This window comes from Acaryochloris sp. IP29b_bin.148 (assembly GCF_028285565.1).
In the GTDB taxonomy this organism is placed as follows: Bacteria; Cyanobacteriota; Cyanobacteriia; order Thermosynechococcales; family Thermosynechococcaceae; genus Acaryochloris.
The window spans coordinates 1-57,671 of record NZ_JANQOY010000028.1 but is presented as its reverse complement, the minus strand read 5'-3'; the positions used below and the strand labels follow the sequence as shown (position 1 = coordinate 57,671).

50 protein-coding genes, 2 tRNA genes and 1 other RNA gene (1 of these 53 running past the window's edge) are annotated in these 57,671 nt (G+C 46.6%); 29 read left to right on the top strand and 24 right to left on the bottom strand.

Annotated elements, in window-relative coordinates; translation table 11 throughout:
* Positions 1-644, top strand: the 3' portion of a protein-coding gene (locus Q0986_RS02825; protein ID WP_299403375.1) for a lipid-A-disaccharide synthase. Its footprint begins 646 nt before the window's first position; the window shows 644 of its 1,290 coding nt (coding positions 647-1,290); its start codon lies off the left edge, out of view; it ends in the stop codon at positions 642-644.
* An 18-nt stretch (positions 645-662) separates the two neighbouring features.
* Here Q0986_RS02825 and Q0986_RS02820 read toward each other — a convergent pair whose 3' ends face one another.
* A complete protein-coding gene (locus tag Q0986_RS02820) occupies positions 663-1,055 on the bottom strand; it encodes a hypothetical protein (protein WP_299403372.1) in 393 nt (130 codons plus the stop codon).
* Positions 1,056-1,237: 182 nt separating this feature from the next.
* Positions 1,238-1,645 (bottom strand): Fur family transcriptional regulator, encoded by a 408-nt coding sequence (locus Q0986_RS02815; RefSeq protein WP_299403369.1) that lies wholly within the window; start codon positions 1,643-1,645, stop codon positions 1,238-1,240.
* A gap of 246 nt (positions 1,646-1,891) precedes the next feature.
* Between Q0986_RS02815 and Q0986_RS02810 the strand changes: the two genes are divergently transcribed.
* From Q0986_RS02810 to Q0986_RS02785, 6 genes are all read left to right on the top strand, one after another.
* Positions 1,892-2,821 (top strand): hypothetical protein, encoded by a 930-nt coding sequence (locus tag Q0986_RS02810; protein ID WP_299403366.1) that lies wholly within the window; start codon positions 1,892-1,894, stop codon positions 2,819-2,821.
* Positions 2,822-2,966: 145 nt separating this feature from the next.
* Positions 2,967-4,097 (top strand): NDP-sugar synthase, encoded by a 1,131-nt coding sequence (locus Q0986_RS02805; protein ID WP_299403363.1) that lies wholly within the window; start codon positions 2,967-2,969, stop codon positions 4,095-4,097.
* Positions 4,098-4,103: 6 nt separating this feature from the next.
* Positions 4,104-5,057: a stage II sporulation protein M gene (locus Q0986_RS02800; RefSeq protein WP_299403360.1), complete on the top strand. Its 954-nt coding sequence runs from the start codon at positions 4,104-4,106 to the stop codon at positions 5,055-5,057.
* Between the two features lie 84 nt (positions 5,058-5,141).
* Positions 5,142-5,498: an iron-sulfur cluster assembly accessory protein gene (locus tag Q0986_RS02795; RefSeq protein WP_299403356.1), complete on the top strand. Its 357-nt coding sequence runs from the start codon at positions 5,142-5,144 to the stop codon at positions 5,496-5,498.
* A gap of 11 nt (positions 5,499-5,509) precedes the next feature.
* On the top strand, positions 5,510-5,935 hold the full coding sequence (locus Q0986_RS02790) for a tetratricopeptide repeat protein (protein ID WP_299403352.1): 426 nt from the start codon (positions 5,510-5,512) through the stop codon (positions 5,933-5,935).
* A gap of 89 nt (positions 5,936-6,024) precedes the next feature.
* The gene (locus Q0986_RS02785; protein ID WP_299403349.1) at positions 6,025-6,273 is read left to right on the top strand and encodes a hypothetical protein; all 249 of its coding nucleotides are present in this window, start codon (positions 6,025-6,027) and stop codon (positions 6,271-6,273) included.
* Between the two features lie 15 nt (positions 6,274-6,288).
* Here Q0986_RS02785 and Q0986_RS02780 read toward each other — a convergent pair whose 3' ends face one another.
* Positions 6,289-6,585, bottom strand: coding sequence for a hypothetical protein (locus Q0986_RS02780; protein WP_299403346.1), 297 nt, complete (start codon positions 6,583-6,585; stop codon positions 6,289-6,291).
* A gap of 378 nt (positions 6,586-6,963) precedes the next feature.
* Between Q0986_RS02780 and Q0986_RS02775 the strand changes: the two genes are divergently transcribed.
* Positions 6,964-7,860 (top strand): alpha/beta fold hydrolase, encoded by an 897-nt coding sequence (locus Q0986_RS02775; RefSeq protein WP_299403343.1) that lies wholly within the window; start codon positions 6,964-6,966, stop codon positions 7,858-7,860.
* Positions 7,861-8,195: 335 nt separating this feature from the next.
* On the opposite strand, the gene Q0986_RS02770 is transcribed toward Q0986_RS02775, so the two are convergent.
* Positions 8,196-8,450 (bottom strand): hypothetical protein, encoded by a 255-nt coding sequence (locus tag Q0986_RS02770; protein WP_299403339.1) that lies wholly within the window; start codon positions 8,448-8,450, stop codon positions 8,196-8,198.
* Between the two features lie 139 nt (positions 8,451-8,589).
* On the opposite strand from Q0986_RS02770, the gene Q0986_RS02765 reads away from it, so the two are divergent.
* The 9 genes from Q0986_RS02765 (at position 8,590) to Q0986_RS02725 (ending at position 23,383) form a co-directional block, all read left to right on the top strand.
* A complete protein-coding gene (locus Q0986_RS02765; RefSeq protein WP_299403336.1) occupies positions 8,590-10,983 on the top strand; it encodes a calcium-binding protein in 2,394 nt (797 codons plus the stop codon).
* An 830-nt stretch (positions 10,984-11,813) separates the two neighbouring features.
* On the top strand, positions 11,814-12,566 hold the full coding sequence (locus tag Q0986_RS02760; protein WP_299403333.1) for a peptidylprolyl isomerase: 753 nt from the start codon (positions 11,814-11,816) through the stop codon (positions 12,564-12,566).
* Entirely contained in the window at positions 12,563-15,517 is a 2,955-nt protein-coding gene (locus tag Q0986_RS02755; protein ID WP_299403330.1) for a peptidase domain-containing ABC transporter, read from the top strand. The genes Q0986_RS02760 and Q0986_RS02755 overlap by 4 nt, the downstream gene beginning before the upstream one ends.
* Positions 15,514-17,115 (top strand): HlyD family efflux transporter periplasmic adaptor subunit, encoded by a 1,602-nt coding sequence (locus Q0986_RS02750; RefSeq protein ID WP_299403327.1) that lies wholly within the window; start codon positions 15,514-15,516, stop codon positions 17,113-17,115. The genes Q0986_RS02755 and Q0986_RS02750 overlap by 4 nt, the downstream gene beginning before the upstream one ends.
* A 17-nt stretch (positions 17,116-17,132) precedes the next feature.
* Positions 17,133-17,681 (top strand): gluconokinase, GntK/IdnK-type, encoded by a 549-nt coding sequence (locus tag Q0986_RS02745; protein WP_299403323.1) that lies wholly within the window; start codon positions 17,133-17,135, stop codon positions 17,679-17,681.
* A 79-nt stretch (positions 17,682-17,760) separates the two neighbouring features.
* On the top strand, positions 17,761-18,447 hold the full coding sequence (locus Q0986_RS02740; RefSeq protein ID WP_299403320.1) for a hypothetical protein: 687 nt from the start codon (positions 17,761-17,763) through the stop codon (positions 18,445-18,447).
* Positions 18,448-18,478: 31 nt separating this feature from the next.
* Complete coding sequence (locus tag Q0986_RS02735) at positions 18,479-19,144, top strand: hypothetical protein (RefSeq protein ID WP_299403318.1); 666 nt, start codon at positions 18,479-18,481, stop codon at positions 19,142-19,144.
* Positions 19,145-19,321: 177 nt separating this feature from the next.
* The gene (acnB, locus tag Q0986_RS02730; protein ID WP_299403438.1) at positions 19,322-21,922 is read left to right on the top strand and encodes a bifunctional aconitate hydratase 2/2-methylisocitrate dehydratase; all 2,601 of its coding nucleotides are present in this window, start codon (positions 19,322-19,324) and stop codon (positions 21,920-21,922) included.
* A 240-nt stretch (positions 21,923-22,162) separates the two neighbouring features.
* On the top strand, positions 22,163-23,383 hold the full coding sequence (locus tag Q0986_RS02725) for a glycosyltransferase family 4 protein (protein WP_299403316.1): 1,221 nt from the start codon (positions 22,163-22,165) through the stop codon (positions 23,381-23,383).
* Positions 23,384-23,590: 207 nt separating this feature from the next.
* Here the strand turns inward: Q0986_RS02725 and Q0986_RS02720 are convergent, their stop codons facing one another.
* Positions 23,591-24,868, bottom strand: coding sequence for a transposase (locus tag Q0986_RS02720; RefSeq protein WP_299403314.1), 1,278 nt, complete (start codon positions 24,866-24,868; stop codon positions 23,591-23,593).
* A 39-nt stretch (positions 24,869-24,907) separates the two neighbouring features.
* On the opposite strand from Q0986_RS02720, the gene tnpA reads away from it, so the two are divergent.
* The 6 genes from tnpA (at position 24,908) to Q0986_RS02690 (ending at position 29,069) form a co-directional block, all read left to right on the top strand.
* On the top strand, positions 24,908-25,357 hold the full coding sequence (gene tnpA / locus Q0986_RS02715; protein WP_299403312.1) for an IS200/IS605 family transposase: 450 nt from the start codon (positions 24,908-24,910) through the stop codon (positions 25,355-25,357).
* Positions 25,358-25,434: 77 nt separating this feature from the next.
* The gene (locus Q0986_RS02710; RefSeq protein ID WP_366918497.1) at positions 25,435-25,719 is read left to right on the top strand and encodes a DUF4291 family protein; all 285 of its coding nucleotides are present in this window, start codon (positions 25,435-25,437) and stop codon (positions 25,717-25,719) included.
* 53 nt (positions 25,720-25,772) lie between these two features.
* A complete protein-coding gene (locus Q0986_RS02705; protein WP_299403309.1) occupies positions 25,773-27,095 on the top strand; it encodes a homoserine dehydrogenase in 1,323 nt (440 codons plus the stop codon).
* 86 nt (positions 27,096-27,181) lie between these two features.
* Positions 27,182-27,793 carry a Uma2 family endonuclease gene (locus tag Q0986_RS02700; protein WP_299403307.1) on the top strand — a complete coding sequence of 204 codons (612 nt, stop codon included), beginning with the start codon at positions 27,182-27,184 and terminating at the stop codon, positions 27,791-27,793.
* 239 nt (positions 27,794-28,032) lie between these two features.
* A complete protein-coding gene (locus Q0986_RS02695) occupies positions 28,033-28,521 on the top strand; it encodes a 2TM domain-containing protein (RefSeq protein ID WP_299403305.1) in 489 nt (162 codons plus the stop codon).
* 257 nt (positions 28,522-28,778) lie between these two features.
* On the top strand, positions 28,779-29,069 hold the full coding sequence (locus Q0986_RS02690) for a hypothetical protein (RefSeq protein WP_299403303.1): 291 nt from the start codon (positions 28,779-28,781) through the stop codon (positions 29,067-29,069).
* A 47-nt stretch (positions 29,070-29,116) separates the two neighbouring features.
* Here the strand turns inward: Q0986_RS02690 and Q0986_RS02685 are convergent, their stop codons facing one another.
* A complete protein-coding gene (locus Q0986_RS02685; RefSeq protein WP_299403301.1) occupies positions 29,117-29,485 on the bottom strand; it encodes a phage holin family protein in 369 nt (122 codons plus the stop codon).
* Between the two features lie 309 nt (positions 29,486-29,794).
* Between Q0986_RS02685 and Q0986_RS02680 the strand changes: the two genes are divergently transcribed.
* Positions 29,795-30,811 carry a glutathione S-transferase family protein gene (locus tag Q0986_RS02680; RefSeq protein ID WP_299403298.1) on the top strand — a complete coding sequence of 339 codons (1,017 nt, stop codon included), beginning with the start codon at positions 29,795-29,797 and terminating at the stop codon, positions 30,809-30,811.
* 18 nt (positions 30,812-30,829) lie between these two features.
* On the opposite strand, the gene Q0986_RS02675 is transcribed toward Q0986_RS02680, so the two are convergent.
* The 6 genes from Q0986_RS02675 to Q0986_RS02650 form a co-directional block, all read right to left on the bottom strand.
* Positions 30,830-32,128 (bottom strand): FAD-dependent oxidoreductase, encoded by a 1,299-nt coding sequence (locus Q0986_RS02675; protein WP_299403296.1) that lies wholly within the window; start codon positions 32,126-32,128, stop codon positions 30,830-30,832.
* 39 nt (positions 32,129-32,167) lie between these two features.
* A complete protein-coding gene (gene cobD, locus Q0986_RS02670) occupies positions 32,168-33,262 on the bottom strand; it encodes a threonine-phosphate decarboxylase CobD (protein WP_299403294.1) in 1,095 nt (364 codons plus the stop codon).
* A gap of 38 nt (positions 33,263-33,300) precedes the next feature.
* On the bottom strand, positions 33,301-33,585 hold the full coding sequence (locus tag Q0986_RS02665; protein ID WP_299403291.1) for an HU family DNA-binding protein: 285 nt from the start codon (positions 33,583-33,585) through the stop codon (positions 33,301-33,303).
* A gap of 874 nt (positions 33,586-34,459) precedes the next feature.
* Complete coding sequence (locus Q0986_RS02660; protein WP_299403289.1) at positions 34,460-35,386, bottom strand: CPBP family intramembrane glutamic endopeptidase; 927 nt, start codon at positions 35,384-35,386, stop codon at positions 34,460-34,462.
* 619 nt (positions 35,387-36,005) lie between these two features.
* Entirely contained in the window at positions 36,006-36,413 is a 408-nt protein-coding gene (locus Q0986_RS02655; RefSeq protein ID WP_299403286.1) for a hypothetical protein, read from the bottom strand.
* Positions 36,414-36,597: 184 nt separating this feature from the next.
* Positions 36,598-37,200 (bottom strand): hypothetical protein, encoded by a 603-nt coding sequence (locus Q0986_RS02650; protein ID WP_299403284.1) that lies wholly within the window; start codon positions 37,198-37,200, stop codon positions 36,598-36,600.
* A gap of 815 nt (positions 37,201-38,015) precedes the next feature.
* Here Q0986_RS02650 and Q0986_RS02645 point away from each other — a divergent pair.
* A complete protein-coding gene (locus Q0986_RS02645) occupies positions 38,016-39,449 on the top strand; it encodes a hypothetical protein (RefSeq protein ID WP_299403282.1) in 1,434 nt (477 codons plus the stop codon).
* A gap of 196 nt (positions 39,450-39,645) precedes the next feature.
* Here Q0986_RS02645 and Q0986_RS02640 read toward each other — a convergent pair whose 3' ends face one another.
* The 8 genes from Q0986_RS02640 to Q0986_RS02605 all read right to left on the bottom strand — a co-directional run bounded on the left by Q0986_RS02640 (position 39,646) and on the right by Q0986_RS02605 (position 50,747).
* On the bottom strand, positions 39,646-40,884 hold the full coding sequence (locus tag Q0986_RS02640; RefSeq protein WP_299403280.1) for a glycosyltransferase family 4 protein: 1,239 nt from the start codon (positions 40,882-40,884) through the stop codon (positions 39,646-39,648).
* Positions 40,885-40,968: 84 nt separating this feature from the next.
* Positions 40,969-41,967 (bottom strand): sulfotransferase, encoded by a 999-nt coding sequence (locus tag Q0986_RS02635; protein ID WP_299403278.1) that lies wholly within the window; start codon positions 41,965-41,967, stop codon positions 40,969-40,971.
* A 252-nt stretch (positions 41,968-42,219) separates the two neighbouring features.
* Positions 42,220-43,794 (bottom strand): hypothetical protein, encoded by a 1,575-nt coding sequence (locus Q0986_RS02630; protein WP_299403276.1) that lies wholly within the window; start codon positions 43,792-43,794, stop codon positions 42,220-42,222.
* 79 nt (positions 43,795-43,873) lie between these two features.
* Positions 43,874-45,364 (bottom strand): hypothetical protein, encoded by a 1,491-nt coding sequence (locus Q0986_RS02625; RefSeq protein ID WP_299403274.1) that lies wholly within the window; start codon positions 45,362-45,364, stop codon positions 43,874-43,876.
* 44 nt (positions 45,365-45,408) lie between these two features.
* A complete protein-coding gene (locus Q0986_RS02620; RefSeq protein WP_299403272.1) occupies positions 45,409-46,389 on the bottom strand; it encodes a sulfotransferase domain-containing protein in 981 nt (326 codons plus the stop codon).
* Between the two features lie 52 nt (positions 46,390-46,441).
* Positions 46,442-47,758 carry an oligosaccharide flippase family protein gene (locus Q0986_RS02615; RefSeq protein WP_299403269.1) on the bottom strand — a complete coding sequence of 439 codons (1,317 nt, stop codon included), beginning with the start codon at positions 47,756-47,758 and terminating at the stop codon, positions 46,442-46,444.
* 31 nt (positions 47,759-47,789) lie between these two features.
* Positions 47,790-49,250, bottom strand: coding sequence for a hypothetical protein (locus tag Q0986_RS02610; protein ID WP_299403266.1), 1,461 nt, complete (start codon positions 49,248-49,250; stop codon positions 47,790-47,792).
* Positions 49,251-49,520: 270 nt separating this feature from the next.
* Positions 49,521-50,747: a DUF1972 domain-containing protein gene (locus tag Q0986_RS02605; protein WP_299403264.1), complete on the bottom strand. Its 1,227-nt coding sequence runs from the start codon at positions 50,745-50,747 to the stop codon at positions 49,521-49,523.
* Between the two features lie 1,165 nt (positions 50,748-51,912).
* On the opposite strand from Q0986_RS02605, the gene Q0986_RS02600 reads away from it, so the two are divergent.
* The 3 genes from Q0986_RS02600 to Q0986_RS02590 all read left to right on the top strand — a co-directional run bounded on the left by Q0986_RS02600 (position 51,913) and on the right by Q0986_RS02590 (position 54,781).
* Positions 51,913-52,386 (top strand): cupin domain-containing protein, encoded by a 474-nt coding sequence (locus Q0986_RS02600; RefSeq protein ID WP_299403262.1) that lies wholly within the window; start codon positions 51,913-51,915, stop codon positions 52,384-52,386.
* Positions 52,387-54,660 (top strand): ComEC/Rec2 family competence protein, encoded by a 2,274-nt coding sequence (locus Q0986_RS02595; RefSeq protein WP_299403259.1) that lies wholly within the window; start codon positions 52,387-52,389, stop codon positions 54,658-54,660.
* Positions 54,661-54,694: 34 nt separating this feature from the next.
* Positions 54,695-54,781: transfer RNA gene (locus Q0986_RS02590), tRNA-Ser, on the top strand.
* 1 nt (position 54,782) lies between these two features.
* Here Q0986_RS02590 and rpsF read toward each other — a convergent pair.
* The 3 genes from rpsF to Q0986_RS02575 all read right to left on the bottom strand — a co-directional run bounded on the left by rpsF (position 54,783) and on the right by Q0986_RS02575 (position 56,724).
* Positions 54,783-55,112, bottom strand: a complete 330-nt coding sequence (rpsF, locus tag Q0986_RS02585; RefSeq protein ID WP_299403256.1) for a 30S ribosomal protein S6 — start codon at positions 55,110-55,112, stop codon at positions 54,783-54,785.
* Between the two features lie 173 nt (positions 55,113-55,285).
* Positions 55,286-55,975, bottom strand: a complete 690-nt coding sequence (locus Q0986_RS02580) for an EAL domain-containing protein (protein WP_299403434.1) — start codon at positions 55,973-55,975, stop codon at positions 55,286-55,288.
* A gap of 254 nt (positions 55,976-56,229) precedes the next feature.
* Positions 56,230-56,724, bottom strand: coding sequence for a Tic20 family protein (locus Q0986_RS02575; RefSeq protein ID WP_299403252.1), 495 nt, complete (start codon positions 56,722-56,724; stop codon positions 56,230-56,232).
* Between the two features lie 590 nt (positions 56,725-57,314).
* On the opposite strand from Q0986_RS02575, the gene Q0986_RS02570 reads away from it, so the two are divergent.
* Positions 57,315-57,391: transfer RNA gene (locus Q0986_RS02570), tRNA-Phe, on the top strand.
* Positions 57,392-57,473: 82 nt separating this feature from the next.
* Here the strand turns inward: Q0986_RS02570 and ssrS are convergent.
* A non-coding RNA gene (gene ssrS / locus Q0986_RS02565) (6S RNA) lies at positions 57,474-57,656 on the bottom strand.
* Positions 57,657-57,671 lie beyond the last annotated feature (15 nt).

Below are 57,671 nucleotides of genomic sequence, written 5' to 3'. Positions count from 1 at the left end.
TGATTCCGGTTGCCCCAGGCGTATCCATAGAGACGCTCAAACAATACGCTGACCCCACTCAGAACGCTCTAATTTCCAAGTTTGCAGGCAGCACCGCCGTTTTGAATAGGTCTGAGCGGGGTCTTGCCTACCTATGTACGCCGAACGGCACCCCAGTTTGGTTGTGGCCCTGCTGTCCCGCCTATGATCTCTTCCGGCACTGTCAGGTTTGTGTCACCACTGTGGGTGCTAACACGGCTGAACTGACCGCCTTAGCCATACCGATGCTCGTCGTTATCCCCACACAACAGCTAGAGTTTATACGGGTGTGGGATGGGGGATGGGGGTTAGTCACCCAGCTGCCGCTCGTAGGGACACCGTTGGCAGCTTTAGTCAACCGCTGCATCTTAAGCCGAGGGCTAGGGCTCAAAGCTTGGCCCAATATTTGGGCAGGTCAGGAGATTGTACCAGAGCATGTGGGGCAGGTGTATCCTGATGCGATCGCACAGCACCTACAGCATTTACTCAACGCCCCCACAGCGTTACAACAGATGCAAACTGACCTAAGAGCTGTTCGGGGTAAAACAGGTGCGGCTACACGTTTGGCTAGACTCATCGAGAACACCCTGGCTGCAGATCCACAAAACGCCAGTGCCTCGCTCTAAAGCCTTCTCTGGACCAACCTAATAATGTCGAGATTGGCTATCTCGGCGACCTAGCTCAGAGACCCCTCCCACCAGCAACGCAATCATACCGAGACTGACGCCCCAACTCCGACCGCCAAAGCCCCAAACACTGGCACAATAGCAAAGACTCCCCACCAGCAAAAACGGCACGATACTAAGCAGAGAGGCAAAGAAGAGATTTTGCGCTTCTCGGGCCGAGCGGGTTCGTTCAAATTCTTCTGCCGATAAATAAAGCGATCGCTCGGCGTAATTGAGCCATCGACAACATTGCGCCGTGATCCATTGACTCAACGGATAAAAGCCTACATATAAACCCGTTGCCCATAAACTCCCTCCCGCAATCGGTAGAGATTCAATCTGAAACTGAAAGGGTAGAAAATCAATCACCATAGCTGGGCAGTTGTCGAGATGGGCGGCAGTATCCCTTTACGGGCTAGGCATAAAGGAAGTTGAAGTTATATATCACTATGACACCAAATCCTACATAAACCCACAACAATCTTAATTATTTTTGGCAGCTATAACGGTCGATAATGACGGTCGATATAGGGACGTCGAGTGTATGCTCAGCGCTATGGCTTGGAATGAGATTGCTCTAGCTGACACGGAGAACAGAGACCAAAGAACTCTAAGGTGTGGTAGAAAATTTCGAATTGCGCAGATTGTCGGAGCTGATCTTCCAATTTATGCACCGGACATTCTTCATCTTGAATGGGAATAGAGGCCCCACATTGCAGGCACGTCATATGGTGTCTATCTTGCTGCGCCGTTGAGTATAGCGTTTCACCATTGCTTAACAGACGTGCTTGAATGGCGCCATTCAACTTCAGCGCCTCAAGGGCACGATAAACAGTGGCGAGGCCAAGCGACAACTGTGCTTTCCGCAGCTCAATATAAAGATCTTGGGCAGAAATCTCTCGATTCAACTGCTTCAAAAGCTTAAGCACCGTATTTTGGCTGCGGGTGAGTTGTGATTTCATAGCAAGCGTATCGTCAAGGACGATCCCATTGCCTATTAATGGCAACAGGGTTCAATTTTACCGACAAATACGGCGAGAAGGGCTGAGAGTGACCATACCGAAATGCCGTAGTCCTAGAATAGACCAACCAATTCGACTTGAGTCTGTTAACTTAAGGAAAAAGTTGGATACAAACAGCAGTATGAATTCAGTGCTGACCAGCCTGATCAACGTTCAGCCCACAACATACTAGGATATGGAAGGGAAATGCTTCTCCACGATCCTGATGATCCTGTGGGATATCTCTTCCTTCATCTTCCTCAACCCAATTTTATGACGCGTAGCAAGCTCTCAGATTCAGATAAACAAACCATTACTCAACTCTTTCGAGAGTCTGAAGAGACGATTGCCCAGTTGGCGGACCGTTTTGCAGTCAGCAGTTCCACGATTCGTCGGATTCTTAAAAACCAGCTGCCTGACCAAGAGTATGATGCTCTACTCGCTACCAAGCAGGAAAAACGAACGCCTAAATCTACGCGCAAAGGGTCCGCCAGCGCCATCCAAACCCCTGATCCTGTACCCCAAAAGACAGACTCAGTTGCTTCCCCTCGGCCTGCCCTCATCAAAAAGCGTGATCGGACGGTGGTAAACGACGGTACTAACGCCAAAGGAGAGTCTCAGCCTGTACCCTTACCCAAGCTGGCTGAAGACGAAGATTTAGCAGAAATTATTGCTGATATCGAACATGACCTGCACGATCCTCCCTTAGATGAGGTGGACGAGGATGAAGACTTGGATGACTTTGAAGCGGATGACGCTGACGAGAGCGAAGAGGATGAGACTTTAGAACCGCAATCTCCACTAGGGGTGACTTTAGAGTCAGAAGCGTTGATTCAAGTGCGCCCCTTCTCCGAAGTCAGCTTTCCCAAAACATGCTACTTGGTGGTAGACCGATCGGCAGAGTTGATTACCTGTCCACTGCAAGCCTTTGGGGAATTAGGAACGATTCCTGAAGATGACGTCAATGCTAAGACCTTACCCATCTTTGACAACCATCGTATTGCTCGCCGCTTTTCCCATCGCAATCAAAGAATTGTGAAAGTTCCCAATGGCAATGTGCTCAAGAAAACCTACTCTCAGCTCGTCGCTAAAGGGATCACGCGGTTGCTGATCAATGGTCATGTTTACGCTCTTTAGAAGCGCGTTATAAGATCTTGGACACGCCGATTTATAAGCTATGATGCCAAGGCGGGGAGAGTTGTTAATGCCAATCTAAACTTTGAAAATTGGGACTTCCGCCCTGAAATTGGTGGCTAGTTATCTATAAAACACAACATTTGATATGAAAGCGATGATTTTGGCGGCGGGGAAAGGAACCCGTGTTCGCCCTATAACATTCACGATTCCTAAACCCATGATTCCCATCATGCAAAAGCCAGTGATGGAGTTTTTGGTGGAGTTGCTCCGGCAACATGGTTTTAAGGAAATTATGGTGAACGTCAGCCATTTGGCGGATGAAATTGAAAACTACTTTCGAGATGGCCAACGTTTTGGCGTTGATATTGCCTATTCTTTTGAAGGGCGGATTGAAGACGGGAATCTGATTGGGGATGCGATCGGATCCGCCGGCGGAATGCGTCGGATTCAAGACTTCTCTCCCTTCTTTGATGATACATTTATTGTCCTGTGTGGAGATGCCCTGATCGATCTAGACCTAACGGCGGCGGTGAAATGGCATCGGCAAAAAGGGTCCATTGCCACCATCGTGATGAAAACTGTGGAGCCGGAAGATGTCTCCAGTTATGGTGTTGTGGTGACCGATGAAGAAGGTCGGGTCAAATCGTTCCAAGAGAAACCCAGCGTCGATGAAGCCCTGAGCAACACGATCAACACGGGGATTTATATTTTCGAGCCGGAAGTGTTGGATCTGATTCCGTCAGGCCAAGAGTTTGATATTGGGGGCGATTTGTTTCCCAAACTTGTCTCTATGAATATGCCTTTCTATGGGATTGCCATGGATTTCCAATGGGTGGATATCGGTAAAGTGCCCGATTATTGGCATGCCATTCGTAGCGTATTGATGGGCGATGTCAAAAACGTTGCGATTCCTGGCCATGAAGTGTCACCGGGAATCTACACTGGCTTAAATGTTGATATTGATTGGGATAAGGTTGATGTTCAAGGTCCGGTGTACATCGGTGGCATGACCCGTATTGAAGAAGGCGTTAAGATTATTGGTCCCGCCATGATCGGTCCTAACTGTCACATTTGTAGTGGAGCCACAGTCGATAATAGCGTTATTTTTGAATATTCTCGCTTAGGCTCCGAAGTCCGTTTGGTGGATAAGCTGGTCTTTGGTCGCTATTGCGTGGACAAGACAGGGGCCTCCTTAGATGTCCGAGCTGCGTCGTTAGACTGGCTGATTACGGATGCCCGCCAAGATGCCCATGCGCCATCGCCGATGATGAGCTAAGCAGCAATGGATGGACAGCGGTGGCTGGCTCAACAGGAACCTCAGTGGCAACGCTATGAACAGCTGCTCCAGAAAGCGGAAAAATATAGTCTCAAAAACCTAACAGGCCGGGAGGTTCAGGATTTAAGTGGCCTCTACAGAATGGTGGTTGCTGATCTGGCCCGGTCTCGGGCCCGTCAGATGGGACCGGGGGTTACCGATCAACTCAAGCAATTGACCTTGCGCGGGTACTCTCAAATCTATCAGGGCGGACGGCGACCCGCTTGGCGGTCGATGTGGGAGTTTGTTGGTTGGGGATTCCCTGCGGTTGTTCAACAGACCTGGGGGTTTACGATTCTAGCGACGGCTGTGTTTTTGGCAGGAGCCTTGCTGGGATGGTGGTACACCTGGCGAGATCCCGTGTTTATGGATTTGATCATTCCCCAACGCATTATTCACATGGTTCAGGAAGATGGCCAACTGTGGATGGGGTCCATTGTCGGGAGTGAACCCTTAGCTTCTAGCAATATTATGCAAAATAATATCAGCGTCACTTTCTCTGCCTTTGCAGGTGGGTTGCTGGCAGGGGTAGGAACCCTCTTTATTCTGTGGATTAATGGTTTGAGTATTGCTGCGATCGCAACCTTAGTTGGTCAAAATAAATTGGCCTATCCCTTTTGGGCCTTTGTTTTTCCCCATGGCGCGTTGGAACTGCCCGCGATTTTTCTGGCTGGGGGAGCTGGGTTATTACTGGCGAAGGCCGTGGTCTTCCCCGGTCGATACAAACGGCTAGCTGCCTTAAAGCTGTATGGAGCCCAAGCGATACAGCTGATGTTTGGAGTGGTGCCGATGCTGATCATTGCTGGCGGCATCGAAGGGTTTTTCTCCCCTTCTCCTGTGGTGCCTGCCCCAGTTAAATACGTTGCGGGTCTCAGTTTATTGTGGGGGCTGCTGCTTTACCTGCGGCGTCAGCCAGCGTGAAATCGGTTGATGCCAAAACCCTGAGATAGAATAAACGTTAGAAGCAGTTGTTTATATTGATTTGCAGAAGGAATAGGTGAACCCATGGCAGAAGCAACTCAGTCTCAACAACGCGGCATTATGATGACGGACAATGCCTTGAAGCATGTATTGGAATTACGCGAGAAGCAAGGGACAGATCTGTGCTTACGAGTGGGGGTTCGAGGCGGAGGCTGTTCTGGCATGTCCTATACGATGGATTTTGAAGATCCCAATAATATTCAGGACTCAGATGAGGTGTTTGATTACGACGGCTTTAAAGTCGTATCCGATCCCAAGAGTATGCTGTATATTTATGGTTTGGTTCTCGACTACAGTGATGCCTTGATTGGCGGTGGATTTCAATTCACCAACCCCAATGCAACGCAGACCTGCGGTTGTGGAACGTCTTTCTCTGCCTAGGATTTTTGGGAATGACTGACACTACCCTCGACGATGTCTTTAAGGAAGCCTTAGATCGTTACCAAGCCGGAGAGCCTGCTGAAGATTTAATTCCTGTCTTTAAGGACATTTGCGATCGCGCCCGTAAAAGTAGCCCCGCCTGGACCTGCTTAGCCTGGCTGTATCTATTAGCCGATAAATATAATTCGGCCTTAAAAGCAGCCCAAAAAGCAGTAAAGCTCAACCCTCAAGATCCGCAAGCGCGGGTAAATTTGGCGGTCGCCATGCTAGAAACGGGGCAGAAAGGCGTTCGTAAGCATGTGGAGATTGCTCAGCAAATTGCAATGGCGATTCCAGAGCTGCGGGACGAACTCCAAGAAAGTTTTGACGATGGCTTGAAGCGAAAGCCAAACTGGGCCAGTTTAGAGCGAGTCCAGGCTTGGGTCTTTGATGGGTAGCTGCCCTTTATGAAAAGATAGGAGAGGCATCAGCGATCGGTCGCACTGATGTCTGCGGTTGTTGCAGTCAAAAAAGTTTAGAGAGGGCTATGTTAGAAAAACTCATCAATGGCATTAACAATGTCCTGATGATCGACGTGTTTTTCGTGATCTTCTGTTTTGTCTGGTTTCTCGTCGGGCTGGCAGGACGACAGCTGGGCATTCCATTAGGGTTCGATGTCTGGTATAGCCTCTGGCCCAAGGTCATCCAACCTGCAATTGGCTTAGTGATGGCAGGCTCTATCCTTACAGGCATCATTAGCCAGATCCGCAAGCGGATGCCGTCTTCTCAAGAGTAAGGGTGGGTTGGGACACTAAAGACGCTCGAATCGGTCGGATGACATTTCGTCTAGATCGTCTTCATCATTCCAGTCGTCGTACTCGATCACGGGATCGGTCAGAACTGCTTGTTGAGCTTCGTATAGGGTTAACCACTTCCCCGTTTCATAAATCCGTTGGGGGGGATCTTGGTAGCGAGCAAAGAACCAGGGAGGAGAAGTGGGTTGAGTGATTTCCGCTTGAACACGATAGGGATCAAGATTAGGATAATCGGGATCCCGCTCAACGTTTACCCATACTTTTTGGCCAATTAATTCATCTGGAGACAGCATGATGATGGTTTGAACTTGAGCACTAACATTCTCTTAAACACTTTTATTGTACAAAAATGGGGCAGTTCAGCGTTACACCTAAATGGATTCTCAAGGTTTGGTTCTGTAACAATCTAAGTCATTCCTAGCCTAAATGACAACTTTATGGCCAGTCTGTGATCGATGTGGGGATCAACTGAGAAGTGGCTGACCCCACAGACCTAGATTCTCCCTTCTTGTCTAGATGATTAGGAAACACAAGCATAAAAATTTAGTGTATTCATAAAAAAGAGGGATGCCAGCATTGCTGCAAGCATAGACTGTTACATCTGACCTATGTGGTTTGTGGATGCAGCCAGCCCCGACCCGATTCACTCAACATTTTTCAAGGACCGAATTGTGACAGTTGCATTAGAACAAACTCCAACCGCTCAGTATTGGCAGTGGCAGGGATGGCGAATTCATTACGTTCAGCAGGGAGAACAAGGTCCTTGTGTGGTCTTGTTGCATGGCTTTGGGGCCTCTACCGATCACTGGCGCAAAAATATTGAGGTACTCTCTCGCGACTACCGAGTATGGGCCGTGGATATGTTGGGGTTTGGCCGCTCGGCAAAGCCAAATATGGACTATACCGGTGATTTATGGCGAGCCCAGATCCAGGCCTTCTGTGAAGAAGTGATTCAGGAGCCGGTGTTTATTGCCGGGAATTCCCTCGGCGGCTATGCCAGTCTCTGTTTTGGAGTGGATTGTCCTGGCTGGACCAGAGGGGTAGTGTTGCTCAACTGTGCTGGATCCTTTACAGACGTTGAGCCTAAACCGGAATTGCCAGCTTGGCGGCAGCAGTGGCAAGCGCGGCGGCAAAAAGTGATGCGATCTCGTCCTGTAATCAACGTGATGAGCTACTTCTTGTTTAACCGTATGCGCAAGCCAGAAAATATCCGCAAAGCCTTATCCCAGTTGTATAAGGATCAATCGGCAGTCACAGATCGTTTGGTGGAAGAAATCTATCGACCGTCCTTAGATAAGGGCGCACGAGGCGTGTTTGCAGGCGTGTTTAAGTCGCCACCTGGCCGCAAGCTCGATCAGTTGCTACCAAGCTTGGACCGCCCCTTGTTTTTGCTATGGGGAGCAGCCGATCCGTGGATGACACCCCAAAAAGCCCAAAAATTCCAGCAGTTTTACCCAGCAGCTGAACTAGTCTTAGTGGATGCAGGGCACTGTCCCCATGACGAGCGTCCTGACGTGATCAATGCTGAGCTACATCGTTGGATTCAGCAGCAGCTGACGGCCCAGTAGAAACAGTAGTAGCAATAGTTTTGACACCTGCGCTGGTGATTGTCCTGGAGTTCAGCGACTGTCCTGCGCAGGTTTGTCAGTATTAGGGGTGGGGCGCGATGGACTCCTCCGGCCTTCGACCATCGCACTTCTTCTCCCAAACAAGCTGTTCACTGTTCTGGAGCAACTGAGACAAAAAGTGAGGCAATTTGACAGGGAATTTAGTGTAATAAAGTCCATCAATGGTGAACCAAGTTTTTAATTTTCAAAAATAAATATTTTTTGTAGCTAATTTCTGAATTGATCTGAGTTGCAGCCAAGGGATAAATGAAAGAAACATGAGAATCCTGAAAGCCTTATGAGAAAGGATTTTCAGGAAAAGAATTTTTAATTTGGCTGAGAAAAGCTGAGATAAAAAGTGAGGTATTTTTACTTTTTAGATCCTCTATTGTCAAAGCAGTAAGGTCATTGAAATACATAAGCTTGATTTGAATCACACTCCCTGGTCTCATGGCTCGTGAGTTGACGTCTTTTTCAAATCCAGGCAAGGCTTCTCCGCTGAGCTGAACCCACCTGCCTCTTCTAGTTTCGATATGCCTAGCAGGAATCACTTGTACTGATCTGCTCGGTTGGATCGTGCTGCCTTCCTTGGAGGACAGTGCAGTATCGCCGACTTTACTGCCCCTATTGATGATTCACAGTCGTCCGAGTGATGAACCATTTGTCTAGAAAAATTCTGGAGATACAACCATGTCTAATGTCAACGTGATCAATGATAGTGATTCAGGAAACGAGCCTGTGGTGCTGGATGAATTTCGTGAATCTTTACGCGTCCGCTCGGGTCAACACTTACAAACCGGTGATCACAATAGCGTTGTTACAGAGGGGGGCTTCAACAGGGTTGTTGTCGAAAAGGATGCCTCTATCGACAGCAATCAAACTGCGATTGAAGCCAATGGTGTGGCCAGCACCGTCTTTAATCAAGGTCTGATCGATGGGGGCGTTAATGGCGTCAGTGCCACTGGCAATCGTTTCCGGTTGCTTAATCGAGGCACCATTGAATCCGATAGCCGAGCGGTGGATATCAGCGATGGAGATGGCAGCACCGTCATCAATTCTGGTTCGATTCTGGGCACTGACAATCAGCGAAACGGAACTCTATATGTGGATGGCACGGTTGATCACTTTAGGCTTCTCAACCAGCGTTCTGGCATTATTGATGCGGGAAAAGGCAATCTTGGAGATGCTGTTTCAGTGCAGGTGGGGGCTGCAGGTGACCCTACCAGTGAGCGCATTCATATCGTCAATCATGGTTTATTCCAAGGTCGGGGCGATGGCTCAGCTGTCTTTGCTGATGGCACCCGAGTTGCAGCGAATGGATCGAGCGGTCTTCGCTTTTTTAACGGTTCCGGTCAACCCGAGACGTCCGTGAGTGGATCCGTGATTAATAACGGTGCGATTACTGCTGAAGTCAATGTCGGTTTCCTCGGTGGCCTAGTGGTCGAAGATGGTGTGGGCTTTGATGGACAGATTGTTAATGGCCGGGATGGCCTGATTGAGGGGCCTCGCAATGGTTTGTATATTGGCAATGCAGACCATGATCTAACCCTTCGCAATTTTGGCACCATTCAAAGTGGCAGTCGGGCCGTCAATATCGATGGTTCGGGGGTTGATCTACGGAACTTTGGTCAAATTCTGGGTACAGATGACCAGCGAAATGGCACCGTCTACTCAGATGCTACCGCTGAGAACTACCGAATTGTGAATGGCCGAAACGGCGTTATTGACGCAGGGATCGGCAACCAAGGTGCAGGAATTGCCCTGCAGACGGGCGACGTTGTGGGTGATGTTGTCCATGCAACGCTGGTCAACCGGGGAACGATTCAAGGTCGCGGTCAAGCAGCAGCTAACTTAGGCTTAGCAGGAGATGGTCTACGAATTTTCTCGGGGGTTGATGGTGGAGGAACCATCTATCGAGGCAATATTGTGAATCGAGGCGATATTTTATCCGAGAGTACCCAAGGAGCCACTGCAGCGGTTCGCTTTTCAGATGGTCTAGCTTATGAAGGGACCTTGACCAACGCCAGAGGTGGACTGATTGATGGCGCTCAAAATGGCTTGTATTTTGGGGATGCAGAGCATGATGCCACGGTGATTAATCGTGGCATCATTCAAAGCGGAAGTCGAGCCGTTAATATTGATGGCTCAGGCGTTGATCTGCGTAACTTTGGCCACATTCTGGGTACGGGTGATCAGCGGAATGGCACCGTTTACGCCGACTCTACCGCAGAAGCGTATTCCATCTTGAATGGACGTTCAGGGTTGATTGATGCGGGTGAAGGCAATAACGGTGCTGGTGTTTCCTTGCAAACCGGCGATCAAGATGGCGATATTGTCGAAGCCTCTCTCCGTAATGACGGTATTATCCGAGGCCGTGGTGATGGCACAGGTAATCAGGCTGGCGATGGTATACGTCTGTTTACGAGTGTGACGGGATCCACCACCTTTGCGGGTGACTTGGATAATCGAGGGCGGATCTTAGGAACTGATGACGGCATCGATATTCAAGCTGGGGTGACGCTGGATGGCGACATCAATAACTCAGGTTTGATTGCCGCAGATGAGATTGGAGTCCACATTAGTGGAGCGCTCAAGGGTGCATTGAATAACCGAGGTACCCTTACCGGTGGAGCCGCTGCCATTGATGCGAGTGCAGCGACTACTGGAATCACCATCAATAACCAAGGTGAAATCAATGGTGATGCGACCCTGAGCAATTTTGACGATATCTTTAACGGTGCTGAAGGAACCGTGAATGGCGTCATTGATGGGGGTGGGGGTAATGACCTTTTGATTGGGAGCCGTCAGAATGAGAACTTCGTGGGTGGCAATGGCCAAGATACCTTCGTCTTTGGCACGAATTCAGGAACTGATTTCATCCTAGATTTTTCAATCTCAAGCGTTCATGAGAGTGATGTTCTCGATTTAAGCGCTGTGTTTAGTGATATCGATGAGATTTTAGGGATAGGCGGTGCTGCTACTCAGGTAGGCACTAGCACCTTGATTGATCTGGGCAATAACGATTCGGTCTTCCTGGTCAATGTCAGTGTAAATGACTTAACAGCAGATAACTTTATCCTGTAAGCAGGATAGCGGCAGGCTCAGAGTCTGCCGCTCATACGTTCTATCGGCTTCGCTGATCGGGTGATTCTGCAATCGAGCAATTGTACCCTAATCTACTCAATCAACATTGCGCACAGATTACCTAACCTTTCTGATGGATGCATCTGGGAGCTGCTTTATACCTATTTACTGATGCACGGATCAATCATTGTTCACTGCAATCCCTGATCTGTTAAAGAGATTGACTTTAAGAAAATAGCGTTGATTGCTGATCATCTACCTGAGACTATCAATGATTCATGCAGTGTTTTATTCAAGGCAGTAATAGGATTAGAAATACCTACAATAAAACTGAAAGCTTTATCAGTTATTAACTAGGCGGAAGAGAAGGGTATCAATAGAAATTTAAAACTGATTGTTATCATCAATACAATTCTATATAAACTGTAAAACATAAAAGAACTATTTGCCTTGGAGAAATAAATTTATGGGATGTTACGGTTCCTGCTGAAAGTAAATAAAGTCATCAGCGAGTTACTGCATAACAGATCTCGGATTACAAGGAACATAGCGACAACCACGAAAGTGTTACTGAAAAAAGGTTTCAGCCTATGCTATGTCTGCGACTTGCCTAAGATCCACTATAAATATACGGATTTATACCGCAAGGAAGGACTGGGTAGATAATTCTACGATGATGAAAATATTCCACATACGTCATATCTTTCTCGCGAGAAGGGTATGGTAACTATACTTTGCACATGTCCACCGCTTCATCTGGTCTTATGAATATGGTCTCCGACTTGCTCCATAGACTTGAATAACCCTCTAGATTAAGAGTATTTTTGATTATGATCTCTGCTCTGCCGCTTGTGGATAAAACTCTTCAATCCTCTGATTTAATTCCCTTCCTTGGGCAGTATCAGCTTCTCCCTCAGTTGCTGAAAGAATTGATTATTGACCAAGCGACTCAAGATATGACGCTGAGCCCTGAGGAGGCCGCGCAGGCCGTTGAGCAATTCTATCGCCAACATCAAATTGCGGATGAGAACCAGAAGCAAGCTTGGCTTAAGCATTTTCGCATGACGCCTGAGCAACTGGCACTTCAGGCACAACGACAGGTAAAACTGCAAAAGTTTAAGTATCAGACTTGGAACAATCAGGTAGAGTCAGATTTCCTCCAGCAAAAAGGTCAGTTTGATCAATACGTCTACTCACTTATTCGAGTCGCTAGTGCTGAAGTGGCTCAGGAACTCTATTTTCGGCTTCAAGCAGGGGAACAGCCCTTTTCTGAGTTGGCCACTCAATATTCACAAGGTCCTGAAGCTCAGACTGGGGGGTTGATTGGGCCGGTTCCTGCATCAAATTTACACCCGACCCTTACCAAAATTCTCTCCAATGCCCAGCCGGGTCAAGTGCGTCCCCCCATTCGGTTAGGCGAGTGGTTTGTGATTGTCAGTTTGCAAAAATTAATTTCTGCTCAACTCGATGACACGCTACGGCAACAGTTGCTGAATCAGCGTTTTAATGACTGGTTGCAAGTGCAACTCCAATCCACATCCGTTGCTAATGACGCTATTACTGTTTCTGTGCAAGCACCATGACTTCTGCCATCCTTTCGGTCGAATCTTTCCTTAAAGATCTGCCAGGTTTTGATCAACTGTCAGACTCTGTCTTATCTTCGTTAGCTCAGGAGTTTCAAGCGCTGCGCTATCCTTTGGGACGACCGATTTTAACCAATCGGGCCATGCCCCAGGATTTTACGCTGATTTATCAGGGGCAGGTGCGCCTGCTGGGGTACGATCCGCGCACAGAAACACCGATTACACTGAGTCTACTAGGACCTGGTGCTGCCGTGGGTTGGATCAGCCTTGTTCGGCAAACGCCTTGTGAAACGGCGATTGCATCTGTGGAAACGGTGGGTCTCAAGTTACCCGCTGCTACTTTTCTGGAACTATTGGCGCATGAACCCGCTATTGCTCAAGTTTATGATCAGCAACCCAGTATCCTAGAAACCTTTGATGTGTTAGGTCAACATCTGTTGATCCGGGCAGATGGTTCAACTGATCTGAAATCTTTAGCGGAACAGACCATGACGGATAGCTTAGTGAAAACTAGCGCAATCCGAGATATTTCGATTGATCAGCTACAACCCCATCTGCAGTGGTATGTCAGTGGTGGGACTGTGCCTGATCTCGAAATTGGTCAGTCTTTAGAAGCTTGCTTAGAGCAGCTCCATGGCAAAATCTCTCGGTCCGAAAAGCTGCGGCTGATCGGTTTGGCCCCCCCTAAGCCCACAAAATCGATCCAACCACAACCCATTGTTGATTCTCAACCCATTCTGGAAGAGATTCCTGAAGCCCCTCCGCTGCTACCTGCGGTGGAAGATGCACCAATTAAAAAAGGGAAATACCCCTTTAAGGCTGGTCGAGGTCCAGTTGATGCTCCGCTGGCCTGCTTTCAAATGTTGGCATTGCATCTCAACTTGCCGTTTCGGAAAGATGTGATCCGCCGTATTCTCAAAAATCATACCGATCGCAATGGTCCAGGGATTTCGCTGCCCGTTTATGGTGCAATTTCGGAATCTATGGGATTACGGGCACAGCTTGTAGAAACCCCTGCTTCTGCGTTTCCGCGATTGCCAACGCCAGCCCTAATTAACTGGCAAGATCGCTTGGCCCTAGTGTATGCAACGAGTGCCCAAGAGATTGTGTTTGCGGTACCCGAACAAACCTTGCTCCGTAAGCATCCCGACAGTTTTTTGGAATCCTTTGGTGACAGGATTCAGGTTTTACTCTTAGAGCGGACCCATGAGACCCCCCAAAGCCACTTTAATCTCAGTTGGTTTTGGCCCTCGATTAAGAAACATCGGAAGGTGTTGATTGAGGTCCTGGTAGCCTCATTCTTTGTCCAACTGTTTGGATTAGCCAATCCTCTGATCACCCAAGTCATTATCGACAAAGTGTTATCTCAAGCCGCCCTAGGGACACTGAATGTTTTAGGTCTGTTGTTGGTGGGTGTGGCGATTTTTGAAGCCTTGTTGAGCAGCTTCCGCACGTACCTATTTGTGGATACCACCAACCGGATTGATATGACCTTGGGGGCCGAGGTGATCGATCACCTGGTGCGCTTACCCTTACGGTATTTTGACCGGCGGCCTGTGGGTGAACTCGCGACTCGGGTGAATGAGCTAGAGAATATTCGCAAATTTATGACCGGCACCGCACTCACCGTGGTGTTAGATGCGGTGTTCTCGGTGGTCTATATCGTGGTCATGGTGTTCTATAGCTGGTTGCTGACCATTGTGGCCTTGGCAACCGTGCCTTTGTTCGCCGTATTGACCTTAATTTTTGCACCGATTATTCGCCGCTTAACTCGGAGTAAAGCCGAAGAAAATGCCCGGACCCAATCCTATCTCGTGGAGGTGGTCTCTGGGATCCAAACGGTCAAAGCCCAAAATATTGAGCTGAAGTCTCGATGGCAATGGCAAGACCGCTATGCTCGCTATGTTAGCTCTGGGTTTAAGGCCGTTGTGGCATCCACCACAGCGGGATCCATGAGTGGCTTTTTAAATAAGTTATCGAGTTTGTTATTACTGTGGGTGGGAGCCTATCTCTTTATTCAAGGGCAGCTTACAGTCGGGCAACTGATTGCGTTTCGGATTATTGCGGGATATACGACCGGACCACTGCTGAGATTGATCCAACTCTGGCAAAACTTCCAGGAAACGGCCCTGTCCCTAGAGCGATTAAGCGACATTCTGGATTATCCCCAGGAAGTGACCGAAGCGGATCGAGACTTGATTCCTATGCCCTTAATTCAAGGGGGAGTGAAGTTTGACGATCTGTCCTTCCGTTTTAAAGAGACTGGACCGATGCAGCTGCAACAGGTTGCTCTGGATATTCCGCCTCAAACCTTTGTGGGGATTGTGGGTCAGAGTGGATCGGGTAAAAGCACGTTGATGAAATTATTGATGCGGTTGTATCCAGCGAACAGTGGCCGGATCCTGGTCGACCAGTATGATATTAGCAAGGTTGAACTCTACTCCCTGCGTCGCCAAATTGGCATGGTGCTGCAAGACAGCTTGCTGTTTGATGGCACAGTGCAAGAGAATATTGCCCTCTCCGCACCTGATGCGACCGCAGAAGAGATTGTGGGGGCGGCCAAGGTGGCCTATGCCCATGATTTTATTATGGAGCTACCGCAGGGGTATAACACCCGCGTCGGCGAGCGCGGTTCGTCTCTATCGGGGGGGCAACGGCAGCGAATTGCGATCGCACGGATGGTCTTACAAAATCCCCAGCTTATTATTCTGGATGAGGCCACGAGTGCGCTGGATTACAATGCTGAGCGCCAAGTCTGTTTCAATCTGGCAGAAGCCTTTGGCGATCGCACCGTTTTCTTTGTTACCCATCGCCTCAAAACCTTGGAATCTGCGGATATGATCTTAATGATGGACCAAGGTCAACTCGTTGAGCAAGGCACCCATACAGAACTTATGCAGCAAAAAGGACGTTACTACTGGCTGTACCAGCAACAGGAGACGCAATCATGACGAGTATGCGAGACTTTTCAGGTGAGGATCAGCAAAAAACAAAGGTAAACGTTAATTCATCTGGCCCCCCTGATGCTGCACCCAACGTGGTGCCTTTGACGAAGGTCCAACAGAAGAAAAAAGAAACACCTTTTGATCGACCTGTCCTTCTCCAACAATCGCCCACATGGTCTAGAGCCATTATTTGGGGCATTGTGGGGGCAGCAGCGGCAGCGCTGGCCTGGGCCTGCATATTTGAAATTGAAGAAGCCATTCCGGCCAGTGGCCAGTTAGAACCGAAGGGAACCGTAAAAGCGATCCAATCTCCCGTTGCTGGCGTTGTGGACGAAATTTTGGTTGAAGAGGGACAATCCGTTAAAAAAGGGGACGTCCTGATTGTCCTCAATCGCAAAGGGACCAAATCTGAAATTAACTCCCTAAAGCGGCAGCGCCAAAATCTGGTGCAGGTGAATGAATACTATCGACAGCAGTTGCAGGGCAATACAGATGCTTCGCTTCCTGACATCATTAATCCAGAACTCATCAATTCCACCCGCGATCGCCAAGCCCTTGTTGCTGAGAACAAGCTGTACCGAGCCCAATTAAGCGGAGCCAAGGAACTCAAAAAATTCTCTGAGGAAGAACGCTTACGACTGCAGTCGGGTTTGGCTCAAGGGTCTAGTAGTGTGGCTGCGGCCCAAGCCCAGGTGCTGCAATCAGAAAAGCAGCTGCGTCAAATTGAAGTGCAACTGCAGCAAAACAAGATCCAGCTGGAGAGTGTTCAGGAGACCCTGAAGCTGAACCAAGAAATTGTTGAGGATATTGAGGCAGCCTATAAGAAGGGGGCGATTTCTCGCATTCAGTTTAAGCAACAGCAAGATGAGGTACAAACGGGGGCTGCTGAAGCCTCTCGCCTCCAGCAAGAGAAGCTGCGTTTGCTCCGTCAAATGGAGCAAATTAATCAAGAGAAAGTGCAGGCGGAAGCTCAAACTGCTAACACCGCTGCCACTAACCAGCGAGATTTACTGGATCGCATTGCGCTCAATGCTCAAAAAGTCACGGAAATTGATAGTCAATTGACCAAAGCGATGGTTGAGAATCAACGTGCGATCGCAGATCTCGATAACCGAATAAAGCAGGCCAATCTGACCCTCGGCTTTCAAGAGTTAACAGCCCCAGTGGATGGCGTGGTGTTTGATCTACAGCCCAGTTCGCCTGGTTTTGTCGCTAATGCCAGCGAACCTATTTTGAAAATTGTGCCCGCGGATAGCTTGACAGCCAAAGTCTATATCACGAATAAAGATATTGGCTTTGTACAGACAGGAATGCCTGTAGATGTTCGGGTCGATTCTTATAATTTCAGCGAATATGGGGATATTGAAGGCACCATAGAATCGATTGGTTCCGATGCCTTGCCCCCGACTGAAGTCAGACAGTTTTACAGCTTTCCAGCGACTGTAAAATTAGATTCGCAAACCTTGGAGACGAAAGGGCGCAAGTTAGCGCTCCAGTCAGGGATGTCCATTAGCGTCAATATCCAGGTGCGCAAGCGACCTGTGATTAGCTTAATTACGGATCGATTCTCCAAGGAAGCCGATGGCATCAAACACTTGCGCTAGACCTCTCGTCTGAGACCATGACTAGAGCAGCGTCTCCTCTCGTCTGGGTGATGATGGGGGTGGCTGGCTCGGGAAAAACCACCGTGGGACGTTTACTAGCGGCCCGTTTAGACTGTGATTTCTTGGAAGGTGATCGCCGCCATCCTAGGGCCAATATCCAGAAAATGGCCGCTTATATACCGCTGACCGAAGGGGATCGACAGCAGTGGTTGGATGCGATCGCAGCCGATATCCGTCAAGCCATTCATCTAAAACGCGAAATCGTGATCACCTGTTCAGCCCTCAAACGGGCGCATCGCCAGCGCTTAAGGGCTTTAGGTCCCGTTCAATTGGTGGGGTTAGAGCTGCCAGAATCCGTCCTGTGTCAGCGCTTAAACCAGCGATGTCATCACTATATGCCCGCTCAGCTCCTCGCCAGTCAGCTCGAAGCCTTCGAAGCCATCGGTGTAGAAGAAGCCATCTTGACTGTTAATGCCACGCTGCTTCCGGCAGAGATAGTTGACCAGATATGGCAGCAAGCCATTGACCGCTATCCCCCGTTGGAACGAGCCTGGTGGCACCGCTAGTTGATTGCAGGTCGGGTAAACAGGGATACTGCTGAGAGGGACATCCCCTCCATTCACCCCTTTCTAAAGGACAATGCCCGTGGATTCTTTGCCTCAACCTCTGCAGCTTTTGGCTCCGCTTTTGAGTCCTGAGCATTTATCTCCCCTATTAGCACTCCAACAGCATTATCCAGAGGGGTTGGTTCATCAAAACTGGCCCGTCTATGCCCAAGGCTCCGATCCACTGGGATTTTTGCTGCAAGTCTGGCGGGAGCAGCGCCCGGAAAATGAACCCCCAGCTCCGATCTGGAAATGTGATGTCGCAGCGATTGCCGCCTGCCCTTATATTTCTACTTTGGTCAATAGTATCCATGCGTTTCAGAGTGAAGCGGGGGAGCCAGACCAATGGCTAGTGGCTGCTTGGTGGTGGGGAAGTGCAGCGATTGTTTGTCGCACGACTGCCGATAAGTTAGAGCATGCGATCGCAGGCTGGTATCAGCGATATCGCTGCGCCGTCCTTTACCTGCAATCCCCAGAAATGGAGCAAGACCCCCAAATTGTGGCAGCCTACCAAGCAGACCTTACCTGTAGCCATTCCTTGGACGTACCTCAGCAGGTGGATTTATCCTGGGCAATTCAAGATGGGTTTGACTGGGGTCAATGGCAACTGCCTTCAGCGCTGCAACCCTGGGGCAGCCAGGCTGAGCTAGGTCAAAGGGTGATTGCCCACAACCCCGCGAAGTCCCCTTCCAGTGCTCAACCCGCTCAGGTTTCTAACGCTGACTGAGAATCAGCAGGCTGTGATCAGCGCTTGATCAATGATGAAGACTTACAGCTATCGGAACATATTGAACCGCGCGGGCTGGTCTCTGATACTGTATGGGCTACTCGATATTTTGATGCTGATCTATCGAGGTGAAAACGGCGTAAATTCAATATCCGGTCTTGGGAGTGTGGGCATCATCGCTGGTGTCTTCCTTTTGAGGGGAAACTTAAAGGTTACGATTTGGGTCACTCGGTGCTCAGGGTTTTACTGGATGTACCGGGTCTGCTCCACCGTCATCGGCATAGTCGTGTTTCAGGATCCAGATCTATGGATGGCTCAATTACGCCTGTCCCCGATCTTGAATTCTGTCTCGTGGATCTTTACCGGAGCTTTAGCCATCTATTTACCGTGGCTTTACTGTCAACTCCGCCATCCACAGATTCGGGCTGCCCTAAGGACCTCTGGAATAAACGCAGCGCCCCCTATTAGTGCATGGGTGGGAGGGGCTGGGCTGGCAGTCATCGTTAGCATTCTTATCTACCTTGCCTTTAGCAGCGCTGATGCGGTTGCAGCCTTGCAACGAGCTAAACAACAACTGGGACCAAACTACACCTATCGAATGACGTCGATTGCTTGGAGCGGTTCACAGGTGGAGGCAACCGTCACAGCCTATAACCGCAATAGCATTCAGTCGGTTGATGTGGAATGGACGAAATGACCTGGCAGTATGAAGCTACACAGTAGACTCTGACAATCCAACGATATATTGGATATGCGGCTAAACCGTGTTCGATGTTTATTCATCTGTTCAGATGTCTAGGCTCGTACATCAGGTTTTGAGTGAATTAACTGTACTTTTATTGATTGAGAACGCTTCATGGGATCTGGTTTGGAAATGCTGACATCTTACCGCCAACATGTTCAGGAACGGGCTGCGTTAGGCATTCCGCCGCTGCCGTTGACGGCTGAGCAGACGGCCGATCTGTGTGAGCTGCTCAAGTCTCCCCCGGCAGGGGAAGAAGAGGCGTTGATGGCATTGCTGCGCGATCGCATCCCCCCTGGCGTCGATCAGGCGGCCTACGTGAAGGCTTCGTTTTTGAGTGCGATCGCAACCAACGAAACCACCAGTCCCCTCATCACCCCCATCGCTGCGGTTGAACTCCTCGGCACCATGATGGGCGGTTATAACGTCCAGTCTTTAGTGGACCTGCTCAAATCAGATAATGCTGAACTCGCCACCGCTGCCGCCACGGCCCTCAAGCATACAGTCTTGGTTTACGACGCCTACCACGACGTCATGGAGCTAGCCCAAACCAATGCCTATGCCCAGTCCGTCGTTGATTCCTGGGTGGCAGCAGAATGGTTTACTAGCAAACCCAAGTTACCCGAATCCATTACCGTTACTGTGTTTAAAGTACCGGGCGAAACAAATACTGACGACCTCTCACCAGCTCCCCACGCCACCACACGACCCGATATTCCCCTGCATGCCTTGGCCATGCTAGAAACTCGGATGCCAGACGGGCTAGAGACCTTGGCTCAACTCAAGCAAAAAGGTCATCCCGTCGCTTATGTAGGAGATGTGGTTGGTACCGGATCATCCCGAAAATCAGCGATTAACTCGGTTCTCTGGCATATTGGCGATGATATTCCCTTTGTTCCCAACAAGCGAGCTGGCGGCTACGTTTTAGGGAGCAATATTGCACCTATTTTCTTCAACACAGCGGAAGATTCAGGCGCCTTGCCGATTGAATGTGATGTCTCTGGCTTAGACACTGGGATGGTGGTTACCATCCATCCCTACAAAGGCGAAATCACAGATGAGGCAGGCACCGTCCTCACGACCTTTACCCTCAAGCCCGAAACCATTACCGATGAAGTCCAGGCGGGAGGCCGGATCCCCCTACTGATTGGCCGGTCCTTGACAGACAAAATTCGTATCGAGCTAGGAATGGAGCCGAGCGACGTCTTTACTCGACCCACTCCACCACCAGATTCCGGTAAAGGCTTTACCCTGGCCCAAAAGATGGTGGGCAAGGCTTGTGGTCTTCCGGGTGTTCGCCCTGGCATGTCCTGTGAACCCTTAATGACCACCGTGGGGTCACAAGATACCACGGGGCCGATGACCCGTGACGAGATGAAAGAGCTAGCTTGCCTCGGCTTTAGTTCTGATCTAGTGATGCAAAGCTTTTGCCATACCGCGGCCTATCCCAAGCCCGTTGATATTGATACCCATACCCATCTGCCCGACTTCTTTGCCTCTCGGGGTGGGGTGGCTCTGCGCCCAGGAGATGGCATTATCCACTCTTGGCTCAACCGGATGTTGTTGCCGGATACCGTGGGTACAGGGGGCGATTCCCACACTCGTTTTCCCTTAGGCATTTCCTTCCCTGCTGGTTCGGGCTTGGTGGCCTTTGCGGCGGCGATTGGGGCCATGCCCTTGGATATGCCGGAATCGGTCTTGGTTAAATTCACTGGCGATCTACAGCCTGGCATTACCCTGCGAGATATCGTCAATGCTATTCCCTACGTCGCTATCCAAAAGGGATTATTGACTGTCGAGAAACAGAATAAGAAAAATATCTATTCTGGCAGAGTCCTAGAGATGGAAGGGCTGCCGGATCTAAAACTAGAGCAAGCCTTTGAATTAACGGATGCATCGGCAGAGCGATCGGCCTCAGGCTGCACCATTAAACTCAGCGAAGAGACGGTGGCCGAGTATCTACGCTCTAATATTGCCCTGCTTAAGAATATGGCGGCCCGTGGCTATCAGGATGCCCGGACGATTCTGCGCCGGGTGGCCAAGATGGAAGCATGGCTGGCCAATCCGACTCTGATGTCAGCGGATGCCGATGCCGAGTATGCCGAAGTGGTGAACGTGAACCTGAATGAGATTCGCGAACCCTTGGTGGCAGCGCCTAACGACCCAGACAATATTAAAACGCTGTCTGAAGTGGTGAATGACCCCATTCATGAGGTGTTTATTGGTTCTTGTATGACCAATATTGGTCACTACCGGGCCGCAGCTAAGGTCTTGGAAGGAGCAGGAACCACAAAAGCACGGCTCTGGATCTGTCCCCCCACCCGCATGGATGAGAAGCAACTGCGAGAAGAGGGCTACTACGGTATTTTTGCTGCAGCCGGGGCGCGCACCGAGATGCCGGGCTGTTCCCTCTGCATGGGAAATCAGGCCCGCGTGGAAGATGGGGTAACGGTGTTCTCGACTTCAACCCGTAATTTCAATAACCGCATGGGTAAAGGGGCGCAGGTTTATCTAGGGTCAGCAGAGTTGGCTGCTGCTTGTGCATTACTCGGCCGTATCCCCACCCCAGAGGAATACCAGGACATCGTCGCCAAGAAGATTGATCCCTTTGCGGCGGATCTCTACCGCTATCTCAATTTTGATCAGATTGATGGCTTTATTGATGAGGGTCGCGTGATTCCTTTGGAGGAGTTACCTAAAATTGAAGATATTTTAGGCATGCCTGTCAGCTGAGAGATCACAGATCAGGCTATCTCTTTGAGAATGCATTGAAGGATGAACGATTGCGGCCTTGCGCTGGACAAGGTGCTGTATTGGCATGCTCAATCCACGGCGAAAGAGGTCCCAGTCGATGCTCTGATTAAAGATATGCTTTAACTGATTAAAGCGGAAAGATTTGGCCTAAACTTTAGTGCATCAACATAAAAAACAAGTATATATTCGCCCTCTTAAAACCATAAACTGATTCATAGAATGAAAGTACTGATTGTCAATCATTATGCGAGCCCTCCATCCCTTGGCATCAGTGGCCGTCACCATATTCTTGCCCAGCAATTAGTCAATCATGGCCATGAGGTATTGATTCTAGCCTCTTCTAATCATCCCTATATTGATGAATCTTATACGCCTCCTAAAACGCCATCTATTTTTGAAGAAGAATCTGTAAAGTACTTAATTTTATCTTCCTACAACTACACAGGGAATGGCATAGGCAGATTACTCAATATCCTGACATTTGCCTGGAATGCTGTCCAAGCCTTTAAAAGGCAAAATTTATTTATCCCCGATATTGTGATTGGCTCATCGGTTCACCCTTTTGCTGCTCTTGCGGGCGAAAGGATTGCAAGGCAATATGGTATTCCATTCTGCTTTGAAGTACGAGATTTTTGGCCTCAAACCTTAATCGACATGAAGGTGCTGAGCAAAAGGCATCCACTCAGTGTCATCTTTTATAAAATAGAAAATTATTTATATAAAACAGCCCAAAGAACTATTGTTTTATTACCTTATGGGCATGAATATATTTGCAACTTAGGTATTCCAAAGGAAAAGATTCAATATATACCCAATGGCATTGATTTAGATGGCTTTATAAATGTCACACCGCCACAGCAAGAAACAGGCGAGGCTTTTAAAGTGATGTATCTAGGATCGTTTGGACCAGCCAACAACTTAGAAACATTGCTTGCAGCTGCTTTGCTTCTCAAGCAGGACACAGCGGTCAATTGGTATCTGATTGGCGATGGTCCTGAAAAAGAACGCCTTAAAAACAAGGTGCAACAACTCCATTTGGACAATGTTTTTATTCAAGAGAGGGTTCCTAAATCTCATGTCCCTCAGCTACTGATGAACACAGATGCACTTATTTTTCATCTGCTGAAAGTAGACGTATTTAAATATGGCATTAGCCCTAACAAACTATTTGATTATCTAGCCTCCTTTCGACCCATTGTTTATGCCTGCAATGCTCGTAATAATCCAGTTGCTGACGTACAGGCAGGTCTATCGATATCGCCAGAAGATCCCAAAGCCATGGCTCATGCCGTGAAGCAGCTGGCTTCAATGTCTCTGGAAGAGCGTAATCTTATGGGCCAAAACGGCAGGTCCTATGTTGAAGAACATCATGATTACAAAAACTTGGGTAACACACTCCATCAACTTTTAGCCGACGTAACTGAAGAATTTACCGTTTAACCCATCACTGGATTAATGAGTTTTTAGCTGAGTGAGTCTGCATCGAATCAGGCAGATGGACAGTGGACAACCTGCCTAGGTGTACTACAATGCAGTACAAACTTGAATTCATCTCCTCAGTTAATTGGCTCGTCTATGATGTCCTTGCGTACCGAACCTTACCTCCACCAAAAAGCGCGCTGGCCTCAGCAGGGACGAGTGAATGAACTACCCCGCCCTAAGAGGAACGGGGTTTCCGTCCTGCTTAGTTTGAGATTTTGCACGCTTCTTCGCCCCAAGTTGCCTCATGCTTCCGCAGTCAGTAGAGCTTGGCGACTCCGCGTCTAAAGAGGTCAATTCCTGCCCCCTGGCCCAAATCAGATTAACCTGAGCCGCATTAACATCTCTATCCTCAATATGTCCACACTTTGGATTAGAGCATTGATGTACCCGGTCGCTGAGCGTCTTAGGCGTCAACTCCCAGCACTTTGCACAGCGTTGAGTGGGCTTGAGTGTGCGAGTGGGGGACTCCAAATAAAATCCTCCCGCCTCAGCCGACTTATAAGCCAACAGGCTACCGATAGTTGCAAATCCCACAGAAAGGATAGACCGATTAAGCCCAGCCTTCTGTTTCTTGCGCCTGCCTCTCTTAGATTTGCGAGTCATGCCAGACACATTTAACTGCTCTCCTGCAATTAGGCTATTACTGCTCACTATCTTGCTGGTGATTTGATGCAGCCAATCGTGTCTTTGGCGTGTGACTTTTTGCTGTGCTTTTGATTTACGGCGTTGGGCAGCAATCCATCGTTTAGAAGGTTTAATTCCTGCCTTACGATTAGGAGAGCGCTTACGCCGTAACGCTTTTGATAGGCGCTTAACCAACCGCTCTCCCGCAGCAATGAACTCTGGCTTAGGGATCTGCTCACCCGTCGATAAGGTGATCGCTTCCTTGCAGCCCAAGTCAATGCCCACAGCCCCTGGTTGAGTTGAACGAACGGGAACACATTTGACAGTAATCGAGGCATACCATTTACCCTGCCGATACACAATAGTGCAAGTGGTTGGCTCCCCCCAGGTCCTAACCTGACCTCTCATCCTGATCGTTCCCAGATTTGTGAGCTTCAGGTGCCCATGTTTGCCGTCTGTCTGTGCCTTCCAACTTTGTTTACAAGGGTAAGTCCAACCCGAATAATGACGAAAAGACTTGAACCTGGGATGCCCTCTAAGCTCTTTAAAAAAACCTTGAAAGGCCATGTCTACCCGCTTTAGAGTGGCTTGCAATGCATGAGACCCTAATGCTTTGAATTCAGGCCACTGCTTCTTAAACGCAGGCAAACAGTTTTGTTGAGCGAAATAATCAACGCTAATCCCCCAGCGCTTATACATGTCACGCCGCTCTGCCAATGCCGCATTGTACAAGTAGGCATGCAACCGACGCCATTCAAAAAGCTGTCGCTCTTGAGCAGGTGTGGGGTAAAGCCTAAAGGTGGTGCGGCGTGTTAGCATAATTCGATTATATCTAAATGTCCTGCATATTAATTAAGTATGGCAAAATGTATATACAGAAAAAGATCACATAGCGTTTACTCAATTGTCCTGCATACTTATTTCGTCACCGCCTACCGCCGTCAATGCCTAACGCCAAAGATGATTGATAGAGCGCAAGACATCGCTGCTAGCGTACTACTCTCGAAAGAGTGTCATTTGTTGGAGTGTGATGGAGAACCAGACCACATTCATCTACTAGTAGATATGCATCCATCCGTTGCCCCTGGCAAAGTATTTGGAAGTGTTAAAAGCGCCATTAGTCGGACGCTGAGAAAGGAATTTGAAAAACAACTGAGGGAATATTTCAAAAACTGGAATAAGGGGTTATGGGGGGATCAGTCTTACTATGCTTCCAGTGGTGGGGCACCGATTGAGGTGCTAGAAAAATATATTCAAGAGCACTCTAGAGGCAGCGGTTCAGCGGTGAAAAAAGATCGTAAGCCTTAGAGGCAGCTAGCCTCACGACTTACCGCTATCCTGCACCGCCTTGCTTCGCTGAAGACGGGGATAGTCGCGATTCAGTTCTGGGTGTCCTGGTGCAGGGGGACCCAGACCATCATCCAGCCGTCCATAAGCTAGAGCGACGGGCGATTCAATTGGGCCTACGGGGAGAAGCCATTCGTCAGTATGCTCAAGAGTGGATTATTGATATTGAAGATATTTCAGATTTCGTGGCAGAACAGCGGCAGCATGTGGTGTCTGGTCACTATGAAGCCCTCCGAACGTCTGCAGAATCCCCCTATCCGGTTGAGGATCGGGAAACCGCTGACAAGTTGCAAGTCCCACAAATTTTCCCTACATCTTGTTGAAGACTTGAATTGGAATGTCACAATAAGGTTTGTGATCGAGATGGGGCATAACCGTGGGTTTCAAAATTGGCTTACTTGGATTAGGAACCGTAGGCACAGGCGTGGGGGAAATCTTTGCGAGTCCTGAAGGCCGTCATCCCCTCTTGCAAGAGATTGAAATTGCCAAAGTTGGGGTGCGGTCTCTAGATAAAGCGCGCAGCCTCAATGTACCGGCTGAGGTACTCACCACGGATCTCAACGCCATCATCAACGATCCCACCATCGATATGGTGGTTGAAGTGATTGGCGGCCTAGAACCGGCTCGATCCCTGATTCTCGATGCCATTGCTCAGGGCAAGCATGTGGTCACTGCCAACAAAGCGGTTATTGCTCGCTATGGCGAAGAAATCTTTAAAGCCGCGACCCAAGCAGGCGTTTACGTCATGATCGAGGCAGCTGTAGCAGGTGGTATTCCGGTCATTCAACCTCTGAAGGAATCCCTAGGAGCCAACCGGATCCATACCTTAATTGGCATTCTCAATGGCACCACCAACTATATTCTCACCAAGATGCAGCAGTCAGGGGCCGCTTTTGCTGATGTGCTGGCTGAAGCCCAAGCTCTGGGCTATGCCGAAGCGGATCCCACCGCCGATGTGGAGGGTTTGGATGCAGGCGATAAAATTGCCATTTTGGCATCCCTTGCCTTTGGTGGACAGATTGATCTAGAGCAAGTCCATCGAGAAGGGATCCGTCAGATCAGTGCAGCCGATATTAACTACGCTAAAAATCTGGGATTTGTGATCAAACTGCTTGCGATCGCAAAAGTTCCCACCACCACAGCGGAACTCCCCCCACCTCAATTGGAGGTGCGAGTACACCCTACCTTCGTCCCCCTAGACCATCCACTGGCTAGCGTCAATGACGTTTTTAATGCCCTGTTGATTGAAGCTGATCCGTTAGGACAGGTGATGTTTTTAGGGCCAGGTGCTGGCGCAGGGCCTACGGCTAGCGCGGTCGTTGCGGACTTAATTAATATTGCCGCCTTGTTGAAAACAGGCATTGTGGCTAACGATCCAGAAACTTCTCGTATCCATCCCCTATTAACCTATTCTCATCCGCACTCCTGCAATATTGCCCCGATGACGGATCTGGTGACTCGCTTCTATGCTCGGTTCCTCACTAAGGATCATCCCGGTGTGATTGGTAAATTAGGCACCGTGTTTGGCCATCATGGTGTCAGTCTAGAATCTGTCGTCCAAACAGATGTGAAAGCAGGCTTAGCCGAGATTGTTGTGGTGACTCATGATGTGCAAGAAGGTAATTTTCGCCAAGCATTAGACGAAATCCGTCAGATGGCGGCGATCGACTCGATCCCTAGTCTACTTCGGGTTTTATAACGTCACAGTATCCTTGACGAGGCGTTCATTACAGCCTTGGATACAATTGAAAGAGCGGATGCTTTCCCTGCCAAGTCAAGAGTCCCATGACAAGCCTTTTTGTTAAATCCGAGACCATAACACTGCCGATCGATCTATCGGCACTGATGTTGGCACGGCAAATGAGTTCCGAGCAATTCTATGAATTTTGCCGGACCAATCCTGATTTACGCATCGAACGCAGTGCGAATGGGGAAGTGACCGTTATGCCGCCAGCCTTTTCAGATACGGGAAACCGCAACCTCAAAATTTCACAGCAAGTGGGCAACTGGGCGGATGAAAACGATACTGGAGAAGTGTTTGACTCCAGTGCTGACTTTACCTTGCCCCATGGAGCTACCCTCTCGCCCGATACCGCTTGGATTCAGGCCGATCGCTGGCAGGCACTATCACCCGAAGAACAAGCTTCCTTTGCACCGATTGCCCCTGATTTTGTTGTGGAACTGCGTTCGGCTAGCGATTCCTTAGTCAGTCTGCAAAACAAGATGAAGGAGTATATTGCTAATGGTGTTCGCTTGGGGCTTCTGATCGACCGTCAAAATCAGCAGGTTTATATTTACCGTCCCGAGACTGATCCGGTCGTTTTAGAACATCCAGAAATCGTCAATTGTGAACCAGAGCTGCCTGGATTTATGTTGAAAATGGCAAAAATTTGGTAGCCCCATCTTTAAAATCCAGCGCCACTACGAGTGCAGAAATTCCCGTACCTGTGAATTTTAATCCCACCCAACTGTCTTATCTGTGCAGGAATACAGCGTTGATGGGACTTACAGCCTCACTGGACGATCAAGTCGATCACGGTAAAACCATCAGGCATTAGGGAGATTGACATCCAGGATGGGGTTGGATGCTCTTGTTCGTTTGGCATAATGGAAGTTAGGTATTGGATATAAAAGGAATGGCTTCTGACTCTGCAACAGCCGCATCGACCTATAGCCAAGAACAAGTTCAGCAAATTTTAAATCTTGCGATCGCACAGCAAGACTATGACGGTGAATTTTCTCATACTCAACTTTTAGAAATTGCGGAAGAGCTAGGCATTCCCCAACACACGCTAGAACAAGCCGCCCAAAGTATTAAAACGCAAGCGGGTGAACTGGTCAAACGCCAAAGCTTTAACCAATACCGTCGCGCTAATTTACGGAAAAAAGCAGGACGATATGCGATCGCAAATTCTAGCCTGATCCTCCTCAATGCCCTGATGGGGTTCTCTTTCCCCTGGTCTTTTTACATTGCGCTGCTATGGGGATTACGATTGGGACTCAATGCCTGGAACGTTTATCACACCGGAGATGAAGCCTACGAACAGGCCTTCCGGCGATGGGAGCGGAAGCATCAACTCCAGCAGAAAGTGGACACTTGGCTAGGACGGTTGTTGAGTGTCTAGCTTTGCCTTCACTCAACTTTGACCTTAATGCTTGGGAAATTGTTATTTTCGCTACAACAAAGCACGGAAAGTCGCCATCCTAGCGATTTCAGATGAACTTATATGTTATGTAAGTTAATTTATATGTTTTGTAGCCTATCTACTGGTGGGTCGTGAAGTGATCGGCGTAGAATTGGGAAAGCTCAAATATAAAGAAAATATTAAAACCAGCGACAACAAACTGTTTTTTTGCAAAACATTCACCTAAGGTGATTGTGATGAATTCCAACCTTCTCCGCCATGTTTGGGACGTTATCGAAACGACCCAGACCGATCTTCTGACCCAGCTCAATGACAAACAGCTGGTCCAGGTGTTAGTGACAAATCTCAGAGATCGCAATGTTCTTCCCGTCAACGAGGAAGCCAATGCCACAGCTTATATCCGCTCTCGGCTCCTCCTGATTCGCGAATTAGCTCAATCTCGCGAAGAACTTTGCTGCCCCCTAAAAGTAAAAGTTGCCATCCACCCTCCTCTAGAAGTATTAACCCGTGACCTGATCGCAGGCTAAAAGGGATCTGGGTGGCTTGCCCCCATCAACGGGGTTGAGTCAGCAAATTATGAAGGCCCTCCATCCACCAACTGTGGCTGCATCAAATACTGATTCAAAAAGGTATTGACGACGGAGAGCAAAATGGGACCAAACAAGAATGCCAGTGGACCGCTCACTTGAAACCCAGGCACAAAGGTCGAGGCCAACCAAAAGCAGATTCCATTCAGAACCAATAAAAATCCCCCTAAGGACAACACAGTTAAGGGAAACGACAGAACCGTCAGTACAGGCTTGACAATGGCATTGACGAAACAGATCGCAATGGCCGCTGCTAAAGCAACCGGAAAACTCGGCAAATCGACCCCTGGGAACACCAGATCAACCACTAATAGGCTTAACGCCGTTGCCAGTAAGGTTAAAAATAGTCCACGCATGGCTTTATCCTTTGGGCTAAGTTGTTACTATCGCGATTCCCATTGGCGTGGGAAAAAATCTGTAATAGCGAGACTAACCTCAGCTTAAAAGACAAATCGATGGATTAATTTGAACCTCAAGATCATTTCACCTTTCTGGTAACTGTGATTAACCTTCTGAATAGTCTGCTGATCGCCCTTGTATTTTCCTTATGGATGCTCCAACTGAGTATGTAACTGGGTGGGTTAGAGTTTGAGAATAGATCCCGTTCTTCTAACTCCGCAATCTCAGAAAAATGACGAATCGTCCCATCTCAGGAGATCTTTGCTATGGGTAAATCACTTCCACCTAAGGCCATCATTGGACTCGGTAAGTTTGTCTGGACCACTATGTGGAATCTGATGATGTCGAATATGGCACCTCGCAGCAAAGCAGGCGCTTATGTCCGTCCAGATAGCCAGTTTCGTTACACCATCGAGGATACGGCGGATTCTCCCTTTCCTCCTGTAGCTCAGCGATATCGACTCTATGTTGGCTTAGGCTGTCCCTGGGCTCACCGCACGCTAGTGGTCCGCGCCCTCAAAGGGCTACAAGCAGTGATTGATGTCGTCGTCGTTCAGCCTTCAGCCACGGCAGGCGGGTGGGTTTTCGAAGCAGAACATCAAGGCTGCAACAGTCTGGAGGATCTCTATCGGCTGGCCCAACCCGGTTATGATGGTCGCTGCACCGTTCCAGTCTTATGGGATACGCAAACTCGCAAGATTGTGAACAATGAAAGTTCCGAAATTATTATTATTCTCAATACGGCCTTTAATCAATTGGCCGAACAGCCCGACCTCGATCTGTATCCCCCAGCGCTGCAATCCACAATCGATCCGTGGAACGACAAAATTTATCATGCGGTTAACAATGGCGTATATCGGTGTGGCTTTGCCCAAACGCAAGCCGCCTATGACCAAGCCTGTCATGAACTATTCCAAGTGTTGGACGAGCTAGATGCAGTCTTAGCTGATCACCGCTATCTCTGTGGTGATACCCTGACCCTGGCAGATGTCCGCCTCTTTCCCACATTATTTCGATTTGATGTGGTCTATTACGGACTCTTTAAGTGCAATCGTCGCCGAATTCAAGACTACCAGCACTTAGGCCCCTATTTAAGGGATTTATACCAGCTGCCAGGGGTGGCAGAGACCTGCAATCTAGAGGCCGTCAAGCAAAGCTATTATGGGTTCCTGTTTCCCTTGAATCCGGGCGGTATTATTCCAACAGGTCCTGATATCACCAGCTTATCAACACCCCACCAGCGCGATCAGCTCGGTCAGGCATCCCCAGTGGTCCAGGGTTAAAGCGAATGGTCTGGGCGCTCAACGCCCATTCCACTGCTGAGCAGCTTGCCCCACAATACTCCCATAGCTAGCCTCAAAGGCTGCCCACTCGGTTAGGTCTGCCATTGAACACTGCTGTTTCATTGCCATAGAGACAAGGTGAACAATCTCGCTCGCCGCAGGACCCACCACATGTGCCCCTAGTATTTGCCCATTCTGGTGGACAATCAGCTTACACCAACCGCTCTGTTCATCCTGCAGTCTCCCTCTTTCAGTGTTTTTAAAGGGTTGATAGATCACTTGGAAGGGCTGGGCGGTCTGCTGTGCCTGCGCTTCTGTTAGTCCAACGCGGGCTAAGGCTGGGACGGTTTGAATCGCCCATGGTAGGGTTTGATAGTCCACCTGTTTTGGCCGTGATAGCGTATTGTGAACCGCTACGGTGGCCTCATAGTGGGCAATATCTGCCAGTGTATACCCCCCTAACACAGAGCCACAGGCATAAATTTGGGGATGCGAGGTTTGCAGCTGAGCATTGACCCATAGGCCTTGGGGTGTATGCCGCAGATTCACCGTCACTCGATTTGGGTCAAGGCAGGCTGAGGAGGATTCTTCAGCCCAAATCAGGGCACTAGCGATCAATGTGCCTTGATCGGCGGTCACCACTTGATAGAGAGGCTGTTGGAGCACTTCCTTGATCTGGCAGTGAGTATAGAGGTGGACGCCCTCTGCTTCTAAATGTGCTTGGACCCGCAGGGCTGCTTCTGCATCTTCCCCAGGCAGGAGATGGGAGTGCTGACTGAGCAGGTGAACAGAGTACCCTAAGTGGGCTAAAGCTTGACTGAGGATGGTGGAAACAGGCCCCTCGCCCACGACAAGGAGGGAATGGGAGGCATCGAGGGTCTCTAATTGCGACATAATTTGGGCTGGCCTAATCCAATCCTCTACAGGCATCCCAGGAATATCAGGAGGAGGTAAATCCGCGTCTAGACACAGGAGATACCGCCGCGATCGCAACACCCGATTCTGAACCTGCACCTGAAGTTGAGGTTTATGGCAGAACTGGGCCACTCCATCGATTTGCTCGATGCCTAAACTGGCTAGTTTGGCCGGTGAGCGCGAGGCTTGAAGATTCAGGATCAAGGCTGCTGCCCATTCCTCCGCACCCAGTGGCGGTTGACGACGGGTTTGAGCCCACTGGCTGAGGATTAAGTGGTGGGGAATCGCTTCGGGGGCGACGGAAATTAGAGCGACTCGGGCTGAGCGTTGCTTTGCTGCGATCGCAGCAAAGCGAGCCGCCGCATTATTGCCCACCACCACCAAATCATAATCGCCAGCCATCACCAATCCCCAGGGCGGTCACGCCTTACCTATCCTGATCTATGCAGACAAGCTTGGCAAGCAATCCGCCAATGCAGTCAGCAACTGTTGGTTGTCTGCGGGCGTGCGTACCGCAACCCGAAAATAGTGAGGACCGAGCTCAGGGAAACTCAGGCAATCTCGAATCAAAATTTGATGACGCTTTAGCAGTTGTTCCTGAAGCATCGGAACGAACACATCCGTCGCGACCAGTAGAAAGTTGGCCACACTGGGCCATGGATAACAGCCCAGCTCCTTTAAGCCAGTCCATAACTGGGCGCGGGCAGGAGACAACCACTGCCAGGTTTGGTCTTGAAACGCCTGATCTTGGAGCACGGCTATCCCAGCGGCAATTGCCAGAGAATTAACCGACCAAGGATCCCGCCATTGTTGCCATCGTCGTAATCGATCGGGGTGACCGATCGCATATCCCAACCGTAAGCCGGGTAAACTGTAAAACTTGGTCAGCGATCGCAAGATCACCAAGTTAGGAAAGTCTTGCACCTTAGGAATCAAACTACCCGAGCCATCCGGCGACACAAAGTCCATAAAGGCTTCATCAATCACCACTAACTCAAATCGATCGAGCAGGGATTCCACTTGCTGGCTATTGAGGAGTTGGCCAGTGGGGTTATGGGGACTATTGAGTAACAAGCCAGAAATGGCTGATTGGCTGACGCGTTTGAGCGTTAAAGTCAACACGTCATCGAGCGGCAGATCCCAAGCCGCCTTTAAGTCCAAAGCAAAGGGATGAAGTTGAGCCTGAAAGGCTTGCAGGGCACGTTGATAATCGGCAAAGGCAGGGGTCAACAGGCCCGTCTCAGAAAGTTGGGCCAAATCTCGACAGGCCCAAGTGAGCAGTTCAGCCGAACCGTTGCCAGGCAAGAACCAGTCACTAGGTAGTTGATGGATCTTGCTTAAAACCTGACAAATCGAGCGGTAGCTGGGATCAGGGTAGCTTGTGAGCGTACCGAGATGAGTTTGTATTGCTGCGATCGCAGAGGGGGGAGGACCCCAAGGATTAATACTGGCTGAGAAGTCCAGGATAGAGTTTGGAGAGCAACCTGCTACGTCTGCAGCCCATAGCAGGTTACCTCCATGTCGAGGCCGGTTCAAAAGTTACCTTGTATCCTCAACGGAACGGATGCAAAGCACTATTTTTTCTTAGGAGCAACTTTTTCCTTGAATAGCTTACCTGCAGAGAAAGCCGGAACTTTGGTTGCGGGAATTTTCATCTTTGCACCGGTTTTAGGATTGCGCCCTTCCCGAGCCTTGCGTTCGCGAGGTTCAAATGAGCCAAATCCCACCAATGTGACTTTTTCTCCAGATGAGACAGATTCAACAATGGCCTCTAAAGCGGCAGTCAGAACAGCATCTGCCTGCTTTTTCGTGACACTTGCCTTATCAGCAACGGCGTCGACGAGTTCTCCTTTATTCATTGATTGACTCCTATTGTTCGATTGAGCGTGAGCAAAAAAATATTCGAGTCTACTGAGTCTGGACAAAAAGATTAATAAATCATCAAGTTGTACCAGATTGTTATGACAGACTAACTAGCTGAAAATATTGCAGCTACGTTATTTTAATGGAACATTCTAATGGCTATTGGCTCAATATAGATCGACACAACCTTTAGATTCCCTGGATTTCAGGTTTTTTTTGGTAATCACTTCTGGGCACACCGAGATATTTGCGATGTCTAAGCAACCATTTTTAGCCTTAGTTTATCCTAAGATTCTTACGCTGAAAGGGTTTGAAGAATTGCCTAAGTTAGAGATGAAAGATTAGACACATCTACTGTGAAATAGATGTTCGCCAAAATTTAATTCTGTAAAAATTTATTAAGCACAGTAGTTTTTGGGCATCTAATCTGGTTTTTTGGGTCTCTCAGTGAAGATTTGGGCCATCAGCATCATTTTTCATGAGCCCATTCATTTTGGCGCTCAATTAAACCCAAAATAAGCACACCCTACCCACAAAAATTGTGGATATATTTCTTAGATTTTTCCCAAAACCCCAATCCATATTCCGAATCATGGATTCAGATTGGCGGTGTCGACGATGGCTTGGGCACTACCGATCAGTGAATACAAAGCTCTTTTTGCTATTTAGCTATTCACATCTGGAGGGACACTCTTGTAGGTCATGAGCCCCGTCCTTACTGAAGGTGCCACTTCACTATAGCGAGTCTATGGCGCTTTTGGGGCTTTCAAGCTTAACTCCAAAGTAGAAAAATAGACTGGTAGCCTTTTCGCAGACAATGCTATTGCCACTTCAGACAGGCGCAGCCCATCGTCACCGGTTGAAAAAGGCTTAGGGTTGCCGTCTTTCTTTTAACCATGCCCCGATTAAGAACCAGACGGTCACAATACAGAGCATGAGTATGCCCACCACAAATGCCATTAACAAGAGCAGAAGCATATAGTCAGTGGGGGCTAAGTCCTGTAAGGCTTCTGTTTCTCCTTGCTCCAAGCTGTTCAGCAATTTCTCGGACCCTAGCCGAACCAATAATAGCGGGGTCAATGCCAAGGCATTATGGATGGCATGGGTCAGCACCGCCCACCAAAATCCATATCTGAGACGAATAAAGCCGAGAAAAACGCCCAGCGCCGTTTGGGGCAAGACCAGCAGTGGAGCAAGGAACCAATTTTGCCACCCTAGGCTACTAAAATTGCCCAGATGAATTAAACCAAAGAGAATAGCTAATCCATAAAATAGCCAGCCTATCCATTTTTCATACAGCTGATGAATGGGTTTAGAATCCTGTCGCTGTAGCCATACTCGCAAGAGCCATACAAGAGCAATGATTCCACCTAGGCAGGGTAACGAAGCCACTTCAGGTAAAACTTGCGATCGCATTAAAGCAGAAACGACTCCCAGCAACCCAATGCCGAGGGGAATGACTAGATTGCTAGGCGTGTAGCGTAACGGTAAACGAAAGATGGCTTCTTCAAACAGCGGAGCGAACACCACGACCAACAGCACAATCTGCTCAATGCCAACCGTTTGAACCACTTCTTCAATGGCATTGTTGGTTTGCAGATTGGTAGCCACTATCGCACTAATGAACCCTAGCGGTAGCACAATCAGTAAAGCTAGAGCATACAGTCTAGGGATATCAACCCTTCCTGAGTGGGGAGTTGGGAGGTTAACTGTATAGTGAGGACGTCTCACAAATTGGAGAAACTGTCCCAGCAAACTTTGGGGCCGAGAAGGCGGTGAAGGCAAGCTGTAAGTCATAACGTCGAAGCGCGTTAGTCACCCAGCAGCCGTTCAGTGAACCGGCAAAACTGTCGTAGGCAAACGCATGAGTATCAGAGCAATGGACAGAGAGCAATAAGCACGAGCGCTTACCTCTACCTTCACTGTGACACACTCTCCCCTTTAAAGAGGGTGGGATTCAGCACTACTGACATAGATTGCAGCGCTAAACCCTGACTGATGTCTACTCGCCTTCTAGACAACACCCTGCTGAGTTAAATTGCTCCAAACAACCAGAATCGGTTTTCTGTCTTCAAGTCTGACAGAGATTCGTTGAACTTTAGATTTTATCTCTGGCGATATGTATTAAACCCGATTAAACAGCCGAGACTCTCTGCTACTAGACCTCTTGGAGGTCCAAGTCTATCGAAGAATGCATTGATACTGTCACGGTAGATACCTTTGCTGACTCATTGTTCAGCCCATCCTTGAAAGTGGCGAGCTTTCAAACTTCGAGAGTCATGTCATCCTAAATGTCGTCGACCATCACTGCGGCTCATATTCCGTCCTTTAGGAGGGTGGTCTCAAAAGACGATAACGGTCCACAGAGCTGAGATAAGCATGCCATCGCTTATAACATGCTTATGAGCAGCATTGATTAGTCAGACTGGCTAAGGGCCTGTAGCTGGCTATCCAAGCTGGATAGATAGCTAGGATCTTCGAGAACCTCTGCTGAAAGACGGTTTGTTTGCACAGCGGCTTGAGCGACTTCAGTGGCCGTAAGCCGTCCAACCCGATAATCACGGACCAAACGGCTGGCAGCGGGGATGCCTTCATGGGTGAACCAACCTTGGTAAGCCATATACGCCAAGTTAAAGGGGGATAATTGGCGAGTCTGAGAGGGTTGAGTAGCAGTCACTTTGGCCAGCTTGCTGGCACCATTCGGCCCTTGGGTAATGATTTGGCGCTGAACCGGAGTTGCTAGCGCAGCTGTCGTACTAAAGCTGACAGCCAAGGCAGCAATGCCAGCTAAGGTTTTGTGGGTCAAGGCGTTAGTGCGTTGCATGGGAATCATCCTCTATCTCGATGCTTTCAATCTAGAGGGAGAGTCTGAAGGAGGACTGATAGAAAACTGGGCGGACTCCAGGAAGTTACTGAGTCAGTCACTAGAGTTGCCTGAGAAATCTGAGAAACCTGATTGCTGCAAAAGCCAAGCGAAGGAGACCGATTCCGTTTAGGTGCCGATTCCGTTATCTCCAACGATGGTGAATTTGAAAGCGTTGACGATAGACGGCAAAGAGCAGGAGCGAACTCATGGCCAATAAATGGAGCTGAAACCCAGCATTAGCAATGTTCCATTCCGGGATTGAGGGCAGCACTAGCACCACGCTCAAGAAGCTGGCAATGTACATGGCTCCTGTTTCTGTTTCTGGATATTTCCAGGTTTTAATCAGGGTGGGGAAAGACGCAAAGATGTCCCCAACGATGGCACAGAGAATGGCAAGCTGTGGAGATGCGATCGCAACTAGAATCACAGCCAGCAGTGAAAAAGCACCACAGGTTAGATCAAACGCCCCCATTTTCCAGTAGCTTTGTTGGTTGGCGAATGACGCTAAGAAGATCAGCAGTGGCAGCAAGCCTGCAATAAAGATGCGCAGGGTGGCCCATGGATCTGCGCCCGCTGATAAGGCCGCCCCTGTACTAATGAGCGGTGGTAACGCCCACATGGACCAAGATACCCGATTAGGCTTCGTCCGACCTGCGAGCGTATCGCGAATATAAGCGAAGGCTCCCGCTGCACTAATAAGGGCGCTGAGGATGACCAACCAATGAATAAACGATAAAACTAGCATTCAGCCTTGTTAATGTCCTGCGCTTCTCACCACTGACACTGACAAAATATTATCTATAAAGTTTTTTAGGTTAATTTGGCTAATCTGAGTTTTAAAGGCTTTACAATGGGTTTACTCTACCCCAATGAAAAGCAACAGTTGTCAAGTCAAAATCAATACTGTGTAAACTAAGTTTTTTTGGTATAAAATAAAGAGTGCTCCTCCCTAGACTGGTGAACATTAACGCGAAAGCGCTACACCCTGTATAAATTGGCTCACAGCACGTAATGCATATTATTTGTGCAAGTTACGATTGACTGTTGAATCCCATAACTCAACTTGAACTGAAAAATGAGGCGGCGATTGGTCACTATCCAAGCCCGAGTCATGCAGGTTGCAGACAAAGGCGAAGAGATTCTCTATGACGAGCAAGTCAACATAGTTGAACCATTCATTTAGCCTAAAAGTGTCAGTCAAGAGACTTAAGGTTAATTCAAGCCCACCGATCAATATCAATACATCTCAGTATTATGACCGGCAACTACCAATTTCCCCGAATCAATGATTTGCCATCCATTAAGCTGCTGGCATCATGTATATGATTGTTAGGTAACTATTGATAGCAATCAGATAGCGCTAGATAGTCAAACTGCTATTTCAGCAGAACATCTCAGGTGTGTTTCGAACGGTGCTCAGTAGCATTGTCTCTCACCGCTGATAAATTAGAAGGCCTCAGTACTGAATGCAAGCAAAAGCATCTTTTCTGACCTTTCTATAACTTGTTCTTGCTGTAACTTGAGTCGCTATATATTCTCTTGCTTGTTTAGACTGTGTTTATGGAAATTCGCGCAGAAAACGAAATTTTAATCTTAGATTTTGATCATACTTTATTCCTATCTAATTCTACGGAAGAGTATCTAAATTCTGCCAAGCCCAGAACATTAGTTGCACTCATTTTAGCCTTGCTTGACTGGTTTAAAGTTTGGAATTTATTCCCTGGTGAAAATAAAAGAACTGTTTATCGTAATGCAATACATGTTATTTGCATTTCTATTCTCTTTCCTTGGTCATACTTTTTCTATAAACAACGAGCTGTAAATCTTGTAGCGGAATATCTCAACTCAGATATTGTCAAAATACTAGAGTCTAAAATATGGAAGAAAGTCATCATTGCAAGTAATGGCTTTGATTTCATCATTCAGCCTCTATTGACCCAAATGAATATTCAGGTAGATGTTATCTTGTCTTCCCAAATATTAACCACGCAGAATGGGATTAGAGCTACTGGGAAGCAAGTCTACTTGCAAAAGCTGTTGACTTACGATGAATTACAGAAGTCAACCTTTATATCAGATAACTTAGAGGACAAAGACTTAAAAAATATTGTCAATGAATTTATCTTCTATGAACATCCAAAAGCAAAACAGCTGAGCGCTGGTCAAAATATATATATTCCTTTCGCTTATACGCACAAATCTAAGCGAGGAAATACCAACCATTTACTTAATGTGGTTCTTCTTGAAGACTACCCTTTTATCTTGGTTGCTTACGGCTTTTCTAATCCTATCAGTATTCAACTATTTATTTCAATTTTATTGGTTCTATTATCGTTTTGGTGTATTTACGAAGCCTGTTATTTCGAAAATGATTTATACGAACTTAGATATGAATCAAAGCATAACAATGCAGATAAAATAGAGTATATAAAGAAAAAACAGAATTCACCATTTGAAGTTTATGCTTGGATATGGGCAGCTATGTTAGCCTTGTCAGGCTTGCTAATACTAGCATTCAAGCCTTATGAAGCTCATAACCTATTTAGCTATGAATTACTTATTGAATTTATCACTTGGATGATCTTCCTGATTATTCTTAGATTGATTTTTAGAGCGTATACTTATTCATCTTCTCTCTACAGAGTTGCTATCTCTCCTGCCTTGCAAATAGCTCGTTTAGTTGGTCCATCATTATTCCTTTCGATCAATTTCTATGGTGCTTTCTTCATAGTCGCTCGAGCACTTAGTCGTTGGTTTAGTTATTCTATTTATCGTGCTGGTGGGGACCGCAAAGCGATATCTCAGCCTCTCATTAGGCATCTCATATTTGTGATTCTTATTGCCAGTATAGCTATTGTCGAGAAAGATATTCGAGTGCTTATATCATTACAGTTTGTATTAACCTTATGCTTTTCTGTGATTAGAGGCCACTTGAGATCATTGGTTGTAAAACTGTCACCTCAAGAAGGAGACACTCTTAGCAAGTTAAATTAACAATCTCTAAGACAGCTCTAAATTTTCTTGGGGATCTGTTCAGCATAGGGCTGTTTTAAGTTCGCTAGAGGCAATTCGAAGGAATTGGAAGTCCGTGAGAAGCAAAAATGCTAGATATACCAGAATATTGGATTCAGTTTTACTCTCGACAACTTGAAACAGTCCTACTGATTAGCCTTCTAAAATTTAGGTAAATTTAGATCTGATTTACCCCTCGGACCCCTAATGATGCATAAAGTTTTATCATTTCACGAGCATACTGATCTCGATTAAAGTTCTCAGAAACCCATTGCCGTGCCTGTTTGCCCATAGCCAATAGAGTTCGATCCTCCATAGCACAAACCTTCTCTAGCACTGTAGCCAATCCTTCAATATCATCAACATCGAACAAGTATCCTGTCTCATTGATACAAATCAATTCTGGAATACCGCCAATGTTGGCACCAATAACAATTCGACCACTGGCATAAGCTTCCAATATGCTCATCGGCGCATTCTCATACCACCGAGACGGCAAAACAACTGCACGGGCACGGTGAATCGCAGCTTTTAAAGCATCCCCTTCTAACCGGCCCAAAAACTTGATAAGAGGGGACTGTGACTCGGGCATTGCTTTAAGAGCCACTTCCTCTGGTCCTGTTCCCACAATCTCCAGTTCAATGCCCGTACGATGAGCTGCTCGAATTAACGTATCAACACCTTTTTCGGGTGCTAGCCGTCCAAAGTAGAGAACGTGATTTCTAAAATCTGGAGACAGCGTATAGTCACGACAGTCAATAAAATTAGGAACATACGCCAGTTGTGTTGAAGACCAACCCCATTCGATCAGCTTTGATCGGAAAAACTTGCTAGGTGTGATTACCTGATCTAAGTAGCGTTTGTATAAGCCCAACGACTTATGAATGGCAGATTCCAACATCACTAACATGCTTGCGCCTAAGGAATCGCGAATACAACGGTTGAGTGGAAGATGCAAGAGATTGCCAGACTTGCACTTCTCACAGATCCCTTGACGGTTGAGCATTTTGTAGGCCGGACAGGCCAACTTGAGATCATGTGCTGTCATCACCGTTGGCACATGATGCTCCTTGAGAGCCACCAATACAGAAGGGGAAAGATGATGATAAATGCAGTGGGCATGGGCAACATCAGGTTTAAAGTCAGCTATTAGGCGTTCTATTTGCTGCTTAGCATCTAAAGAATAAATAACACGACCTGCTCGTAGCAGGGTGTCCTTGAGTCCATATTGATGGCCAAATTCTAATTCTTCGCAAAAATATTGTGACCAGGGTGAATCAATATTACGAGGATGATGCATCGTAAACATTGCGGTTGACCACCCACGCTCTTCGAACATATGGGCATGCTCGAAAAACACAACATCAGACCCACCTCTTCGATAGTGATAGGTATTTAGTGACAGAAGTCTAGACATTATTCGATGATTGTCAGCTTTACATTATTCGTGTTCAAAGCACTATCCGCTAGGTTCAAATATGTAGGTAATACCACTAGCATCTTATGGTGTATACCCTAATGCATTCATGGTTTCATGAAAATAAGGTTGCAGCGATGGATGCATTGTATAAGTAGCTCTAGCGGGCACTGGAGATAATTTTTTCAGCGCAAACTCAAGGAATCTTGAATCTGGCGATAATTCACAAAACTCCAAAAGATGTTTTAAAGTGTGTTGCGGCTGAGAGACTAAGTCCTCATAGCGCAACAGATGAATACCATGGGGAATCTGAGTCATATAATGTAAGCCTTCCCGCATTGTTACAATCCATTCTAAAGTGGCCATATCCAATGGGTTCTCTAATTGCTCTCGCTCTAAATGGAGGTTTCGGTAATCATCATCGATACGGATAATTTGCTCCCACAGCAACTTCCACTTGCGCTGATCAACTCCCCACCAGTCATGTACTTCCGCATCTACTTCAATCCCCAGCCGATTCGACCATCCTTCAATAGACTGGCAAGTATCCCAGCCATTGCGAATTAAGAAGATAAACTTTGCATCTGGGAATAGTGCTCGCACAAATGGTATGCGGAAAACTAGCTCTGGATATTTATCAACAACCCTTTTTGAACCAGAAATAGTTAAATATGCACCAAAAAGCTTTTGAGCAGCTAATTTAACTTCTTCAGTAGCACTATTTTCAGTTAGGCGATATTCAGCTTTACCACGACTGTAGCTTCCTGCTAAATCCTCTTGTTCATAGATAGAGTGCCAAAGCGCTTTGGGTTCATTTAAAAACCCCACCTCTTTGTGCATAGAGAGAAGCGTACCTAAAATTGTCGTCCCACTCCGGCCAGTTCCAATAATAAAGATTGGCTTCTTGACTGTTTTCAATTTTGGAAGATGTTTCTGAAAGTCGAAAAATGCAAATACCAATGGATTAATCCATCGACCTTTTGTAGTAAGAGGACGACCTTCAAAAAAGGTATAACTTAAAAGCCGTATCAATGCTCTTCGAGGACTAGTACGGAGGTAAAGTGAATCAAGCTGAGCAACCATATCTGATGATATAAACAACAATGTTAGTACTAGCCATCTAAAACAAATCTCAATAAAGAAGGAATAAAAATATTTTAGTGCTAGATAAACTATTTCTACTATTAAGATTAAAAACTAATGTAAGTCAGAGTTTTGCAATCTAGCAGAAACTTTTTAATAGATAGTGATTGCCAGAAAAATCACATAACTCAATAATGAAAGTGTAATTTAAGGAACCTGTAACAGCTTCACAGAATTTAGGCCGCTGAGTATTTACTCTCTAGACTTCAAATGTGAAACAGAGTAGGGAGGGAAAGAAAGTAATTGAGACGCATACCCCTCTACCTCCTGGAGTGAAGTGGTTTTAGTCACTAATGTTCGCGGATGTCCTTCAATTTGCTTATAGGTAATACCTGAAGGAAAAATTGAGCTTAAATCAACTTCCAAAGGTTGTTTCGATAAATTTACGACGACAGCCTCTTGTTTCTTTTGTTGATTAGCAAAAGACCAACCGTATAAAGCTGGATATTGAAATTGTTGCTTACCTATGAGCATAGGAACATTGGTAAATTTCACCTGCCTAGCTTCATTAGATTTCTTCAAAATTTCTCCCCATGGTTGTAAGGCAACGCCCGTTGCTGATAAGTCAAAGGGTATTGTTGGAATTGATGGTTTAGAAGGGTTAAAAAAGCTCTTATTCCCATCATAAATAGCCGAGAATTGTGAGTTGCCGACCAGCATATGGTTACAAATTTTTTCCACACGCGGGTCTTCTAAAAATAGCAGCCCCAGAACTAGGTTGAACAATCCATGCGCCCAGCTTCCTGTAACACGCGTTTGACGAACCTTGCGTTGTCGCAGTCTTTCATGCATGTTGTACTCTGTTATCCAAATTTTTTTGTCACTTGGCAAAGTACTAAAACCATCAGTCTTCTTAATAATGTTCCAATGCCTAAAAGGTTCACCCAAGATAGTTGGCGTGTCTTGTTCATCAAAAAAAGGATAGTCATATGAAGCAGATGTTCTGGCTGGGGTAAGCCCGTGATCCGGGTAAACGTGCAAAGTGACTGCATCAGCGTTATCTAATACAATTGGAAATACCATTCGGTTCCAATTCAAGCGCCGTTTTTCAAGTCGATGGCGAATCCGACCACTATCTGAGACTCCCATCACACTAATTCTTGCTTTGGGAAATTCTGATTTGATCTTTGCAATCCACTGGATGGATGTCTTCGCGTAATCTACAGGTGATGGAAATACAGCTCGATTGTTTCTTGTTCCAAAGTAGAATTCATTACCGAGTTCAATTTTTTCAATAGGTAGACCAAGGGATTCCGCTTGTTTTAGCATACTCACTTGAGATTCTAGGGTAGAACTCAGCATATTCAAAACAAACAGAGGTGTAGTATCGGTTGCCTTAGAAAAAGTATAAAAATTTTCCAAGCTTCCAGCGGTATATCTACGATCTCTAGCACCTTTCAAAAAAAACGGAACACCATCTGGTAAACCTTGAAAGCTCTGACTGAGTCCTCCACGTTGCCAATCCCAATAGTTAGCGCCTTGACCTCCAGGCAGACGTAGAACACTGGGAGAAAGAGATTTAGTTGCATCAGTAAATTGCACACTGTCCCATTGTTTAACCCGAATCGCATTCACATTAAAACACATCAATCCTGGAGGGATAGATCGTTTTTCTGAGGACAATGAAGCTGTAATAAATTGATTCGAAATTTGAGCTTTTGAAGATCCAGAAAGAAGCTTTTCTGAATAACGAAAACCGATCGCACCTGCAGTGCAAGCTACTACAAGCATCAATAAATATTTGTTTTTTTTATGTTTTAGACGCATATATTATCTCGATCTAGTCTAAATCAAAGACAAAGAACTGAATCTTCTGTTGTTTGATTTTTCATATTCCCATAAAATGTTACTCGCGAGTAAGCATGGGACAGTCAAAAGAGTTCAATGATTGACCATTTCCGTGACGATTATAAACATTAACTACAAGTCCAGAAGTAAGCCAAAAATAAAAGCTATAGGGTCTAAACTCAAGTGTCCGAGAGACAAAATTATAAAGTATAGTAACAACAATGAGCGTACAGAATAAGGATCCTAAAAGTCGGTAATTTTCTAGAGGTGAAGATAATGTTAGCCATCTTCCAATCCGAAACAATCGCCAAAGGATAAGACTATAAATTCCCAATCCAATTGGCCCAAAATAAGCAAGCATAGCTAACCAATAAACATCTTCTAAAGGTTGAAGATCGAATATTTTTGACCGATCTGAAGCACTAGTTAGCAGGTCGAACATAATATTTCTCATATTTTCTAAATCTGGTCCAAAACCAAACCAACTTCCAGATTTTAGCAACGTAGATATTGTTGTTTGGATGACCCAACCTCGCGAGCTTTCTGCTGAGTGTTCATAGTACTCTGGCGAAAAAATCTGAAAGAGATAAGACGCAAGATTGATGGAGCCTTTAGCTTCATCTTGTGATGTAAAAGAGGTATCTACTGAAGTACCCAGTAAGAGGACACCTAAAACAACTAGAAATAGAATTGCAGCATATAACCACCCTATCTTGAGTAATCTCCGAATTCTATTGTGGAAGAACAAAAATATTAAAGGAATTAAGAAAACCATAACTAGAGGGGCTCTTTTTTTAGATGCAAAGACACCAAAAACAAGTAAGGCCCAACTAGAGTATTCTCTAAGCTTTACTATGTTTGTCCAGCCTGGAGAGGCAATATAAATATGGCTGGTTGTGATCGCAATAACAAATAATAAAAAAGCAGCCAATACTGAGGGATTAGTAAACATGCCAAATACTGCACCAGATTTAACTTTCCCTGCCTCTGCCTGTGACACTCTCTCATAGTCGCCGACTTGGAAGTCACCAGGTGCAAAAAATTGCTGAAACCCTACCGGTAGTAAGTATTGAAAAAAAGCTAGGACAGCTTGAAGCAATCCCACAAATTTGATGCCCTTAAGCATCAAATTTAGTTGCTCCAAAGAGATATTGATATTCACAACTATATAGTAAACTGATAAATATCTCCATAAAGAACGTAAATTATCAATAGAAGGTATTAAATCACTACCATTAATAGCAATTGAGATAAAAGTTGACAAGAAAAAAAATGGTAGCAAGATATCTATTGGTGTGGCTTGTAGATGATGGTTTTGGAATAAACGTTTACCTAGTACTTTTGCAGTTAGTCCATAAAGGATAACTTCTGGAAGAAACCGCAAAGGGCCTGAAATGGCACTAGGTAACCATTTCAAGGCAAATAGCTCAAATGGAGTGTACATTGCGATCACAAATACTATCAGAAAAGGAATTTCTTCCTTTTGAACAGCGGCAACATAGAAATTAGTGATATTACGGCAAACTTGGCTAGGTTTAGGAATTAGCATTTAGTCATTTAAAATAGATATATGCATAAAGATGAGCTATGTTTTCATTTGCCCATACTTTTGTTTATTTGAGGTTTAATTGACCAAGGCACTGAACGGCCTAATATTTTTTCTAAAGCAATAATTTCATACTCATAATATGCTTCTAACTTTGCACGGAGATCGGAGTTTATTTCAACTTTTTCGTCAGCTTTACCATTTAATCGATAGTAAATTGGATCAAACCACAGACGCATCTGACGAAAAACTTGATGAATTGGCAAATTATGAGTATACCGTCGAACATGGTAACGAAATTTTGAATAAAGATGGTTTAACCGGGCATTCTTTATAGAAATACTGCGGTTGAAAATTTGAAAATCATAGCTATCATAAAAGCTAGATGTAATAGCAGCGAAATCACAAAGGTCGTGCAAAATTTTTATTGGTTCAGCACAAAGTTCCTCATAGAAATAAACCTTCACATTATCAGGTCCAACAGCATCTATATAAGATTGAAGATACTTTGAGTAATGTCCATGTTCTAACGCACTTAAAAAATATTCAGGCGAAGGAATATGTAATCCGTTTCTTCTATCTTGCTTGGCCTGCTCAAAATGTCCCCCGGCCATTTGTTTGTCAATATATTCTCTAAACGTCATCGAACTAGGTAGACAATTTATCTGCTTTGCATACTTATACCAAGAGACAACACGTGTTATTGGATCTCGTAAAATAAAAGCAATTTTGACATTTGGTAACAACGATTTCAATCGCAAAGGTGTACCTGCCGAATATAAATAGTCAGGTGTTACATCTACCCTTAAACATGGATCATTATTCGGGAAAAATGCTTCGAATTTATCGGCACCTTCCCACCAACCAGTGTCAACGGGAGGCATCAATGGATAGTCTTGATCAATAAAAAAACGGGTCTCTTTAATGCTTGTTACTGTCACTTCTGGGTGATCAGCCAAGTAATGAAATAAAGAGGTAGTTGCAGCTTTCGTTGTGCCACCAATAATTAAATATTGATTCTTTTTCATTATTTGACTCTCATTTTTTAGCAGCTGATTCTAGCGTATTCATCTATTTTCTTTATTTAAAATGAAAGACATCTCTAAGTTTCATTATGTCTCTCAAAATTGTGGGCCGCAAACCCACAGTTTTATGCACCTGATTAGCATTAATTGCACCAGATACTAAAAGAGAAGTTGTTGTCGCTATTGCAGCACCATTGATGCCATATATTGGGATTAGAAGCATATTTAGTACAATATTCATTCCTGTCGCTAAGATACTGCTGATTGCAGTAAATCGAGCATATCCAGTCATACTTAAAACTGTCGAGGAATGCCCGGCTACCACAGCGTATACAAATAAACCAAGGCAACGAATATTTAATGCTCCAAGCCCTTTTGTAAATTCGGAACCATATATTTTTAAATACTGATTTCCAAAGATCAAAAAAGAGATCGTTGCCAAACCAGAAAACACTACAACCACACGAGCTGTTTTTGTTAATATACGTTGTAACTCCTGCAACTCTCCCTTGGCAAACAAAGTAGTAATAGTCGGCGACAACGGTCCCTTAAACGCCATTAGCACAAACGTAATTAATAGTGAGCCACGATTGACCGGATTATAAATTCCTGCAGCACTGACGCTATCAAGATTACCAATCATTAGGATATCTACCCGACTATTAATTTCATTGAGACTCTCAAGGAGCATAAAGGGGACAGCACACTTGAGCCAAGTTAAGCGTTCATAACTGGGCTTTGCCGCTTTGACCTTTTCAGGAAGGAATCTAGATGCTGTCAGAATACTGATTATTAAACTCAAGCCAGTGGAAAGACTAAACGCAATCACAGCCGAGCTAGCTGTCAGTTCATTTTGTATACCAACTACAATAAAGACCACAACAGTGAGTTGTACAAAAGGCGCCCATATCATTTCAGGCATCAACCCAACAACGATCTTGTCAAGTCCCCGCATCATCGCTCTGTAGATCATTCTCAAGCTTAGGAAGGGCAATGAAACCATTGCCATCCAAAATGCCCAAGTTAACTGAGAAGTTTCATCTTGGATTGTATGCCAGGCAATCGTTCCAGCTACGAGTGCTAATCCGACAGAGATGATTAATGTCAGTAGGCTAGCCCACCTTTTCAGGCCAACAAGTTTTTCCCATTCTGCTTCTGTTTGATATAGAGCAATCTCCCGGCCCAGCAAACCATTGAATCCCAACGACGCAGGGATAGCTAAAAGATATACCCATGAAGTTGAATAATCATAAATCCCAGAGCCAGTGCTGCCCATCAAGCGGGCATGTATAACGCCCATGACAAAGGCAAAAAACATTGAAGCAATTCTGAGACTAAAGGTTCCACCTGCCTTTTTAAATAGATGCTGCATTCGGTCTATGGCGATCTAATATCATGTCTACCTATGAGTGAAGGCGCTCCAACTCTTCTCGATTCTTGAGTGTTTCCTGTTCTAATCTTGCTAAAGACGGTGATGGATCTCGCTTTTCGTACCAGATTAGGACGAGACCCAGTGTTACGATGAATGAACCAGCAAGACCTGTCAGAAAAGCCATTTGCTTATTCGGTGATATAGGGGCATCTTCGTCAGGAAGTGTGGGCTCTGTGACCATTTGTATGGGTGGATACATGGCGTAGACTTCGATTCTACTGCGATCTAGTTTTGTCAGAGTTGAGGCAAGAAGCGTTTCAGCAACCTGTAGATCTCGCCGTAGTCCATCTACCTTATGTTTTTCCCCTGACAAGGTATTTAAGCGAGCCTCCATACGAGCAATTTCCTTGGCCAAAACCCGATCCTGAAAAATTAACTCGTCTCGATCCGCTAAACCTGAAACAGAGTCTTTGAATAGTTCACCCCGAACGACGCTGGTCTGAGGGTCAGCGTTGAGGGGAGTTAGTTGAAGTAGTGCAGACGTCTGCAGTTGTTTACCCAAAGCAGATGAGCCTTGGCTTTGCAGAGCCGAGCTAGCTGCATTCAATTGCTCTTGTACATCCTGAACTTGCGGATGCTGAGGAGATAGTAGAGCAGAAATCTGGGTTAGTTCTGCTTTGAGACGTCCATATTCACTCAGTAACTTCTGATAAACTGGATCCCCTTCAAGCCTATAGCGGTCTGTAGCAGTCTGTGTGTTAAGTTCTACCTCACGATCTAAGCGAGCAAGGCGGCCACCTAAGCCTTTAGCTTTGGCGTAGTTTTCAGAACGCACACGACGCAGTTGCTCAATGGTTGTTGATAGCTCTTGAAGTTGCTGATCAGAATTGTAAGCAGAGGCAGATTGATACTTAGATAACGTACTGCGTGCTTTTTCTTCTTTCCGACGAGCAGCGCTTAGTGTTAGTTGCTTTTCACCTTCACGTTGTGCCAACGTAAATTCTCGAAGCTTTTGAAGACGTTGATCAATTGCAGTGAAAAGTGCATATAGTTTTCGCTGTGATATCAGTGGTGTCTTTCCTTGAATTGCAAAGGAAAGAATGGCGCTCTCTTCATCCACCGTAATTTCAGGTTCACCAAATTCGGCAGAATCCATTCCCAATTGCTGAGCAGCCTTATCCAATACTGCGGGATTGGTAGCAATATGTGTGTAGATTGTTCTAGGATCTTCAAATGAGTTAGATTGTCCGCTAGCGGGAGAGGTTGCTGCCCTAACCCCACCGGGGAGGGCAACATCGATCTTCGAATCGCCACCTACAACTATCACGCCTACCTGACTACTGTAGATGGGGGGTGATAGCTTCAGGTAAAGAAACACACAACTCCAAACCATTCCATTTAGGACAATGCCCAGCCAACGATAACTAATATTAGGATGAGTCCTCTGATATGCAGATGGGCTGATAGGTGAATAGGGTGAATGGTCTTGCATGAAAGAGGATCCTAAGATTAATTGAAGTTTTTTAAAAAGGTTACATATGTACTGGTGCTAACAATTGTCGCAAGGCATAGCGCCTAATTTATGGTTCGATTAATTTTTTGAAGAGGCTCAGTAAAGAGAAGTTCTATACTTCTGCCTACTTGTACTCACAAGTTCTAAAAATTTTACGGACTACAGTTATGACTACATTAGTTTGAGAATGATTGATTAAAATGGCCCAGATTTAAGTTGTCTACAGGAGACCCCATCTGCTTTGGGTGGTTAGCGTTGGGCAACTACTTCTCGTTTAGACTGGGAGACAGAAACATCCAAAGTGTAAGAATCAACATAAGAGAGGAAAAGTTCCTCGTATGCCTTGACGTCTCGATTGTTTGAAAATAGCTTCTGATAACGTTCAAAGCTAGACTGTCTCATCGCACGAAGTCGCTGATCATTCCCTAGAATCTGGCTTAGCTGAAGTGAACAGTCTTTTTGCTCGTAGAAGTATTCAGCTTCTGAACCCGCAACCCAATAATTGAAACGATTATAGTGTCCCAAGACTGGCATACCGGCGGCTAGTGCTTCAACTAGAGACGGATTCGTTCCTCCCACGGTATGACCATGAATATACAGGCGGGCATGATACCTCAACGCTTGAACAACCTCAGTATCATAAATAGCGCCCAGGAAAAGAACTTCGGTACTTTGACTAGCTACAGCCAAAACCTCTTTATGATAAGCATTGTTCTTGGGTAAGTACTTACCAAGGACTACTAGCTTATATCCTCTCGGCTTTTCAGCAAAAGCCGCAACAACTTCTAGAATGGAATTTTCTGGCTCTGGACGGGCAATGATGATTGCATATTGGTTGGGCTTTAAACCATACCTTTCAAGGTGGCGCGGATCAGCACTCGGTACAAGCTCGCTACAATATGGAACGCATGTGATTTTATCTGAAGAGACACCCTGTTCCAGAAAATTCATCCTAATTCCAGGATGATCTGCAATCAGATGTGTGCTGAACCAACATGCGCACCGCTCATTTAGGAACAGCCAGATCTTTTGCAGTAAGGTCCATTTACGGCGCCACCATTCCATACCATCCATATTGGTGATCACAACACGCTTTTTTATAAACCACAAAATCGAGAAAACAGCAGTGTTATAGCCTAATAAAAGGATAATGCCAGGATTTTTGAGCGCATGCAGAGTTGCCTTGAGATCAAAAATAATAGACCCCAAGGCTCCCTCTCGTGAGACGGGAATATCAATCAGTTCAATGCCATTCCATTCTCTTGTTAGTATTGTTTTTTCATCACTCTGGCAATAGACACAAACTTGCCAGCCAGCAGACTTTAAATAGATAGCTAAGCGCTCAGCAAATGTTTCAAAGCCGCCATGATTACCAGGAATTCCACGGGTTCCTAGTATTAACAATTTACGATTTTCCATTGCGTCTTCCATATTAGGTAAGTTATTTGGAGGTTCGTTGACATGAACCTGAATCACTTGCACCCATTTTTATATACGTATAGTAAAACTTTTACTGATATTGGGCAAATTTTAAATTTAACCACTTATTTATATAGATTTTATGTCCAAAAAATATTCCTTAGATATCTTGCACACTCTACTGTAGAACTACTGGGTTTAGACAATCGCGACGCACGAACTTCCCAGAGTTACTTAAAATATTTCGTAGGCTTTGAGGCAAAGTTTATTACCTTCACAAGGATAGAGATCCTAGAGCTTTTTTTTACTTTGAAGATGTAGCTCAAGTCAGAGGTGATAAAAATGCTAAGCAACAGAGTTTAGTGTTGGATTTTATTTGCAATATTTACATCTTATTAAGATATAGGGAATATTTTGAAAAGATATCATACGATTGTAGTATTTGGCAATCTTTTTGGATTTTATAGTTGCTGCCCAACTAGAGCATAAGTTTCATAGGATTGCGAGCAACAATACGTTTGGGTGCAAAAATGCCTGGCCTTCGCAAAGTTGAATATAATCCCGAACACGGCGAGACTCTTTTCTTGGGTGCATGCTCATCCATCGGTGGGCTTAGGTCATTCTTAAATCCATCTGCTATTAGCGGATGGTAATGCTGCTCCAACGTCTCGATTGGCTCTGTGTTGGGGCTTGTTAAGCCTTCAGCTTTCGTAGCCTTTTCCTGGATTTGATGTCTATCAACAGCGCGATCATCTCCTTGGGCCAAGGCTGTTGGGAGCGTTCAACAATATGGCTTGCTCCCGCTAATGATGAGCATTGCATCAGCCATGAGCACAATCATCACTGGCATAGCTCTTCCAGCCATCATGAATACTCGTATCTATAAAGTTTGGCAGCATATCCATTTCCGCTGCTGTTCTGCGTTTGGCGTAGTAGGTTCATCCATCTGTACAAGCGCTATGTAGCTACCATAGCTTGCTGTTCCCCTGTAAGCCGCCGACTTATGCTTGCTCGATACGGTCTTGGATCTGTGCCTTAATCGGTGTGGTTCGAGCAACGGAACAAAGATATAGTGACTGTTGATTAGCAATTACCCACTGAGAGAACTCGATTTAAGCTCAAGCGACTACCTCCCATCTTTAATAATTTCAGCATGCACTACCCGTTGAGCGTTCGTCCCATGCCAAGACAGAAGCATCACATATGACTCAGGAGTGTAACCATGATTCTCACACGTCATTTAGTACAAGCTTTCGCTATCCAGGAGTCGCCCGAACAACGTTTTCAACATCCTTTAAATTCCAATGCAGTTCGACACACTAAATCTATTGGAGATTGGGTGGGACTGGAACGGCTGGGAGTTCATCTGGTCAGGGTAGAGCCGGGTCGAGACACAACCCAGTTTCACTACCATCATCAAGAAGAAGAATTTATTTATATCCTTTCGGGCAAAGGGATTGCCGCTATTGGTGAAGCGGAATATGAAGTCGGTCCAGGCGACTTTATAGGGTTTACAGCCCCTTCCCAGCCCCATTGTTTATCAAATCCCTTTGACCAAGATTTGGTCTATTTGATGGGGGGAGAACGACGATCTGTAGATATCTGTGACTATCCCAAACTACGGCAACGGTTAGTTCGTAATGGTGAGGACCGTCAACTCTACAACCGGGATGATCTTCAGCTATTTGAAATCTAAATGCAGGCGTTGAATGGGGTCATTCTTTGCATCGCCTGGATAGTCGGCTTACTCTCCAGGGCTCATCCTTATGGCTGGATAGGATTGATGGGCTTAGGGCTGGGGCTAATGGGAATGCGAATGCTCAGCTTACGAACCCCCTGGCCGTTTCTTTATCCCTGGCGACGAGGCCCAAGGATTGCCTTTTGGCTATTGGCTTTAGCCATCGCGCTGTTTGCGAGCCTGTATTTTGTCCTTCGCACCCCAACTTCAGGGTCAAGAGATATCAGTCGGATGGTCGCTGAAGTCTCGCGATCTCCAGTAACTGTTACAGGCACAGTCAAAACTGTACCTCGCCTGACGCGGAGTCAAACCGTTCAGTTTCAGATGCAGGCGCTAAACCTACAAGCCAAGCCAACTCAACAAACAGTTCGCGGACTGCTTTATGTATCCTTGCCTCCAAAGCAGGGACAAGACCTGCATCCAGGGCAACGGGTAGAAGTGTCTGGCTATCTTTATAAGCCTCGCCGCTCCGCTACGCCCCAAGGCTTTGACTTTGAAGATTACCTCACCCGCTCCGGTATTTTTGCAGGTTTGCGTGGTAAAACCGTTACGGTCAAGCAGTCTGGAGGAAATTGGGGTGGATGGGCTGTGCGGCAGCGCATTGTGCGATCGCATGCCCGATTCCTGGGACCCGAGAAAGGTGCGCTCGTCAGTGCTATGGTCTTGGGCCATCGTCGAGTCGATTTACCCTTCGATCTACGCAATCGCTTTGTCAAAGTCGGTTTAGCCCATGCATTGGCAGCGTCAGGGTTCCATGTTTCTATCATTCTGGCGGGGCTGCTGAAGATCACGGGTCGTCTATCCTCTCGAACTCAGTTGCTTACTGGGCTAAGCGGACTCATCATTTTTATCTGCTTAAGTGGATTCGAACCCTCGGTTGCCCGTGCAGTCTTAATGGGCATGGCAGGTTTGGCAGCCGTTGCGGTCAACCGGAAGTTAAATCCAGTTGGTGTATTGCTGTTAGTGGCTGTTGGGCTGCTCGTTATCCAGCCCCAATGGATCTGGGATTTGGGATTTCATCTGAGCTTCCTCGCCACCTTGGGACTGATCGTGACGGTGCCCCCCTTAACTCAGAAACTGGATTGGTTACCGCCTGCGATCGCATCCCTATTCGCAGTCCCTATCGCCGCCATGCTGTGGACGTTGCCCTTACAGCTCTATCAATTTGGGATTGCTCCGATTTATTGTTTGCTGGCCAATATTTGTACAACGCCACTGTTGATTTTGCTGACGGCAGGTGGATTTTGTAGCGGTATCGTAGCGGTAGTGTGGCCTTTGGCAGGGAGTCTACTGGCTTGGCTGTTGGCAATACCCACCCAGGGATTAATTTGGCTGGTTACTCAGATCAGTCAGTTACCGGGAGCCTCCTTAACCCTCGGAACCCTCTCCATCTGGCAATTGGTACTGCTCTATGGGCTGCTGGTGTCGGCATGGCTCTTACCCGTTTGGAAGCAACGTTTATCGCTATTGATCACCTTGGCCTTAGGCATCATCATCCTGCCCCTTTGGCATCATCAAGTTCATCGCTTCCAAATCACGATTTTTGACCGGGCCACACCACCGATGATGGTGCTCCAGCAACCGGAGGGAACGTTGGTGTTGAATAGTGGCGATCGCAACACCGCATCCCAAACCCTCGTTCCTTTTTTGCAACGCCAGGGGATTGATCAAGTCGATCTAGCCTTAGCTACAGACTTACGACCTCGTTGGCGAGAAGGATGGCCAGAATTACTCCAGCAGGTCCCTTTAAAAAAGCTGATTCCCATCTCTTTAACCGACAACACGGCATTGCAAGAGTGGATTCTCAAATTCCAGGTCCAACCGGAGCAGCTACGTTTACTCCAAGTCGGGGAACAGCTGATTCAAAACCAAGCTCAAATCAGCGTCTTGCGGCACCAACCAACGCTACTGCAGTTCACCATCCATCAGCAAAACTGGCTGATGGTCGCGGGTCGTTACCAAAGAGTATTGCCTTGGTTACAAACGACCAACGTTTCTTCCCCGCAGGTACTATGGTGGTCCACAAAGGTTGATCTAGAAGCGATTCACCACTTGCAACCTCAAGTCCTTATTCTCACATCTCCCTATATCGATGCCGAAAGTTTGAGCCAGTTAGAACGCCGAATTCCCCAGGTCTATTGGACCCCCAGAGATGGTGCCGTGCAGTGGACTCGCGATCGCGGTTTTGAATCCACCTTCCCTCTTAGTGAAAATCCGGCTTCTCCCCTGTAGAATAGGCGTTAGACTAAACCAAAATCACCAACCTGGAGAGGTGGCAGAGTGGTTGAATGCGGCAGACTCGAAATCTGTTTTAGGGTCAAACCTAACGGGGGTTCGAATCCCCCCCTCTCCGTTTAATCGTCATCCGACTCAGTGTCTTCCGCATCCGCAGCGGCGGGACCTTCATGGCGGAGCGTCAAGTAACGAATCACTTGCTCGCTAATCCGCATCTCGCGTTCTAATTTTGCGATCGCATGTCCCTGACCGTTGTAGTTCATCTGAATATAGATGCCTTCACGGAAATTTTGAATTTCATAGGCTAAACGGCGCTTGCCCCGATGCTGGGTATCAATGTCTTCAACCCCTTGATCTTTTAGCAAGTCTTGATACTTGTTAATGGCCTGATCCAATTGTTCTTCTCCCAAATCTGGGCGAAGAATATACATTGTTTCGTAAGCAGTCATGAAATTTTCTCCTTATGGGCTTAAGGCTTCCTTGAGAAGGCAGTTTATCCACATGGATCACCGATTTTTTCCGTTCTTTTAAGAAGCAAGGATCTCACATTCTATCATTCAATTTCCTGACTGGAGACATCTCCTGTCAAATTCAGGCAATGGCAATGGTTATCAGTACAAAGCTAGTGAGGAGCAAGAGGCAAGTCAGTGATGATCGATCTAAAACTTGGTTTAGCAAAGTAATAGCCCTGACATAGCTGAATGTCCATCTGTTTCAGCACTGCTAATTCAGCTTCAGTCTCAATCCCTTCTGCAATGGGTTCGATGGCTAAATCGCGACAGACTTGAATAATTCCTTTCACAATAGCCTGCCGACCTTTATCGTGATCAATATTGCGAATTAAGGCCATATCCAACTTAATAAAGTCTGGCTGAAAATCAGCCAAAAAATTTAACCCTGAGTAGCCAGCACCAAAATCATCGAGTGCCGTTTTAAATCCAAGCTTTTGATAATGCTCAATAATGTCTCGAACATGAGCATAATCCCTCACCTTTTCCACTTCGGTTAACTCAAACAAAATTTGGTGGAGGGGAAAATTACATTTTTGAGCAGTTTCAATCGTGGTCCTAATGCATAGCTCTGGTTGATACACTGCATTGGGCAAGAAATTAATGCTCAATATAGATTGAATATCTAACTCTGCCGCAAGCTGAATTGCTTTAACACGGCAAGCCTGATCAAAACGATAGCGACTCTCATCGGTCACTTGTCCTAGAATGCTGGCAGCTGACTCCTGATTTAGGCCACGAACCAGCGCTTCTTGGGCAAAAATCGTACCATTGCTAAGATTCACAATTGGCTGAAAGGCCATTGTAAAGTCAAAGTTCAGCTCAGGAGTGCTCAGGCATCCTGAACATCCCGCTGCTAACGGTTCTTGATCGGCCACAATAGAGTTTCCTTGACCACCCATTCAAAACGTATCCGCCAGATGTATTTAGGCAAAATTTAGCCCGGCAAACAGGACACCGCCATACATCGATATCACTAGTGTGCCCCATAATCCTAAGGGTGCCACATATACCTTGTCTGTTAGTTTTTAGGACTGAACAGTCGATGGGGAAACGATCAAAGCTGCATGTTCACAGCGTTTGAAATAGTGGGAATTTCGGCGTATTGTCCTTGAACCGTTTTAAACACGCTATACACAAAGGTAGCGAACACACCCAGAAAAATAGTGTTGAACAGCGTTTCGGTAAGCAGTTCCAGCTGGATTCCTTGACTGATAATGGGCAACACCAAGTTGCACACCATTAGGATGAGATCTAACAAAATAGCTTGCAGCACATTAAATCGAATAAATCGGCTGATATTCTCATTCCTCACTACTGCAAAAAACAGTGCCATAAATAAGATCAGGCCCGCAAAAGGCAGTGTCTTAACGAAGGCACCATAAATCTGCACGAATGGGATGATCGGCAATAGAACAAGGCTAGAAACAGTAGGAAACTGGCGCACAATAAAGTTTCCATCACCGTAAACTAACGCATCCATGAGGGGTAACAGATAAGGCAGGGCGCCAAAGACTCTATCTGACCAAGGGGTGGATGCATCCCAACTCATGGCAATATCTCCCAATCAATATTTCACACCATGTCATCAATGTAGCGTATGCTCTCTCGTGTTTCGTGATTCCTTACACAATTTTCGGAAGGTGGGAGTGGGTAGGTTGCACTACACAAGGCATAACTCAGGGTATGGATGACTCCAAAGCAGTATTCAAGGCGTATCAGCACACCTCAGGGCGTCAGGTTGGTGATTGAGCTAGCGCTTTGTTCAGATAAATATCGAGGTTCTCAGTCTCTACCAAAGGCTGCTCTGCCCAGACAGAAAGTTGGACAATCATCAATCCAAATTGACTTGCAAACTTGTCATAATCCCGTGCTATTGTAGTCCAAGCAACCCGGGGGCGTGGCGGAATGGTAGACGCTACGGACTTAGAAAGCTGAGCCTTACAGGAGAAATCTTGTAAGTGAATGCTCTCAAACTCAGGGAAACCTAAATCTGATCTTGCAGACAAGGCAATCCTGAGCCAAGCCAAATCATCACTGATTTGGAAGGTGCAGAGACTCGACGGGAGCTACCCTCACGCTACTTAAGATTTATCTTAGACAGCGCGGGTAAAGGGAGAGTCCAATTCTCAAAACCACACTGGCAGCTGCGAAAGCAGCGGGAGAATGAAAATCCGTTGACCGGTAAGGTCGTGAGGGTTCAAGTCCCTCCGCCCCCATTACCTAAAAGTAAGAACCCCAGTCGCAAGGTTGGGGTTCTTACTTTTAGGTAAGAAAATCTTTTTTAGAAACCGATTAGGTGCTTTTCCCGCAACGCCGTCTTACCTCAGTTTTTGACCTGGAATCATCCAGGTGGGAGTTGAAAACATCGATTTAAAGTTTCCAAGTACAAGCTTGGTTTACTGCCATCGAGCAAATGGCTCCCTAGCGTTAAAGGTATAGATCAAAAAACAATATTGGCAGTCACCAACGTCGCAGGAATCGCTAGTGGGCATTGTA

What these genes read in the sequence shown, in the direction of transcription:
- Q0986_RS02820 (WP_299403372.1), bottom strand. Translation starts at nt 1,055, where the DNA reads ATGGTGATTGATTTTCTACCCTTTCAGTTTCAGATTGAATCTCTACCG.
- Q0986_RS02815 (WP_299403369.1), bottom strand. Translation starts at nt 1,645, where the DNA reads ATGAAATCACAACTCACCCGCAGCCAAAATACGGTGCTTAAGCTTTTG.
- Q0986_RS02810 (WP_299403366.1), top strand. Translation starts at nt 1,892, where the DNA reads ATGCTTCTCCACGATCCTGATGATCCTGTGGGATATCTCTTCCTTCAT.
- Q0986_RS02805 (WP_299403363.1), top strand. Translation starts at nt 2,967, where the DNA reads ATGAAAGCGATGATTTTGGCGGCGGGGAAAGGAACCCGTGTTCGCCCT.
- Q0986_RS02800 (WP_299403360.1), top strand. Translation starts at nt 4,104, where the DNA reads ATGGATGGACAGCGGTGGCTGGCTCAACAGGAACCTCAGTGGCAACGC.
- Q0986_RS02795 (WP_299403356.1), top strand. Translation starts at nt 5,142, where the DNA reads ATGGCAGAAGCAACTCAGTCTCAACAACGCGGCATTATGATGACGGAC.
- Q0986_RS02790 (WP_299403352.1), top strand. Translation starts at nt 5,510, where the DNA reads ATGACTGACACTACCCTCGACGATGTCTTTAAGGAAGCCTTAGATCGT.
- Q0986_RS02785 (WP_299403349.1), top strand. Translation starts at nt 6,025, where the DNA reads ATGTTAGAAAAACTCATCAATGGCATTAACAATGTCCTGATGATCGAC.
- Q0986_RS02780 (WP_299403346.1), bottom strand. Translation starts at nt 6,585, where the DNA reads ATGCTGTCTCCAGATGAATTAATTGGCCAAAAAGTATGGGTAAACGTT.
- Q0986_RS02765 (WP_299403336.1), top strand. Translation starts at nt 8,590, where the DNA reads ATGTCTAATGTCAACGTGATCAATGATAGTGATTCAGGAAACGAGCCT.
- Q0986_RS02760 (WP_299403333.1), top strand. Translation starts at nt 11,814, where the DNA reads ATGATCTCTGCTCTGCCGCTTGTGGATAAAACTCTTCAATCCTCTGAT.
- Q0986_RS02755 (WP_299403330.1), top strand. Translation starts at nt 12,563, where the DNA reads ATGACTTCTGCCATCCTTTCGGTCGAATCTTTCCTTAAAGATCTGCCA.
- Q0986_RS02750 (WP_299403327.1), top strand. Translation starts at nt 15,514, where the DNA reads ATGACGAGTATGCGAGACTTTTCAGGTGAGGATCAGCAAAAAACAAAG.
- Q0986_RS02745 (WP_299403323.1), top strand. Translation starts at nt 17,133, where the DNA reads ATGACTAGAGCAGCGTCTCCTCTCGTCTGGGTGATGATGGGGGTGGCT.
- Q0986_RS02735 (WP_299403318.1), top strand. Translation starts at nt 18,479, where the DNA reads ATGATGAAGACTTACAGCTATCGGAACATATTGAACCGCGCGGGCTGG.
- acnB (WP_299403438.1), top strand. Translation starts at nt 19,322, where the DNA reads ATGCTGACATCTTACCGCCAACATGTTCAGGAACGGGCTGCGTTAGGC.
- Q0986_RS02725 (WP_299403316.1), top strand. Translation starts at nt 22,163, where the DNA reads ATGAAAGTACTGATTGTCAATCATTATGCGAGCCCTCCATCCCTTGGC.
- Q0986_RS02720 (WP_299403314.1), bottom strand. Translation starts at nt 24,868, where the DNA reads ATGCTAACACGCCGCACCACCTTTAGGCTTTACCCCACACCTGCTCAA.
- tnpA (WP_299403312.1), top strand. Translation starts at nt 24,908, where the DNA reads ATGGCAAAATGTATATACAGAAAAAGATCACATAGCGTTTACTCAATT.
- Q0986_RS02700 (WP_299403307.1), top strand. Translation starts at nt 27,182, where the DNA reads ATGACAAGCCTTTTTGTTAAATCCGAGACCATAACACTGCCGATCGAT.
- Q0986_RS02695 (WP_299403305.1), top strand. Translation starts at nt 28,033, where the DNA reads ATGGCTTCTGACTCTGCAACAGCCGCATCGACCTATAGCCAAGAACAA.
- Q0986_RS02690 (WP_299403303.1), top strand. Translation starts at nt 28,779, where the DNA reads ATGAATTCCAACCTTCTCCGCCATGTTTGGGACGTTATCGAAACGACC.
- Q0986_RS02685 (WP_299403301.1), bottom strand. Translation starts at nt 29,485, where the DNA reads ATGCGTGGACTATTTTTAACCTTACTGGCAACGGCGTTAAGCCTATTA.
- Q0986_RS02680 (WP_299403298.1), top strand. Translation starts at nt 29,795, where the DNA reads ATGGGTAAATCACTTCCACCTAAGGCCATCATTGGACTCGGTAAGTTT.
- Q0986_RS02675 (WP_299403296.1), bottom strand. Translation starts at nt 32,128, where the DNA reads ATGGCTGGCGATTATGATTTGGTGGTGGTGGGCAATAATGCGGCGGCT.
- Q0986_RS02665 (WP_299403291.1), bottom strand. Translation starts at nt 33,585, where the DNA reads ATGAATAAAGGAGAACTCGTCGACGCCGTTGCTGATAAGGCAAGTGTC.
- Q0986_RS02660 (WP_299403289.1), bottom strand. Translation starts at nt 35,386, where the DNA reads ATGACTTACAGCTTGCCTTCACCGCCTTCTCGGCCCCAAAGTTTGCTG.
- Q0986_RS02655 (WP_299403286.1), bottom strand. Translation starts at nt 36,413, where the DNA reads ATGCAACGCACTAACGCCTTGACCCACAAAACCTTAGCTGGCATTGCT.
- Q0986_RS02650 (WP_299403284.1), bottom strand. Translation starts at nt 37,200, where the DNA reads ATGCTAGTTTTATCGTTTATTCATTGGTTGGTCATCCTCAGCGCCCTT.
- Q0986_RS02645 (WP_299403282.1), top strand. Translation starts at nt 38,016, where the DNA reads ATGGAAATTCGCGCAGAAAACGAAATTTTAATCTTAGATTTTGATCAT.
- Q0986_RS02640 (WP_299403280.1), bottom strand. Translation starts at nt 40,884, where the DNA reads ATGTCTAGACTTCTGTCACTAAATACCTATCACTATCGAAGAGGTGGG.
- Q0986_RS02635 (WP_299403278.1), bottom strand. Translation starts at nt 41,967, where the DNA reads ATGGTTGCTCAGCTTGATTCACTTTACCTCCGTACTAGTCCTCGAAGA.
- Q0986_RS02630 (WP_299403276.1), bottom strand. Translation starts at nt 43,794, where the DNA reads ATGCGTCTAAAACATAAAAAAAACAAATATTTATTGATGCTTGTAGTA.
- Q0986_RS02625 (WP_299403274.1), bottom strand. Translation starts at nt 45,364, where the DNA reads ATGCTAATTCCTAAACCTAGCCAAGTTTGCCGTAATATCACTAATTTC.
- Q0986_RS02620 (WP_299403272.1), bottom strand. Translation starts at nt 46,389, where the DNA reads ATGAAAAAGAATCAATATTTAATTATTGGTGGCACAACGAAAGCTGCA.
- Q0986_RS02615 (WP_299403269.1), bottom strand. Translation starts at nt 47,758, where the DNA reads ATGCAGCATCTATTTAAAAAGGCAGGTGGAACCTTTAGTCTCAGAATT.
- Q0986_RS02610 (WP_299403266.1), bottom strand. Translation starts at nt 49,250, where the DNA reads ATGCAAGACCATTCACCCTATTCACCTATCAGCCCATCTGCATATCAG.
- Q0986_RS02600 (WP_299403262.1), top strand. Translation starts at nt 51,913, where the DNA reads ATGATTCTCACACGTCATTTAGTACAAGCTTTCGCTATCCAGGAGTCG.
- Q0986_RS02595 (WP_299403259.1), top strand. Translation starts at nt 52,387, where the DNA reads ATGCAGGCGTTGAATGGGGTCATTCTTTGCATCGCCTGGATAGTCGGC.
- rpsF (WP_299403256.1), bottom strand. Translation starts at nt 55,112, where the DNA reads ATGACTGCTTACGAAACAATGTATATTCTTCGCCCAGATTTGGGAGAA.
- Q0986_RS02580 (WP_299403434.1), bottom strand. Translation starts at nt 55,975, where the DNA reads ATGGCCTTTCAGCCAATTGTGAATCTTAGCAATGGTACGATTTTTGCC.
- Q0986_RS02575 (WP_299403252.1), bottom strand. Translation starts at nt 56,724, where the DNA reads ATGAGTTGGGATGCATCCACCCCTTGGTCAGATAGAGTCTTTGGCGCC.